Origin of the sequence: Ferrovibrio sp. (assembly GCF_964218355.1) — a bacterium.
Taxonomy (GTDB): domain Bacteria; phylum Pseudomonadota; class Alphaproteobacteria; order Ferrovibrionales; family Ferrovibrionaceae; genus Ferrovibrio.
The window spans coordinates 1-55,169 of sequence record NZ_CAXPMC010000018.1 but is presented as its reverse complement, the minus strand read 5'-3'; the positions used below and the strand labels follow the sequence as shown (position 1 = coordinate 55,169).

Sequence of the window (55,169 nt, the reverse complement as noted above, 5' to 3'; positions counted from 1 at the left end):
TCCCTACACGGTCCTCGGCGTCACCCGCGGCACCAGTCACGAGGATATCCGCAAGGCCTATCGCAAGCTGGCCAAGCAGCTGCATCCGGACCGCAATCCCGGCGACGAGAAGGCGGCCGAGCGGTTCAAGGAAGTCTCGGCGGCCTATGACATCGTCGGCGATGCCGACAAGCGCGGCCGGTTCGACCGCGGCGAGATCGATGCCGCCGGCCAGCCGCGCCGCCCGGGCTTCGGCGGCTACAATGCCCGCGGCCAGGCGCGGCCGGGTGCAGGGCCGGGCGCGGGCGGGTTCGGCGGTTTCGAGGGCGGCGCCGAGGATATTTTCGACGAGATTTTCGGCCATATGCGGCGCACGCGGGGTGGTGGTGGTGCCGGTGCCGGTGGCAGTGCTGGCGCCGGCGCCGGTTTCGGCGCGGGTGCCCGGCGCAGCCAGCCGATGCGCGGCGCCGACCGCCATTTCAGCCTGAAGATCGGCTTCCTCGATGCGGCGCGCGGCTGCAAGCGGCGCCTGACCCTGCCCGACGGCAAGCAGATCGACGTCACCATCCCGGCCGGCCTGACCGACGGCCAGCAGATCCGCCTGCGCCACCAGGGCGATGCCGGCCGCAACAACGGCGAGGCCGGCGACGCGCTGATCGAGGTGACCGTCGAGCCGCATCCGTTTTTCGTCCGCCAGGGCGACGACGTGCTGCTCGACCTGCCGGTCACCGTCGACGAGGCGGTGCTCGGCGCCAAGATCGCCGTGCCCACCATCGACGGCATGGTTGCCGTCACCGTGCCCAAGGGTGCCAGCTCCGGCACCACCTTGCGGCTGAAGGGGCGTGGCCTGCCGCTGAAGGGCGGCGCCCAGAGCCAGCGCGGCGACCAGTATGTGAAGCTGAAGATCGTGCTGCCGGACAAGCCGAACTCGGCGCTGGAAAAGCTGATCGAGGGCTGGGTGAAGTCGCACAAATACGACGTGCGCGCCAAATACACGGTCGACTGAGGCCCCGCCGGCCGGCCGCAGCCGTCTTAACCGGCTGTTTACCATCTCTTGCGAGTCTCGGTTGCGAACCCGCTGGACGTGGCGTCGCCATGGCGCCTATGGTCCGGCGCGCCGCCGGCCGGATCGCCCGATTCGCGGCCGGCGGGGAATCCGCAACCGCAGGGCCGCCGCATCATGTACAGCCGCCGCTATGTCCTTTCGTCGCTGCTGGGCGCCATCGCGGCCGCCGGGCTGGCGCCGGATGCGTCTGCCGGCCGCCGCGTGCCGCTGCCCGAAAGCAAGCCGCCGGTGCCGCCGGGCCTGCGCCCGCAGGCACAGCGCCAGCCGGCGGTGCTGGTGCTCGATCCCGGCCATGGCGGCCGCGATCCCGGCGCCATCGGTGTCACCGGCACCGAGGAGAAGGACGTCACCCTGTCGATCTGCCAGTCGATCCGCGACGCCCTGCGCGGCCGGCGCGACATCCAGGTGCATCTGACCCGCGACCGCGACACGTATATTCCGCTGGGCAGCCGGGTCGCCTTCGCCCACGAGAAGGGCGCCGACCTGTTCGTGTCGATCCATGCCGATGCGGCGCCCAACCATGGCGCCCATGGCCTGTCGGCCTACAGCCGGTCGGACAAGGCGTCGGACGATTTCGCCCGCAGGCTGGCCGACCGCGAGAACCAGGTCGATGTCGTCTACGGCTTCGACAGCTCGGCCACCGACCGGCAGACGGCGGCGATCCTGATCGATCTCGCCCGCCGCCACAGCCACAATGCCTCGCTGACCGCCAAGCGCCGCATCATCCACGGCGTCGGCAAGCGGGTCACCCTGCTCGACAACCCGATGCGCTCGGCCAATTTCGCCGTGCTGCGCTCGCCGGCAGTGCCCTCGGTGCTGATCGAGACCGGCTTCCTGACCAATCCCCATGACGAGAAGGTGCTGCGCAACGCCCGCAGCCGCGCCCAGCTCGCGCGCTACCTGGCCGACCAGATCGCCCCGGTCACCGTCGACCTGCGCGAGGCGTAAACGCTTCCCATTTCGTTGCCGGTTGCTATCCTGCCGCGCCGGCCCGATTTGCGGGCGCCCAGGAACATCCCGCCATGCGCATTCTCGAAGTCCGTGAAAAGACCGTGCCGATCGCCTCGCCGATCGCCAATGCCTATATCGATTTCTCGAAGATGACCTGTTCGGTCGTCGCCGTGATCACCGACCAGGTCCGCGACGGCAAACCCGTGGTCGGCTTCGGCTTCAATTCCAACGGCCGCTACGGCCAGGGCGGGCTGATGCGCGAACGCTTCCTGCCGCGCCTGCTGGAGGCCGATCCCGACACGCTGGTCGATACCGCCAACGCCAATCTCGATCCTTTCGCGATCTGGAAGACGGTGATGCAGAACGAGAAGCCGGGCGGCCATGGCGAGCGCTCGGTGGCCGTCGGCACGCTGGACATGGCGGTGTGGGATGCCGTGGCCAAGATCGAAGGCAAACCGCTGTGGCGCCTGCTGGCCGACCGGTATCGCGGCGGCGTCGCCGACGAGAAGGTCTGGGTCTATGCCGCCGGCGGCTATTACTATCCCGGCAAGGACCTGACCGCCCTGCAGGACGAGATGAAGGGCTATCGCGACCGCGGCTACCGCGTCGTCAAGATGAAGGTCGGCGGCGTGCCGCTGGCCGAGGACCTGAAGCGCATCGAGGCGGTGCTGGAGATCGTCGGCGACGGGCAGAATCTCTGCGTCGACGTCAACGGCCGCTTCGATATCGAAACGGCCATCGCCTTCGGCAAGGCGATCCGGCCCTATGACCTGTTCTGGTACGAAGAGGTCGGCGATCCGCTCGACTATGCCCTGCAGGCCGAACTGGCGCAGCATTACGATGCGCCGATGGCCACCGGCGAGAACCTGTTCTCGATGCAGGATGCGCGCAACCTGATCCGCTTCGGCGGCATGCGGCCCGACCGCGACTGGTTGCAGTTCGACTGCGCGCTGTCCTACGGCCTGGTCGAATACCTGCGCACCCTGGAGATGTTGGAGCAGCATGGCTGGTCGTCGCGCCGCGTGGTGCCCCATGGCGGCCACCAGATGTCGCTGAACATCGCCGCCGGGCTGCATCTGGGCGGCAACGAAAGCTATCCCGATGTCTTCCAGCCTTTCGGCGGCTTCGCCGACGGCATCGCCGTGCAGGACAGCTATGTGTCGCTGCCGCAGATTCCCGGCGTCGGCTTCGAGGCCAAGGCCGCGCTGTATGCCGTGATGAAAAGCCTGCTCGACTGAGACCCGGCATGAACAGGAAGCTGCCTGCCCGCTATAACGGCATCGTCATGCCGCTGGTTCTGTCGGTGCTGATGACCTTCATCGTGTCGGGCATCTCCACGCTCACCAGTCTCGGCTTCACGGCGGCGCTGCCGGCGAAATGGGCCGAGGCCTGGGCGCTGTCGTGGATCGTCGCCTTCCCGACGCTGGTCTTCGTGCTGCCGCTGGTGCGGCGCATCGTCGGCCGGCTGGTCGAGCCGCCCGGCGCGCCGCCGCCGAAAGGCTAGGGCGCCTTCCGCACAGCCACGGCGAAGAAGCCGTCCATGCCGCCGCGCTCCGCCCACAGGGAGGGCAGGGTGCGCAGGCAGCCATCCGCCGTGACGGCCTCCGCCGGCAGGCCGAGCGCGGTGGCATCGGCCGGCACCAGGCTGGCGCCGGGCAGGGCGCGCAGGGCCGGCAGATGCGCCGGGCCTTCCTCGGGCTGCAGCGAGCAGACGCAGTAGACCAGCCGCCCGCCGGGTTTCAGCATCGCCCAGGCGCGGCCGATCATGCGGCCCTGCAGGGCCGCCAGTTTCGCCACATCGGTTTCCGCCTTGATATGCAGCAGGTCGGGATGGCGGCGGATGGTGCCGGTGGCCGAGCAGGGCGCATCCAGCAGCACGGCATCGAAAGGCTGCGGCGCCGTCCAGCTTTCCAGGTCGGCGGCCACCGTTGCGACCGCCAGCCCGAGCCGCGCGAGATTGTCGCGCAGGCGGGCGAGCCGCGCTTCCGAACGGTCGAGGGCGGTGACCTGCGCGCCGGCGGCGGCCAGCTGCGCGGTCTTGCCGCCCGGCGCGGCGCAGAGATCGGCCACCTGCAGCCCGGCCACGTCGCCCAGCAGCCGCGCCGGCAGGGCGGCAGCGGCATCCTGCACCCACCAGTCGCCGGCCGCGAAGCCGGGCAGGGCTTCGATGGCGCCGCCGCCGGCCGCGCGGCGCAGGCTGCCGGTCGGCAGGATTTCGGCGCCGAGCGCGGCGGCCAGTGCGGCCGCATCGGCGGCGGATTTCAGCAAACCCGGCTTCAGGCTGAGATCGAGCGGCGCCTCCTGCAGATGGGCGGTGGCGATGGCGCGCGCGGCGTCCTCGCCGCAGGCCGCGACCCAGCTGTGCCACAGCCAGTCCGGCGTGTTCAGCCGGGCGGCATCCTGCGCCGCCACTGCGGCGGCGCCGTCCACGGCCAGCCTGCGCAGCACCGCGTTGACCAGGCCGCGCATGGCGGTCTGGCCGGCGCCGAGGATGTCGACCGTGGCATGCACGGCGGCATGCACCGGCGCATCGAGGAACAGCAGTTCGGCGGCGCCCAGCCGCAGGGCCTCGCCCGGCAGGCCTTTCGGCCATTGCCGCAGCCGGCCGCGGAGGGTGGCGTCGATCTGGCCGCGCCGCCGCAGGGCGGTGGCCGCCAGCCGGCGCACGAAGCCGCGGTCGCGTTCGTCCAGCGCGGCAAAGCCCAGTGCCGGATCGGCCAGCGCCTCGTCCAGCGGCCGGCGCTTTTCCAGCACGGCGGCCAGCAGGCCGGCGGCCACCAGCCGGGCCGGCATGCGGGCCGGCCCGGCGCGGGCGGATGATGTGCGGGCGGCGGTGCGGCCGGGGTTTCTGGCGGGCGGGCGGGACATCGGCGTGTTCTAGCCCCGGCCGGCGGCGGCGTCGAGCCATGGCCGGGCCGGGCCCGGATTTCCGCGCCGAAGCGCCGTTTGTGGCAGAAACCGGGCAGGGGGATTGCTTGGCGGCCGGGCCGGAAGCTGCTAAGCCTGCCGCCATGCCGCAGCAGCCGATCCGAATCGCCCCGTCCATCCTCTCGGCCGATTTCGCCCGTCTGGGCGAAGAGGTCGCCGCCATCGACGCGGCCGGTGCCGACTATATCCATATCGACGTGATGGACGGCCATTTCGTGCCCAACCTGACCATCGGTCCGGGGGTCGTCGCCGCGCTGCGCGGGCACACGAAAAAACCCTTCGACGTGCATCTGATGATCTCGCCCGTCGATGCCTTCATCCCGCAGTTTGCCGAGGCCGGCGCCGACATCATCACCGTGCATCCGGAAGCCGGCCCGCATGTGCATCGCACCCTGCAGCTGATCCGCAGCCTCGGCAAGAAAGCCGGCCTGTCGCTCAATCCCGGCACCCCGGTGGACGCCGCGCTCAGCGTGCTCGACATGGTCGACCTGGTGCTGGTGATGAGCGTCAATCCCGGTTTCGGCGGCCAGAAATTCATCGCCAGCCAGCTCGAGAAGATCACGGTGCTGCGCAAGGCGATCGATGCCTCCGGCCGCACCATCGATCTCGAGGTGGATGGCGGCATCAATGCCGAGACCGCCGCGCTGGCGATTGCCGCCGGCGCCGATGTGCTGGTGGCCGGCACGGCCACCTTCCAGGGCGGACCTGCCGCCTATGCCGGCAATATCGACCGCGTGCGCATGGCGCGCGCCGCCGCCTGAGCCAGCCCGGTGACGGCGTGACCGCCGCCACACTGCCCGACCGCCTCGGCCTGCGCATCGCGCGCCGGCTGGCCGGCGCCGTCTTCGCCAGCCGCGCCTATGGCCTGCTGCTGCCGCGCAAGGCGCCGCTGGAACTGCCGCATCTGCCCGACGATCCCTGGCCCGGCCTGCCGGCCAATGCCGACCGCCTGTTCCAGGGCCGCTTCATGCTGGCCGGGGTCGAGGTGGTCTCGCCCCATGTGGCGCCCTGGGCGAAGACCGCGGCCGAACTCGGCCTCGATGCCGCCAGCTTCGCCGCCTGGGCGGAGGCGCTGCACGGCTTCGGCTGGCTGCGCGACTTCGCCGCCCAGGGCGGCGACATGGCGCGGCGCATGAGCCGGGCGCTGGTGGCATCCTGGCTGGAGCGGCACGACGCCGTGGCTGGCCTGGCCTGGCGGCCCGGCGTCGCCGGCCAGCGGCTGTCGAGCTGGCTGCTGGCCGGGCATTTCCTGGTCGACGGCGCCGATGACCGCTTCGCCCATGACTTCCTGCTCGCCATCGCCCGCCATGCCGCGCATCTGCAGCGGGCGGCGCCGCTGGCGCCGCCGGGCCTGCCGCGCTTCCAGGCCCTGCTTGGGCTGGCTTTCGCGGCCGAATGCCTGCCCGAGGGCCGCACGCGGCATCCGCAGGCGCTGGCCGGCCTGGCCGCCTGCCTGGATGCGCAGCTGCTGGCCGATGGCGGCCATGCCTCGCGCAATCCGGCCATGGTGTTCCGCCTGCTGCAGCAGACGACCCTGCTGTGGCGCTTCCTGCGCGCGCTGGATCCCGAACGCGCGGCCCTGCTGCAGCCGCATCTCGACCGCATGGCGCCGATGCTGCGCTTCTTCCGCCATGGCGATGGCGGGCTGGCGCTGTTCCATGGCGGCGCGGAAGCCAATCCGGCGCAGATCGACCTGGCGCTGGAGCTGTCGGAGGCGAAGGGCAAGCCGCTGGTCTCCGCCACCCTCAGCCGCTTCGAGCGCGCGGCGGCCCGGCGCGGCCTGCTGCTGCTCGATGCCGGCCCGCCGCCGGCGGCCTTCGCCGGCTCGCGGCCGCATCGCGGCCTGCTGGCCTTCGAGTTCAGCCATGGCCGCGACCGCCTGATCGTCAATTGCGGCGCGCCCCAGCGTGCCGGCGGCCAGCACGGCCATGACTGGGCGAAGGCGCTCAGCGGCATCGCCGCACACAGCACCCTCTGCCTGGGCGAGGCCGAGCCGGCGGCCGGCGCCACGGTCAGCGTCCAGCGCAACGAGCAGGACGGCGCCATCTGGTTCGAGGCGGAGCATGACGGCTGGGCCACGGCGTCCGGTGGCCGCCGCCACCGCCGCCGGCTGTATCTCGCCGCCGGCGGCGACGACCTGCGCGGCGAGGAAACCGTCACCGGCGCGGCGGCGCCGCCGCAGCCGGCGGTGCTGCGGCTGCATCTGCATCCGTCGGTGCATGCCTCGCTGATCGGCAGCGGCGATACCGTGATCCTGAAAAGCGGCAGCGGCCAGGGCTGGCGCTGGCGCGGCGCCGGCGGCGTGGTGCGGCTGGAGGACAGCGTCTATTTCGGCCAGCGCGAGCCGGGCGGCCCGGACACGCCGCGGCGCAGCCAGCAGATCGTGATGACCGGCTCGGCCGGCGCCGACGAGCTGGTGTTCAAATGGGCACTGACGCGGATCGCGGCATGAGCGGTGCGGCATGAATGGCGGGCGCCTGGTGCGGCTGGCCGATCTGCCCCTGCAGCCATGGAAGAATGGCGGCGGCGTCACCAGCGAGCTGGCCATCGATCCGGCCGGTGCCGGCGCGGACAGCTTCCGCTGGCGCATCAGCCTCGCCCGCATCGATGCCGACGGACCCTTCTCGGCCTTTCCCGGCATCACCCGCTGGATCACCCTGATCGAGGGCGGCGGCTTCACGCTGGATTTCGCCGATGGCCACCGGCTGGATGTGCCGCAGCCCTTCGTGCCGCACCGGTTCGATGGCGGCCTGGCCGCCTTCTGCCGGCTGAAGGGCGGGCCGAGCCGCGACCTCAACGTGATGGCGCGGGCCGGCCTGGCGATGGATGTGCGGGTGATCGCGGCCGGCGCCGATGCGCCGCCGGAAGGGCATGCGCTGGTGCGGGCCGATGGCGCGCTGGTGCGGCTGGATGCGACCCGGCTGCTGCAGGCCGTCTGTCGTTAGGCACCTGTCTTTAGGCGTCTGTCTTTAGCTGGCTGTCGTTCGCCGGTTGTGACGGGCCTTGCCGGCCAACTCTTTACCGGCCGGTGCCTTACTGGATGGCGCGGGCTTCGGGCAGGTTGCCGGGCGCGATCTGGATCAGATAGCGGCGCCGGCAGCTGCGGCAGCCATCCTCCCAGATGCTGCCCGGAGCGGCAAAGTCGGGCGCGCCTTCCCACCAGTCGGGGTCTTCGGTCCGGCAATAGGGGCAGACGGGATTCTCGGCGGCAGCAGACATGCAGACGTGCCTTTCTGGCAGGGGGTCTGCCGGCAGTCTAGCCGATCCGCTGCCGTACCGGAACCCGCCATGGTTCAGGCCGCCGCCGCCTCTTCCGGCAGGTAGAAGCCGCGCAGGGCCCGCAGCGTGGCGCCGCCGGGCCTGGCGATGCCGTCGGCGGCCAGGCCGTTGGCTGCCTGGAACCGGCGCAGGGCCGCATCGCAGCAGGCATCCCACAGGCCGGTCGGGCCGCCGGTGGCGAAGCCGTCGAGGTCGCCTTCGCGATGCAGCAGGGCCTGCAGCCGCACCACGTCGGCCGCATGGTTGGCGCCGCCTGCGCCGACGCTGTCGCGCAGGACGAACACCGTTTCGCCGAACAGCTCGCGCAGGCTGGCCCCGCGCTGCCAGGCCGCGCGCAGCCGCGCCAGCGGATCGGCGGCCGGCTGCCTGAGGGCCGGCTGCATGGCGGTGTCCGGCGCCAGCAGGCGGCGCAGCGGCCCCGGCAGGGCAAATCCGGGCAGGGTGAAGGGGCCGGGGGCGGCCGCCGGGCGGGCTGTCTTGAGGCGGGCGGACCCGAGGGTGGCGGTGTCGAAAGTGGCGGAGGCGGTCATCGGAGGCTCCAGGGCAGGTGGAAACAGAAACCGAACATCTGCCACTATAGCCGCCGTGTTCTTGATTTCAAGCGAAATATTCCCATAATGTTCTCATCCCGGGCAGGCGGACGGTCTGCCCGGTCCGCTGTCGGATATCGTGCATCAGAAGAATCAATGGGTTGCCACACAACATCAATGACTTGTGTGGGATCGAACTGGCTTTTGCGGGATTTTGCCGGCTTCCGCGGGATGGCGGCGGCCGCGTCCGGTCCGAACGGGACCGGACTGGTCTGGACCGGGCTGGACCGGCCGGGTCCGGTCTGGTCCGGGCCGGTCAGCCCTTCAGGGCCCTGTCGACCAGCGGGCGGATCGACTTCTGCGGCCGCGGCCCGATCTGGGCGATCACCTCGGCGGCGCAGAGGCTGCCCAGCCGGCCGGCGGCATGCAGGTCGAAATCATGGGTCAGGCCGTAGAGGAAGCCCGAGGCATAGAGGTCGCCGGCGCCGGTGGTGTCCACCACCTTCACGCCGGGCGTGGCGTCGATGATGTGCACTTCCTCGCCGGCCAGGATCACCGAGCCCTTCTCCGAGCGGGTCAGGGCGGCAATGTCGACATGGTGGCGCACATGCTGGAGCGCGGCATCGAAATCGTCGACCTGGTAGAGCGATTTGATCTCCGCCTCGTTGGCGAACAGGATGTCGATATGGTGTTCCGCCAGATGGCGGAATTCGTCGCGGTGGCGGTCGACGCAGAAGCTGTCGGACAGGGTCATTGCCACCTTGCGGCCGGCATCATGGGCCAGCCGCATCGCCTTGCGCATGGCGTCCTTGGCCTTCGGCTGGTCCCACAGATAGCCTTCCAGATAGACGATCTCCGCGCGCGCCACGGCGGCCGGATCGACATCGTCGGGGGCAAGGTCGACGCAGGCACCCAGATAGGTGTTCATGGTGCGCTGGGCATCCGGCGTGATCAGGATCATGCAGCGCGCGGTCGACGGCCCCTCGGCGGCGGGCGCATTCTCGAAGATGACGCCCAGGCTGCGGATCTCGCGGATGAAGGTGGCGCCCAGCGCATCGTTGCGCACCCGGCCGATATACTGCACCCGGCCGCCCAGTGCGGCGATGCCGGCGGCGGTGTTGGCGGCCGAGCCGCCCGAGGTCTCGGTGGTCTCGCCCATATGGCCGTAGATCGTCTCGGCGGTGCCGCCGTCGATCAGGGTCATGCTGGCCTTGACCATGCCGTGGGTGTCGAGGAAGTCGTCATGCACCCGGGCCAGCACATCCACGATGGCGTTGCCGATGGCCAGCACGTTTGTCGAATCCGTCGTCATCCCGGTACTTTCCCCGTTCCTGCACTTGCCGTTACTCTCTAGCCTTTCCCGTACAGGATGGCAAACAGATGGACTTTTCCGCATGGACGCGCTGATCCGGATGACCGCCCGCGAGGCGGTTGCGGCCCTGAAATCCCGTAGGGTCAGCCCGGCCGAGCTGATCGACGCCGCCGCCGCGCGCATTGCCGCGGTCGAGCCGCTGGTGAATGCGCTGCCGACCCTCTGTCTCGACCGCGCCCGCAGCCGCGCCGCCGCGCTGGTGCATCCGGAAACCCCGCCGCCGGGCTATCTGTACGGCCTGCCGGTGGCGGTCAAGGACCTGGTGCCGGTGGAGGGCGTGCGCTTCACCTCGGGCAGCCTGGCCTATGCCGACCATGTCGCGCCGGCCTCCGACTACACCGTGCAGCGGCTGGAGGCCCGCGGCGCCAGCGTGATCGCCAAGTCGAACACGCCGGAATTCGGCGCCGGCGCCCAGACCTTCAACGAGGTATTCGGCACCACGAAGAATCCCTGGAATACCGCGATGACGCCGGCCGGCTCCTCGGGCGGCTCGGCGGTGGCGGTGGCCACCGGCGAGGTCTGGCTGGCCGATGGCTCCGATCTCGGCGGGTCCTTGCGCATCCCGGCCGGCTTCTGCGGCATCGTCGGCCTGCGCCCCAGCCCGGGCCGCGTGGTCTGGGGGCCGCGCGCGCTGCCCTTCGACACGCTGTCGGTGCTGGGGCCGATGGCGCGCAACGTCGCCGACTGCGCCCTGATGCTGGATGCCCAGTGCGGCTGGGAGCCGCGCGATCCGCTCAGCCTGCCGGTGCCCGAGCGCGGCTTCCTCGACAGCGTCGACCATGCGCTGGCGGCGGGGCGGCTGCCGACGCGGTTTGCCGGCGGCTGCCGCATCGGCTGGACCCCCGATCTGGGCCTCAGCCCGGTCGATCCGGAGGTCGTGGCGATCTGCGAGGCCGCCGTGCGGCGGCTGGAAAAGCTGGGCGCCGCGGTCACCACCACGGTGCCGGATTTCAGCGGCGCGGAAGACTGCTTCCAGGTGCTGCGCGCGGCCAATTTCGCTGCCTCAGTCTGGCCACGAATCGAAGGTAAGACCGATCGCGTGAAACCCGAAGTGATCTGGAATGCGGAAAAGGGCCTGAAGCTGACCGGCGCGGAGCTGGCCACGGCGCAGCAGACCCGCGGGCAGATCACCAACCGGCTGCTCCGGTTCTTCGAGAGCCACGATTTCCTCGTGCTGCCGACCGCGGTGACGCCGCCTTTCGATCACCGCATGCGCTATCTCGAGGAAATCGGCGGCCGCAGGTTCGACACCTATATCTCGTGGCTGGTGCTGACCTTCGCCATCACCATCACCGGCACGCCGGCCATCTCGGTGCCGGCCGGCTTCACCAAATCCGGCCTGCCGGTCGGCCTGCAGATCGTCGCCCGGCCGCGCGGCGAGGCCGAGCTGCTGGCGCTGTCGGCCATGCTGGAGGCCGATCTCGGCCTGGCGGCGCAGCTCCCCGTCGATCCGCGCGGCACGCCGGGTGGGGGCGCCGCATGATCGCGGCCGCCCTGCGGCAGGCGCTGGCCCAGCTGCCCGACCCGGCCTTCCGCCGGGTTCTGGTGCGGGCACTCAGCATCAGCATCGCGGTCTTCGCCGCGCTGGCGGTGGCCCTGTGGCTCGGCCTGATGCTGCTGCCCGACGTGCAGCAGACCTGGCTCGACTGGGTGATCGGCTTCGCCTCGGGCATCGGCTTCTTCGTCCTCATGCTGCTGCTGTTCCCGGCGGTGATGACGGCGGCGATCGGACTGTTCCTCGACGACATCGCCGAGGCGGTCGAGCGGCGGTATTACGCGGCCGAGCCGGCCGGCCGGCCGCTGGCCTTCTGGCCCGGCCTTGTCGGCGCGCTGCGCTTCCTTGCCGTCGTGCTGCTGGTCAACATCCTGCTGCTGCCGGTCTACGGCATCCTGCTGTTCTTCCCGCCGCTGCTGTACGGCCTGTCGCTGGTGGTCAACGGCTGGCTGGTCAGCCGGGAGTATTTCGAGCAGGTCGCGGCGCGCTACCTGCCGCGGGCCGAGGCCGATGCCATGCGGCGGCGCTGGCGCGGCGATATCTGGCTGTGCGGCATCCTCATTGTGCTTCTGTTAACCATTCCCCTCGTAAATTTCCTTGTCCCGATTGTAGCAACCGCTTTCATGGTGCATGTCTACAAGCGGTTGCGGTCGCGGGGCTGAGGGATCAGAGGAGAGGCCGTCTCATGTTTGGTCGCAAGAAGCCGAGTACGGATACCGCCGCGATGCTGCCGCCGGCCCCGCCGGCGCTGCCGGAACCGGCCGTCACACTGGCCAATGTGCCGGCCAATGCGCCAGTCAGTGCCACGGTGACGCCGATCCGTGCCGCCGAGGACGAGCTGCCGCCGGTGCCGAGCCATCTGCGCCTGGCCGGCCGGCCCGCCCTGCCCACCAGCAACCCGCCCTCCAACCCGGGAGCCGTCATGACCGACAATTCCACCCCCACCCCCACCTTCCGCCCCGAAATCGCCAAGCGGCCGAGCGTCGACCTCGCGCCGAAGGCCGTCGTGCAGGCCTCGGCCGCCGCCGCGCCCGTCTCGTCCGGCCGCAGCGACGGCGCCGATCCGAAGGTGCTGCTGATCGGCCGCGACATCAGCCTGAACGGCAGGATCACCGCCTGCGACAAGGTGATCGTCGAGGGCAAGGTCGAGGCTGACCTGACCGACAGCCGCTTCGTCGAGATTGCCGAGAGCGGCATGTTCAAGGGTTCGGCCGAGGTCGAGGAGGCCGAGATCCGCGGCCATTTCGAGGGCCGCCTGTCGGTGCGCGGCCGTCTGCTGATCCGCGGCAGCGGCAAGGTTGCCGGCGACATCGCCTACGGCCAGGTCGAGATCGAATGCGGCGGCGAGATTTCCGGCACGGTGCAGACCGTGGCCTCCGGCGGCCGCAAGGCCTCGCCGGCCGCCGCCGAATAAGTTTCCGCCCTTAACAAGCCCGCAGTCAGACGTGGCAATGCGTCCTGCCTTGCGCGGGGCTCCTCCCGGGGCCCCGCGTCTGCTTTTCGCCCTGGCGCTGGTGGCGGTGCTGGGTGCCTGCGGCATGCGCCAGTCGGGCGAGGTGCCGGCCGCTGCCGGCGGCGGCGAGGAGGAGGCACTCGACCTGTCACTGGTGCCGTCGCCGCAGACCGTCGACGAGCCGCCGCGCCGCCCGCGCAGCGCCGATGTGGTGAACAAGAGCCCGGCCGAGGCGCGCGCCCTGTTCGGCGTGCCGGCCACCCTGCGGCGCGAGCCGCCGGGCGAGATCTGGCAGTATCTGTCCGAGACGCCGCGCTGCTCGTTGCTGCTGTTCTTCTATCCCGGCGAGAGCGACCAGCGCATGCGCGTCGCCCATGCCCAGGTGGTCAGCCGCCAGCGCGATCACACGGTGGACGATGCCGACTGCCTCGGGGCCCTGCTGAAAACCGCGCCGCCGCCGCGCCGCCGCAATCCGGGGCCGACATCGTAATCGCCGCTAGCGCGGCAGTCGTGCCGCGAAGCCGGCATAATCCGTGACGTCCGCGCCGGTCGCCGCCAGCGCGCGGTCATCGGTGACCAGCAGGCAGCGGCAGGCCCGGGCCGTCAGCCGCAGCATGCGGTCCCGCGTCATGTGGGTTGTGTCTTCCGCGATCGCCTCCGCCGGATCGACGCGCCGCCCGCCAAGGTCGCGGAACAGTCCGAGCAGCGTTTCGCGGCGCTGCGGGTCGGCGATCTGCCGCAGCTCGTCTTCCTGCACGTGGGTCGTGACGATCTCGATGCCGCCGGCATCCGCGAGTGCGCGCAGCCGCTGCGTATCGCCATGGGCGAGGATCGCGTCATAGGCATTGCTGTCGAAGATCACCCGCAGCACCGCCGGTGTTGCGGCCCTGCTCATGCGCCGCGGCGCCACTGTGCCGCCGTCTGCCCGGTCCAGGCCTTGAAGGCGCGGCGGAAATTGGCCGGATCGGCGAAGCCCAGCCTGCCGGCGATGCTGTCGATGCTGTGGCGCGGATCGCGCAGCATCTGCCGCGCCAGCGCGCAGCGCACCCGCGCCACTTCCGCCTGCAGGCTGGTGCCCCGCCCGGCCAGCCGGCGCTGCAGGGTGCGCGGCGACAGGTGCAGCAGGGCGGCGATGCGGTCGATGCCGGCATTGCCGTCTTCCGCCAGCGACGCCCGGATCGCCCCGGTCACCGCGTCGCCGAAGGCATCGCCGCCGCCCAGCTGTTCGAGGGCGCGGCTGGCATAGCCGGCCAGCATGTCATGCAGGCCGGGGCTGGCCTGACGCACCGGCAGCGCCAGTGTCGCGGCATCCAGCAGCAGGGAATCGTCCGCGGCCTCGAAATCCGGCGGGCAGCCGAAGATCCGGCGGTATTCGCCGAGACTGTCCGTCGCCGCATGGCGCAGGCGCAGCTGCGCCGGCCGCACCGGCTGGCCGCACAGCCAGCGGGTGAAGGTCAGGCTGGCCGACAGCACCGCCTCGACGCGGTGGCGGCGGCAGGGCCAGTCCGGATCGAAGGGCAGGTAGAGCAGGCGGATGGCGCCATCCGCCTCGTCGCGTGCCGCAAAGCGGCCGCCGCCGCCGACCAGTGGCGAGAAGCGGTCGGCCTGCCGGGCCGCCTCGCGCAGGGTCGTGCAGGTCATCAGCAGATGGCCGAGCGCATCGAAGCTGCCGGGCTGCACCCGCTCGCCGACATGCAGGCCGAGATGGCGGTCGCCGCCGAGGCCGAGCGCCGCCTGCCAGATCGCCGAAACGGCATCATGGGCGACGCGGCCCTCGGCCCGCCCGGCCAGATCAGCGGGCAGGCCGGCCGCCGTCAGCACGGCGCCGGCCGGGATGCCGGTGGCCGCCACCGCATCCAGCAGGGTGCGCACATAGCCGGCCGCCACGCTGCGCGGCGGCGCGGCGGCCCCGGAGGCATCCTGTAACTGCCGGCCCGGCATGACGGCGTCTGTCCCTCCCTGCGATTCCGGCCTGGCGCCGGATGACCGGCGCTGGCGCGCCGGGCTATCGTGGCGCGGCCGGAATGCGGACAGAATGCCGCAGCCGGCGGATGCACGCCAGCCGGCACAGCCGGCGGAAACAGCCGGCAGGAGGAGACCCCGATGACTGGCACGTCGATCGACGCTGTCCTGATCCATATCGATTCGACCGGGCAGGCGATCCTCGCGGCCGTGCTGGCGCTGATCATGTTCGGAGTGGCGCTCGACCTGCGCATCGGCGATTTCGCCGCCGTGCTGCGCCGGCCGCTGGCACCGCTGACCGGGCTGGTGGCGCAGGTGCTGCTGCTGCCGGCGATTTCCTGGGCGCTGACCATGCTGCTGCAGCCGGCGCCCAGCGTGGCGCTGGGCATGATCATCGTTGCCGCCTGCCCGGGCGGCAACCTGTCCAACCTCGTCACCCATATGGCCCGCGGCAACACGGCGCTGTCGGTCTGCATGACCGGCCTGTCCAGCGTGGTGGCGGTGATCGCCACGCCGCTGAACATCCTGTTCTGGGCTTCGCTCAATCCGGCCACGGCGGCCCTGCTGCGGCAGGTGGAGGTCGAACCGGCCGCCTTCCTCGGCCAGACGGCGCTGATCCTCGGCCTGCCGATGGTGCTGGGTCTTGCCATCGCCCATGGCCGGCCCGGCTGGGCGGCCAGGCTGCGGCGGCCGTTCCAGATCGCCTCGGTGCTGGCGCTGGTGCTGTTCATCATCGCCACCACCGTGGCCAACGGCCAGTATCTGCTGGCCTTCCTCGGGCAGATCATGCCGCTGGTGATCCTGCACAATGCCGCCGCCCTGCTGATCGGCCTGGGCGCGGCATGGCTGATGCGGCTGGATCGCGGCGACCGCCGCGCGGTGACCATCGAGGTCGGCATGCAGAATTCCGGCCTCGGCCTGGCGCTGATCCTGAACCAGTTCGATGCCCTGGGCGGTGCGGCGCTGATCGCCGCTGGCTGGGGCATCTGGCATATCGTGTCGGGCTGGGGGATGGCCTGGCTGTGGCGCCGGCGCGACCGCCACCGGGTGCCGCAGCCGACATGACCGGCGGGATCCTGATCACCGGTGCCGCCGGTTTCATCGGCCGCAGCCTGGTCGATGCGCTGGCCGATGCCGGCGAGGCGGTGGCGGCGGTCGATCTGCGCGATCCGCCGCCGGGCAGCCGGCGGCAGGATGTTGCCTGGGAGATGGTGGATATCCGCGATCCGGGCCTCGCGCGGCTGTTCGCGCGGCACCGGCCGCGCTGCGTGGTGCATCTGGCCTCGGTGGTGGCGGCCGGCGGCGATGCCGCCCGCGATTACGACATCGATGTCAACGGCACCCGCAACCTGCTGCAGGCCTGCCGCGCTGCCGGGGTCGGGCATCTGGTGGTGACGTCTTCGGGCGCCGCCTACGGGTATCATGCCGACAATCCGCAGCCGCTGTCGGAAAGCGATCCGCTGCGCGGCAACGAGGATTTTCCCTATGCGCGCCACAAAAGGCTGGTCGAGGAGATGCTGGCCGACTGGCGGCGCGACTGGCCGGCGCTGAAGCAGACGGTGTTCCGGCCCTGTACGGTGCTGGGAGCGGGCACCGGCAACCAGATCACCGCCATGTTCGAACGGTCGGTCGTGATCGGCCTGAGCGGCTCGGCGACGCCTTTCTCGCTGGTGGCCGACAGCGACGTGGTCGGGGCACTGGTCAAGGCGGTGCGCGAGGGCCGGGCCGGCATCTTCAATCTGGCCGGCGACGGCACGCTCGGCCTGCGGCAGATCGCCGGCCTGCTGGGCAAACCCTATCTGCCGCTGCCGCCGGTCCTGCTGAAGGCGGCATTGTGGCTGCTGGGCGGCCTCGGGCTGGCGGCGCTCGGGCCGCAGCATGTGAAATTCATCCAGTACCGGCCGGTGCTCGACAATGCGCGGCTGAAGCGCGAGTTCGGCTATGTGCCGCAATTCGATGCGGCCGGTGTGTTTGCGCGCTATCGCGCGGCGCGGCAGGCCGCGATGCAGGAGTGCGGGCCACAGGAGGGCGGGGCGTGACCTATCTGGTGATCGGCGCCGGGCCGGCGGGGCTGGCGGCGGTGAAAAGCCTGAAGCAGGCCGGCCTGCCGGTGCAGGCGGTCGAAAAGCACGCCGATCTCGGCGGCCAGTGGCTCTACGGCGCCGAAGGCAGCGCGGTTTACGCCTCGACGCACCTGATCTCGTCGAAGCGCACGACGGCCTTTGCCGATTTTCCGATGCCCGACGACTGGCCGGCCTATCCCGACCATGCCCGCGTGCTGCGCTACCTGCGCGATTTCGCCACGCATTTCGACCTCCGCCCGCTGATCCGCTTCAACACGAAGGTCGAGCGGCTGCAGCGGCAGGCCGGCGGCTGGCGCGCCAGCTTCGACGATGGCAGCGCGCAGGATTACCAGGGCGTGATCATCGCCAACGGCCATCTCAGCGATCCGCTGGTCCCGGAGATACCGGGCCGTTTCGACGGCACCCTCATGCATGCCAAGGACTACAGGACGCCGGATATCTTCGAGGGAAAGACGGTGCTGATCGCCGGCATGGGCAATACCGGCTGCGACATCGTCGTCGATGCCGTGCACCGGGCAAAGGCCGTGCTGTGGAGCGTGCGCGGCGGCAACCATTTCGTGCCGAAATTCCTCGCCGGCCGGCCGGCCGACGAGGCCAACCACAAGCCGAGGCGCGTCATCCTGCCGAAAGGCCTGCGCGCCATGCTGCACGAGCCGCTGCTGCGCCTGCTGGTCGGGCCGCCGGAACGCTTCGGCCTGCCGAAACCGCGCCACCGGCTGTATGACCGCACGCCGATCGTCAATTCGCTGGTGCTGCAGCATCTGGGGCAGGGCGATGTCGTCCTGCGCAGGCCGATCCGCGCATTCCGCGGCGATACCGTGGTGTTCGCCGATGGCCGCGAGGATCGGCCGGACCTGGTGCTGCTGGCCACCGGCTACCGCATCACCTTTCCGTTCCTGGCCGGTCTGGCGCCGCTGAACTGGCAGGCGGCGACAGATGCGCCGCATCTGTACATGAACATCTTTCCGCCGGACGACAACAATCTGTTCGTTGCCGGCCTGCTGGAAGGTGCCGGGGTCGGCTGGGCCGGCCGCGCGCTGCAGACCGACCTGATCGCCGCCTGGCTGACGGCGCGCGACCGCAATCCGCAGGCCGCCGCCGCCTTCCGCCGCCGCATCGCCGTCCATTGCGCCCGGCCGCCCGGCACGGGCCGCGGCGAACACGGAATCTTCGTCGATTTCCTGCAATACAAGCGCGACCTGCAGAAAGCGATCACGGCGCTGGCCTAGCGTCTGGCGGTCTTTTTCTTTGCGGCGGCCTTCTTTTTCGCGGCGGGTTGCGGCTTTGCCGGCCGTTCGTCGGGGGCTGGCGTCTTCGGCCTGAAGTCGCAGTATTCGGCCACCGTGCAGCGCCAGCAATCGGGCTGCCGCGCCTTGCAGATATAGCGGCCATGCAGGATCAGCCAGTGATGGGCATGCTGGCGGAATTCCGCCGGCACCACCTTCTCCAGGCCGAGCTCGACCGCCAGCGGCGTCTTGCCCTTTGCCATGCCGGTGCGGTTGCCGACGCGGAAGATATGGGTGTCCACCGCGATGGTCGGCTCGCCCCAGATCACGTTGAGGACCACATTCGCCGTCTTGCGCCCCACGCCGGGCAGGGCTTCCAGCGCGTCGCGGTCGCGCGGCACCGCGCTGCCATGCCGGTCGACCAGGATCTGCGACAGGGCGATCACGTTCTTCGCCTTGGCATTGAACAGGCCGATGGTCTTGATGTGCTGTTTCAGCCCGGCCTCGCCGAGGGCCAGCATCTGCTCAGGGGTCGTGACCGCCTGGAACAGCTTCGCGGTGGCTTTGTTCACTCCGGTATCGGTGGCCTGGGCCGACAGCACCACGGCCACCAGCAGGGTATAGGGGTTGACGTAATTCAGCTCCGTGGCCGGCGCCGGATCGGCGGCGGCAAGCCGGCTGAAAAAGGCATGGATGGCGGCGGGTTTCATGCTGGCCGGAAAACAGGGCTGGACCGAAGGCGGGGCCCGAGTTGTTTAGACTGCGCAGCCGGCCGCGGGCAAGTCCGCCCGCCGGCGGGCTGCGGCCAGGCGCCGGCCGCCGGAAAATGCAGCATGTTACGGGGAATTAATGGGTTTCCAGCCGCCGGGGCTGGTAAGGTATGAGAGTAAAGATAGAATAAGGCGTGGAAATATACAACTACAGCCATTATCCTGTCCCCCAGACCCCTTCTCCTTCCCGGTACAGCGTTGAACACTGACAGCAACGAAAAGGTCCGCCGCGAGGCGCTGAAGCTTCTGGCCCAGGTCGAGAAGCAGGGTCTCGACATCGCCGAACGCTACCGTGCCGGCCGCGTGCAGGCCAGCGATTACCGCGGCTTTCGCAGTTTCATCGAGAAGGTCGACCATTTCTACGTCTTCATCGACCTGGTGGAAGAGCGGCTGCCGCAATTCGAGACCGACAAGCGCGATGCGCTGGCCCGGCATCTGGCCGAGATCCGCTGGCGCATCACCATCGTCGAGGTCGATACCACCCAGGTTTTCCTCGTCCGCATCGGCGAGGTCAACCGGCCGCTGCCGCTGGGCAGCCGCCAGTTCCTCGAACGCCGGCTCGGCCGGCTGGACGAGATTGCGGAATTTTACGACGCCTTCGGCGAGAAGTACCACCTGACGCCGCTGTCCGAGGCGCTGGTGATGGCGGTGGCGAATCTGCTGAAGGCGCAGATCGAGCGCGCGCCGGCCCTGACCGATTTCGCCACCGAGCTCGAGACCACCGCCGCGCCGCAGCGTTCGGCGACGCCGGCCCTGCGCCGGCCGGAGGAACTGGCGGTGTCCCGCCGTCCTGCCGCCGCGCCGCCGGCGCGGCCGGCCGGTCCTGCGCTGGCGCCGTTCCGGGTGCGCGAGATGGGCGGGCGGTTCTATGCCGAGCGTGACAGCATCGGCGCGGTCAGCGAAGCCTGCCGGGTATCGCAGGTCAGCATGGACCAGCTGGCGCAGAGGCTCGGCATGAGCCGGCCGGCGCTGGCCCTGATCCTCAGCGGCACCGACGCGATGTCGACCGGCACGCTGGACGGCCTGCGCAGCTTCATCAGCGCGGCGCTGCCCGATCTGCGCTGACGCAGCCTGATCTGCGCTGACGCGATCCGGCCTGCGCCTGCGCTGTCCGGGCCTCCGGCCCATTATCATCCGGACACCCTAACCGGAAAGTAACACACACGGCCGGCTGTCAGCACCTAGGGTGGGTCTGCACTTTTCCGCAGAGCCAGAGGATACCCGCCCGATGCAAACCGCAATGCAGGCCGATACCCGCCAGGCCGTCGCCCGCCGCGCCGCCCTCGACATGGTGGCACAGGTGGAGCGGCAGGCCATGGACATCGCCGGCATCTACTGCAACGGCGACGGCATCACCGCACGCTTCAGCGATTTCCGCGGGTTCATCGAGCAGCTGGATTATTTCCAGGTCTTCGTCGACCTGGTCGAAGGCCGGCTGTCCGACCTGGAACCGGAAAAGCAGGCGGCGCAGGCAAAGAACCTGGCCGATATCCGCTGGCGCATGCTGCTGCTGGAGCTGGAATCCGTGCGGCTGTTCCTGCGCCGCACCGACGAGAGCGGCCGCGCCTGGCCACTGGGCAGCCGCCAGTTCCTGCAGCGCCGCCAGCAGCGGCTGGCCGAAATCACGCGGCAGGGCGAAGCCATGCGGCAGGCCGCGCCCGATGCCGGACTGCTCGGCGAGCTGACCGAACGCCTGCAGGCGGAACTCGGCCACAGCCCGATGCTCGACGATTTCGCCGGCGGCCCCGCCGCGCCGAAGGGCTTCATGCCGGCCGATGATTTCGGCGCCGCGGCCGCCGCGTCACCGCAGGCGGCGCCCCAGCGGGCAGCGCAGCCGGCGCCGCGTCCGGCCGCCCGGAAGCCCAGGCCGAAACCGGTCGCGCCGGTTCCGGTGCCGGCCAGTCTGAAAATCCGTACAACCGATGGCGGCCTGATCTATCTCGATGGCAGCGCCAGCGCCGCCATCAGCGATGCCTGCCGGCGGGCACGGACCAGCCTCGACGACCTGGCCGACCGCATCGGCATCAGCCGTGGCGCCCTGGTGCTGATGCTCAGCGGCAGCGATCCGGTCACCCTGCCGGTATTCAACAACCTGAAGACCTTCCTGGGCCGTCATGACGGCAGTGGAATCTGAGGGCGGGCAGCTTCGTCCGGGTCTCAGAATTCGACGTCGAGCTCGTCGAGCTCCTCGGGCTCGGCCTTCGCCGCCGCCACCCAGTCCTGCATGTGCGGCATCGCCATGATGGTGCGGCAATAGGCGGTGCAGGTCTCGTCCAGCTTCACGTCGTAGGTGAGGAACCGCGTGCAGACCGGCGCGTACATGGCATCGGCCAGGTTCGGCGCCTTGCCGAACAGGAAGGGCCCGCCATGCAGGTCGAGGCATTCATGCCAGATGGCGACCACGCGATCGATATCGGCCTGGGCGCCGGCCCAGATCTTGAAGTTCGGGAAATGCGCCTTCAGGTTCATCGGCAGCGCCGAGCGCAGGTTGGCAAAGCCCGAATGCATCTCGCCGCTGATCGAGCGGCAATGGCTGCGCGCCACCTTGTCGGCCGGCAGCAGGCCGGCCTTCGGGAACAGCTCGTGCAGGTATTCGGCGATCGCCAGCGTGTCCCAGACCGAGACGGCGCCGTCGGTCAGCCGCGGCACCAGGAAGGACGGCGACAGCAGCAGCAGCTCGGCGCGGATGTCGGGATCGTCGCTGGGCAGCAGCTTTTCCTCGAAATCCAGCCCGGCCATGCGGCAGAGCAGCCAGCCGCGCAGCGACCAGGACGAGTAATTCTTGCTGCTGATGGTCAGCGTGGCCTTGCTCATGGACGTTCCTCGCAATGCAAAACCTGACACGGGACGCGGCGGCGGAGCGGAGCGGAAAAGCGGATCGGTTCTGTAGGCTTGGGCAGGCCACCCTGCCGTTGCGGAAGGCGGCGCCGGGATTGTCCACAGGGCGTCGCCGTCCGGTCACAGTTATATCTCGCATTGCAGCATGATTTAAACTAGCATTTTTGCAACCGGCCGCCCGGCCGCCCGTCCCTGCCGCAGGATCGCCCCGCTCCAACCATGATGCCGGCCATGAAAGATCAGGCATGAAGTACCTGGCCTACCAGACCCAGGCCAACCTGATGGCCCCGCTGCGGCATATGGCCTCGCTGATGCTGCCGGCGCTGGGCCATGCGGCGAATGGCAGCGGCGAGACGAATTTCCTGCTGCGCAGCGTGGCCGCCGCCACCGAGATGCTGGCCCGCGCCGGCCTCAGCCACAGCCGGCCGCCCTTCGGCATCGACCGCGTGAAGGTCGGCAACCGCGAGGTGGCGGTGACCGAGGAGCCCGACCATGTGACGCCCTTCGGCACCCTGCTGCATTTCCGCAAGGACAGCGACATCGCCCAGCCCCGGGTGCTGGTGGTGGCGCCGCTGTCGGGGCATTTCGCCACCCTGCTGCGCGGCACCGTCGAGACCCTGCTGCGCGACCACGATGTGTGGATCACCGACTGGCACAATGCGCGCGACGTGCCGCTGGCAGCCGGCCGCTTCGGCTTCGAGGAATATGTCGAGCACCTGATCGATTTCCTGCATGTGCTGGGCCCCGGCGCCAATCTGGTGGCGGTCTGCCAGCCCTGCGTGCAGGCGCTGGCCGCGGTGGCGGTGATGGCGGCGAATGGCGACAGGGCGCAGCCGCATACCATGACCCTGATGGCCGGGCCGATCGACTGCCGCATCAACCCGACCACGGTGAACGACCTTGCCGTCGGCCATTCGATCGAATGGTTCGAGCACCAGATGATCGACGTGGTGCCGCCGGGCTTTGCCGGTGCCGGGCGGCGGGTCTATCCCGGCTTCGTGCAGCTCTCGGCCTTCATGTCGATGAACATGGACCGCCATGTGCGCGCCCATGCCGAACTGTTCTCGGCGCTGGTGCGCGGCGACGAGGGCAAGGCCGAGACCACCAAGATCTTCTACGACGAGTATTTCGCCGTGCTCGACCTGGCGGCCGAATTCTATCTCGAGACCGTGCAGTGGGTGTTCCAGGATTACCGGCTGGCGAAGGGCGAGCTCAGCTTCCGCGGCCAGAAGGTGGACCCGGCGGCGATCCGCCGCACGGCCCTGCTCACGGTGGAGGGCGAGCGCGACGACATCTGCGCCATCGGCCAGACCATGGCGGCCCACGACCTGTGCAGCCGCATCCGACCCTACATGAAGAAGCATCACCTGCAGGCCGGCGTCGGCCATTACGGGGTGTTCAGCGGCAAGCGCTGGAACAGCCAGATCTACCCGATCGTGAAAAACATGATCCTGGCCATGGAGTGAGGCGGGGGAGTGAGGCGGGCTTTTACCGCTGCTCCCGCCGAATTTCCCTGAAATCCGGGCTTAATTTGCGCCTGAGCCCCGCCAATCGGCGCCAGGTGCGGCCAATGGAAGCCAACGGCAGGCCAATCCGATCCCATTGCGGTGCCAGTTCCGGCCAATGCGGGCCAAGGCCGGCCGGCCGCAGCCGGTGAAATCCCGCTGCGGCCAGCGCGGGGCGGCGGTGCCTGCGGATTCACGATGGACGAGAGCGGAAATACGCCAGTATGTTATGAATTTGTTCTTCTATTGATCCTTCTTTATACAATTTATCCTGCCGCCTTGCCACAAAAGAATCTGAGTGGCACAATGGGAAAAATAGGTGACAGTATGTCAAAATTTTTCCCCATATCCCGGAGGGGCGGAGATGAGCGGATCCACCAGTTTCACGGCAATCCGGGAACGGGCTGGCCTGACAGTAGAGCAGGTGGCCGAGAGAGCCGGTTGCCAGGTGCGGACGGTCTATCGCTGGGAAAGTGGCGAGACAAAGCCGAGGAAACTGGTGCTCGACATGCTGGAACAGGCGGCCCGCGACAAGGCGGCCCCGTCCGCGCAAGGCGGTGATTTCACCTTCGTCGACCTGTTTGCCGGGATCGGCGGCATGCGCCGGGCTTTCGAGGCCGTTGGCGGTCGTTGTGTCGCCACCTGCGAGTGGGACAAGTATGCCCGCCAGACCTACGCGGCCAATTTCTGCACGGTCGATCATCCGTTCTTTGGCGACATCCGCGAAGTCACCAAGGGCAGCGACAGGGAAATCGATCTGCAGATGCCGCCGCATGATGTGCTGGTGGCCGGTTTCCCGTGCCAGCCGTTCAGCATTGCTGGCGTGTCGAAAAAGAATGCGCTTGGCCGCCCGCACGGCTTTGCCTGCGAGGCGCAGGGGACACTGTTTTACGATGTGGCAAAGATCATCTCGGTAAAACGGCCGCGCGCCTTCCTGCTGGAAAACGTGAAGAACCTGGTGAGGCATGATCGCGGCAACACCTTCCGCGTCATCATGGATGTTCTGCGCAACGAGCTTGGTTACCGGTTTGTCGACTACCGGGTGATCGATGCCAAGGGGTTTGTGCCGCAGCATCGTGAGCGGACCATCATTGTCGGGTTTCGCGAAGATGCCGGATTTGCGTGGGAAGACGTGAATATTCCGGATGCGAAGAAGGGGCCGAAGCTGGGCACGATCCTGCATAGTGCTGACGAGGCGATTGATGGCCGCTTCATCACCGGTCCGAAAGGAAGGGTGAACCCGAAGTATACCCTGACTGATCATCTCTGGGCCTATCTGCAGAACTATGCAGAAAAACACCGCGCTGCGGGTAACGGTTTCGGCTTCGGTCTGGTGACTGCTGATGATGTGGCGCGCACGCTGTCGGCTCGCTATTACAAGGATGGTTCGGAAATTCTTGTTAGCCAAGGGAGCAGGAAGAACCCGCGCCGCCTGACACCACGAGAATGTGCCCGTCTGATGGGGTTTGATGACGGGAAACTGCCGCCTTTCGAGATTCCGGTTTCCGACACCCAAGCCTACAAGCAGTTTGGCAATTCAGTTGTGGTGCCAGTGATCGAATCGGTTGCCCGTGCAGTGGCACTATGCCTGAAGGAAGCCGTCGAAGGGCGGGTCGAGCCGCGGCTGCCGCTGTTTGGTTCCGGCCTTCGCGAGCCCGTAGTGGCCTATGGCTGATATCGTTTCTCCGGAGGTTCGCAGCCGGATGATGGCCGGCATACGGGGAAAGAATACGAAGCCAGAACTTGCCATCCGACATGGACTGCATCGCGCAGGTTTCCGCTATCGGCTGCATGCCGCCACTGTACCGGGAAAACCAGATATGGTGTTTCCCCGGCACATGGCCGTTATTTTTGTGCATGGCTGCTTTTGGCATGGGCATGATTGTGAACTGTTTCGTCTGCCTGGTACCAGAACCGAGTTCTGGCAGGAAAAAATAACGGCCAACCGCAATCGCGACAGAGATGTCGCAAAGAATCTTGAGCAGGCCGGATGGCGGCAGGGCACGGTGTGGGAATGCGCTCTACGCGGGAAGGCGAAAGTCGGGCTGGATGTAGTCATACGCCAGATTGTTGATTGGCTTCCCTCAGATATAAAAACCATAGAAATCCGGGGGTGAAGCAGTGGCGCTCTCTGATCTTTCCACATGGCTGGATGAATATGCCCGTCCGGGATTTGTCTGGCTTGCAAAGCGGCTGGCTGCAAATGACACGCTGGCCTCGAATGCTCACCAGGCAGGACCATACATTCCGCGGGAATTCCTGTTTGCCATGTTCCCGTCCATTAACCGGCCTGGGGCGGAAAATCCGGACGCCTGGTTTGATCTGTATGTCGATTCGCACGCATCCCACCGCAATGTAAGGGCGGTCTGGTATAATAACCGGTTGCGTGATGGTACCCGTAACGAGACAAGATTGACCAATTTTGGCGGGCGTGATTCGCCTCTTCTCGATCCTGAAAGCACAGGGGCACTGGCCGTTTTTGTCTTTGTCAAACATCCCGACCTGGATGCAGCGGAGTGTCACGTCTGGCTCAGTCGCAATGCCATTGAAGAAGATCTGGTTGAAGATCGGATAGGTCCGGTCGAGCCGGGCAAACTCCGTATATGGTCTGTAGAGGGGGGTGACCAGGCAGAACTGTTTGCTGCCCCTGCACCGGAAAGAACCGCATGTCATCTGGAACCGGAGGAGATTCCTGGAGAATGGCTGATCAGATTCCCAGCTGGTGCAGAAATCGTTGCAAAGGCAATGGAGTTCAGACCGGGACACGGCGTCAGTTCTGACCTACGGCTTATACGGAGGCGCGAATGTGAATTCGAGATATTCCGCAGCCTCGAACAGGCAGTCGAATTGCCGGTCATACGGCGCGGTTTCGGCACGATTGATGATTTTCTGGCGCGTGCGCAAACAATTCTGCAGAGACGCAAATCCCGCTCAGGGCGGTCACTTGAATTACATACCCGCGAAATATTCATGGAGGACGGGCTGGTCGAGAATATGCACTTTTCCTATCAGCCGGTATCGGAACCTGGCAAAAGTCCGGATTTTCTGTTTCCCTCCGGCGAAGCATATCGCAATGCGGCGTTTGCCGATGAGGGTTTGCGGATGCTGGCGGTAAAGACAACATGCAAGGATCGCTGGCGGCAGATACTGAATGAGGCGGATCGGGTGCAGATCAAGCACCTCCTGACCCTTCAGGAAGGTGTTTCGGAAAACCAGTTTCGTGAAATGACGGAATCCGGAGTTCGACTTGTCGTTCCTGCGACGCTCCATCAGGCTTATCCACCAGCGATCCGTCCGCACCTCCAGACTCTCGCTGAGTTTATAGGGCATGTTCAGCAGCTTGCTGTATCTGATTAGATGACTGTTCACGTGTAGGAGCCGCCGCCCATGAAAGCCGCCTGGTATACGAAGAATGGCGAGGCCCGCGATGTGCTGCAGGTCGGCGTGCAGCCGGATCCCGTGCCGGGGCCGGGCGAGGTGCTGGTGCGGCTGCATGCCTCCGGCGTCAATCCCTCCGATGTGAAAAGCCGGCGCGGCCGGCCGCTGGCCGGGCCGCTGGTGATCCCGCACAGCGACGGCGCCGGCGTGATCGCGGGCATGGGCGAGGGCGTGCCGGCATCGCTGGCCGGCCGCCGCGTCTGGATCTGGAACGGCCAGTGGCAGCGGCCGCATGGCACCGCGGCCGAATTCATTGCGCTGCCGGCCGCCCAGGCGGTGCCGTTGCCCGATGACGTGGATTTCGCCACGGCGGCCTGTTTCGGCATTCCGGCGCTGACCGCCATCCATGCCGTGCGGCTGGCCGAAGCGGCCGGCACGAAGGAACAGCCGGTGCGCACCCTGCTGGTCACCGGCGCCGCCTCGTCGGTGGGGCATTACGTCACCCAGATCGCGGCGCAGAAGGGGATGCGGGTGATCGGCACGGCGTCGGCGGCCCGCGCGGCCGTCGCGCGCGCGGCCGGCGCCACCGACGTGATCGACTACAGGGCGGAGGATGTCGCTGCCCGCGTGGCCTCGCTGACCGGCGGCCGCGGCGTCGATGCCATCATCGACATGGACCTGTCGTCCACCGCGCCCCTGCTGGCGCAGGGCGTGCTGGCGCCCCATGGCACGCTGGTCTGCTACGGCTCCAATGCCATGGGCGATGTGGCGCTGCCCTTCCGCGACCTGCTGTTCCGCGGGCTCAGCCTGAAATTCTTCGTGGTCTACGAACTCACCCCCGCCGAACGCCGGGCCGCCCTGGCCGATCTCGATGCCCTGCTGGCAGCGCAGGCACTGGCGACGCGCATCGCCGCGCGCTTTGCGCTCGCCGACATCGCCGCCGCCCATGAAGCGGTGGAGCAGGGTGCGGCGGGCAATGTGGTGATCGGGATTCCCTGATGACCGCGCGTTCCGGCTTGCCTTTGCGGCCGGCGCAGGGCATAGCCATGCCCCGGATTCGTCCGATTCTTCACATGATGAGAGCAGACATGCAGGTTTCGACGCTATGTTTCCGTATTGCCGTTCTGACCGGGCTTGCCGGCATGGTCTGGGGCATGGCGATGGCCGGCAGCGGCGATCATGCGACCCTGCCGGCCCATGCCCATCTGAACCTTCTGGGCTGGCTGGCGCTGTTCGCCGCGGGGGTGTTCTACCGCCTGCATCCGGCACTCGACCGCAGCCGGCTGGCCCTGCTGCAGACCATCCTGTGGGTGCTGGCGACCCTGGTGATGACCGTCGGCGTGGCGCTGATCTACAGCGGCCGGCCGGATGCCGGCGAGCCGCTGGCGGGGATCGGCGGCGCCGTGCTGGTGGCGGACATGCTGCTGTTCGTGGCGCTGGTGTGGCGCAGCACGGCGGCGCCGGCAGCCTGAGCGGCCGCCGGCAGGGGCTGGGCGCTCCTGGCCGCGGTCTTTCTTCCGGCCTTCGTCGATGCCCTTCCGCCACGGATGCCGGCCTTGCCGGACGGCGGCGCATCGGACGGCGGCGCGGCCGGAGAAACTGGCGGGTATCGGAAAATTGGTGGAGCCGAGGGGAATCGAACCCCTGACCTCCTCATTGCGAACGGGGACGCTGCCCAACTGTGGACGAGCCCGTTTCATGGTGATTTACCAAGCAATCCAACTTGTTAGCGCAATGACTACTTGCTGGCGAAAAGCATATCGCGCCCCGTTATTGTGGCGCAAGTCTCGGCTGGTTGTGGCATGAGTGTGGCAAGCATTCGAACGATCAGGCGTCCTCGATGCCCGCTTCTTTATGAAACCCTTATGCCATCCAGCCGCATCCCGCATGGCGGCTTAATGCGGGCCGGGACTAGACCATAGGCTCCCTTGGAGCCCATCCATGCCCGATCTCATCTTCATCGCCCTCGGCGCCGGCCTCTTCGCCGGTTTCATCGCCTACACGCTGCTCTGCGAGCGGCTATAGGAGCGTCACCCCATGACCTTCGATTTCATCCTGGGCGGGGGTGTCGCGCTCCTGCTCGCCGCCTATCTGGTCTGCGCCCTGCTGCGGGCGGAACGCTTCTGAGGCGGCCATGACCCAGAACGACAATCTCCAGCTTGGCCTGTATCTGGTCCTCATTCTGGCCGCCACCCCTGTCCTTGGCCTCTACATGACGCGGCTGTTTGCTGGCGAGATCGGCTGGTTGCGGCCCATCGAACGGCCGCTTTATGCGCTTGCCGGTGTCAGTGACGCCCGCGAGCAGCACTGGTCGGCCTATGCCATTGCCATGCTGGTCTTCAATCTGGCCGGCTTCCTGCTGCTGTTCGCCATCCTGCGTCTGCAGGACATGCTGCCGCTCAACCCGCAGGGCCTGCCGGCTTTGCCTAGCGATCTGGCCTTCAACACCGCCGTCAGTTTCGTCACCAACACCAACTGGCAGGCCTATGGCGGCGAAGGCACCATGAGCTATTTCAGCCAGATGGCGGGCCTGACGGTACAGAATTTCGTCTCGGCTGCTACCGGCATCGCGATTGCCCTCGTGGTCATCCGCGCCTTTGCCCGCAAATCGGCCAGGACGGTCGGCAATTTCTGGACCGACCTGACGCGGGCCACGCTTGGCCTGCTGCTGCCCGGCGCTGTGATCGCGGCAACCTCTCTGATCTGGCAGGGCGTGCCGCAGAATTTCGATGCCTATACCACGGCGACGACGCTGGAAGGTGCGCAGCAGGTGATCGCGCAGGGCCCGGTGGCGAGCCAGGTGGCGATCAAGATGCTGGGCACCAATGGCGGCGGCTTTTTCAACGCCAATGCGGCACATCCCTTCGAGAATCCGACCGCACTGAGCAACTTCGTGCAGATGCTGATGATCTTCCTGATCGGCGCCGCGCTCACCAATGCGTTCGGCCGCATGGTGAAGGACCAGCGGCAGGGATACGCGATTCTCGCCACGATGCTGCTGCTGCTCGTGGCTGGCGTTCTGGTCGCCGGTCACGCGGAGGCCGGTGCCAATCCGCTACTGACCGCACTGGGTGTCGACCCGGCCATGGGCAACATGGAAGGCAAGGAGGTCCGCTTCGGCAGTTTCACCTCCGCGCTGTTTGCGGTCATCACCACGGCGGCCTCCTGCGGTGCGGTCAATGCCATGCATTCCAGCTTCCTGCCGCTCGGCGGCATGATCCCGATGCTCAACATCATGCTGGGCGAAGTGATCGTCGGCGGCGTGGGGGCGGGCTTCTATGGCGTGGCGCTGTTCATCGTGGCGACCTTGTTCATCGCCGGGCTGATGGTCGGCCGCAGTCCGGAATATCTCGGCAAGAAGATTGAAGCACGCGAAGCCAGGCTGGCGGTGCTGGCGATCCTGGTCTCGCCGATGGCCATTCTGGTCGGCACGGCGGTGGCGCTGGTCACCGAGCCGGGTTTGGCTGGCTTACTGTCCTCGGGGCCCCACGGCCTGAGCGAAGTGCTCTATGGCTTCACGTCTGCAGCCGGCAATAACGGCAGTGCCTTCGCGGGACTGACCGCCAATTCGGTCTTCTACAACACCGCACTGGGCATCGTCATGCTGCTCGGACGCTTTGCGATGATCGTGCCGGTGATTGCCATGGCCGGCGGTCTGGCCGCCAAGAAGGCGACGCCCGCTTCGGCCGGCAGTTTCCCCACCGATGGTCCGATGTTCGTCCTGCTGCTGGCCGGCACGATCCTGATCGTCGGCGGTCTCACCTTCTTCCCCGCCTTGGCGCTGGGGCCGATTGTCGAGCATCTGCTGCTCGCCGCCGGCACGACTTTCTGAGGATACTGTCATGAGCAAAGCTGTGGTTCAGAAAACCTTCGATTCCGCCCTGATGCGGGAGGCAGTCACGCAATCTCTCGTCAAACTCGATCCGCGCCAGCTCTGGCGTAACCCGGTGATGTTCGTCACTGCCGCCGTTGCCGCCGTCTCGACCGTGCTCTTCGTCCGTGATCTCTTTGCCGGCGGCGAAGCGGCCCTGCTGGGACAGATTTCGGCATGGCTGTGGTTCACCGTGCTGTTCGCCAATTTCGCGGAAGCCCTGGCGGAAGGTCGCGGCAAGGCGCAGGCCGAAAGCTTGCGTCGCGGCAAGACCGAGGCGATGGCCAAGAAGCTCGGTACCGATGGGACGATCACGCTGGTGCCAGCCACGGCGTTGCGGATCGGCGATGTCGTTCTGGTCGAAGCCGGCGATCCTATTCCGGGCGACGGTGACGTGATCGAGGGCATCGCCTCGGTGGATGAATCGGCCATCACCGGCGAATCAGCCCCGGTGATCCGGGAATCCGGCGGCGACCGGTCTGGCGTCACCGGCGGTACGCGGGTGTTGTCGGACTGGATCAAGGTCAGGATCACCGTCAATCCGGGTGAAAGCTTCCTCGACCGCATGATCGGTCTGGTGGAAGGGGCGAAGCGGCAAAAGACACCGAACGAAGTCGCACTCACCGTGCTTTTGGTCGGTATGACTCTGATCTTCCTCGTCACGACCGGCAGCCTCGAAGCCTTGGCGATCTATTCCGGCATGCCGGTGCCGGTGGTCTATCTGATTGCGCTTCTCGTGACCCTGACACCGACCACCATTGGCGGACTGCTGTCCGCCATCGGCATCGCCGGCATGGACCGCCTGATCCGGCATAACGTGATCGCCAAGTCCGGCCGCGCCGTGGAGGCCGCCGGCGATGTCGATACGCTGCTGCTCGACAAGACCGGCACCATCACCCATGGCAACCGCATGGCCTCGGCCTTCGTGGCTCTGCCCGGCGTGTCCGAGCATGAACTGGCCGAGGCGGCTTTGCTCGCTTCCGTCGCCGACGAAACGCCCGAGGGCAAGTCCATCGTCGCACTGGCCGTCGAGAAATACGCGCTGGGTCAGCAGATCGACCGGGCAAAGGCCGGCAGTTTCATCACCTTCTCGGCCCAGACCCGGATGAGCGGTCTCGATCTTGATGCCAGGCAGATCCGCAAGGGTGCTCTCGATGCCGTGCTGCGGCATGTCGGCGTGCAGGCCACGGCAGACCTGACCGTGGCCGTCGAAAGAATCGCCAAGTCGGGTGGCACCCCGCTGGTGGTTGCCATCGACAACCGAATCCTCGGCGTCATTCATCTGAAGGACATCGTGAAGACCGGCATCCGCGAGCGATTCGCCGAACTGCGCCGCATGGGCATCCGCACGGTGATGGTGACCGGCGACAATCCGTTGACGGCAGCCGCCATTGCGGCCGAGGCTGGTGTGGACGATTTCATTGCCGAGGCGACACCGGAGAAGAAGCTGGAGTTGATCCGCAAGGAGCAGGGCGAGGGCAAGCTGGTCGCCATGTGCGGCGACGGCACCAACGATGCCCCGGCGCTGGCGCAGGCCGATGTCGGGCTGGTCATGAATATCGGCACGGCGGCGGCCCGCGAGGCCGGCAATATGGTCGATCTCGACAGCAACCCGACCAAGCTGATCGAGGTCGTGATGATCGGCAAGCAGCTGCTGATGAGCCGGGGTTCGCTGACCACCTTCAGTCTGGCCAACGACGTGGCGAAATATTTCGCCATCATCCCGGCGCTTTTCGTTGCGACCTATCCGCAGCTTGGTAGCCTGAATGTGATGCAATTGAGTTCGCCGCAGAGCGCCATCCTCTCGGCGGTGATCTTCAATGCCCTGATCATCATCGCCCTCATCCCGCTGGCCCTGAAAGGCGTGCGCTATCGTCCTCTGCCAGCCGCCACGCTGCTGCGACGCAATCTGGTGATCTACGGTTTCGGCGGTGTCGTTCTGCCGTTCCTCGGCATCAAGGCCATCGACATCGCCGTCTCAGCCCTTGGCATGGCGTAAGGAGAGAAGACATGCTCACCCATATCCGCCCCGCACTGGTTCTGCTGGCCTTCTTCACGCTGGTGACCGGATTGCTGTATCCGCTGGCGATGACCGGTATCGGCCAGAGTCTGTTTCCTAAGCAGGCCGGCGGCAGCCTGATCGAACAGAACGGTAAGGTCATCGGCTCGTCGCTGATCGCGCAGGCCTTCACCCGGCCGCAGTATTTCCTGCCGCGCCCCTCGGCCGCCGGCAGGGACGGCTATGATGCGACTGCGTCGGGCGGGTCGAATCTCGCGCCCACAGCGAAAGCCCTGATCGAGCGGGTTGCCGGCGACACGGAAGCCTACAGGGCGCGGGATGGCTCGGCTGCCGTCCCCATGGATGCCGTCACCGCATCCGGCAGCGGTCTGGATCCGCATATCTCGCCGGCCAATGCGGCACGGCAGGTTCCCCGCGTGGCCGAAGCGCGCGGCCTGACCATCGCCGACGTCCAGTCCCTGGTGGAGGCGCATACCGAACGGCCGTGGCTGGGATTCCTCGGTCAGCCGGGCGTCAATGTGCTGACGCTGAACATCGCCTTGGATAAGATGAAGCCGGTAGCGAAGTGAGGTCTTTCATCGTGAGGATCGATGCCTGAAGACCGGCCCGATCAAGACAGTCGACCGTCACCGGACGCTCTGCTCCAGACGGCCACGCAGGAGAAGCGTGGTCGTCTGAACGTCTTTCTGGGCGCTGCGCCCGGCGTGGGCAAGACCTATGCGATGCTGGAAACCGCCCATGCCCGTCAGCGTGAAGGCGTGGATGTCGTCGTCGGTGTGGTTGAGACCCACGGGCGGCAGGAGACGGCCGACCTTCTGCGCGGGCTGGAGCAGTTACCGCAGCGGCGGGTAGCCTATCGCGACCGTGTGTTCAACGAACTCGATGTCGACGAGGTCCTGAAGCGTCGGCCGCAACTGGTGCTGATCGACGAACTGGCCCACACCAATGTACCCGGCAGCCGGCATGAAAAACGGTATCAGGATATCGAGGAAATCCGGGCGACGGGAATCGATGTCTATACCGCGCTGAACATCCAGCATCTGGAAAGCCTGAACGACGTGGTGGCGCAGATCACCCGCGTGAAGGTACGTGAGACGGTGCCCGACAGTGTGCTGGCACAGGCCGACACCATCGAGGTGATCGACCTTCCGCCCGAAGACCTGATCAAGCGGCTGAAGGAAGGCAAGGTTTATGTGCCCGATCAGGCCGTCCGCGCCGTGCATCACTTCTTCACTCCCGGCAACCTGACCGCCCTGCGCGAACTGGCGTTGCGGAAGGCCGCCGATCAGGTCGACAGCCAGATGCTGTCCTACATGCAGTCGCACGCCATTGCAGGCCCTTGGCCGACGCGGGACCGCATCATGGCCTGCATCAGTCCCAGTCCGCTGATGCCGCGACTAGTGCGGACGGCGCGACGGATCGCCGAGCGGCGTAAGGCGCCGTGGATTGCCCTCTATGTCGAGACCCCGGCGCATGATCGCCTGTCGGATAACGAGAAGACGCAGATCAACCGGGCCCTGACCCTGGCCGAGGAATTCGGCGCCGAGGTCGTCACGGTGGCCGGCGGCAATGTACCGGGCGAGATCATCCGGCAGGCCCGCCAGCGCAACGTGACCGAGATCGTCGTGGCCCGCAGCCACCGGTCGCGGCTGGTCAATCGCCTGCGCGGCACGCTGACGGACCGCCTGGTCGAGCTGGGCGACGGGATCAACATCCACGTGATCACCGGGTCGTCGGAGGCCGAATCGTGGTTCGACCTTATGCGGGATCGCCTCGCCGGTATCCGCCTTGCGGGCCTGGTCCCGGCCGCCGTTCTGTCTCTGGGCGTTACCGGTCTGGTGAAACTGGCAGAGGACTGGCTGCCGCATTCCAGCATTCCGCTGCTGATCCTTGTCGGCGTACTGTTCAGCTCCCTGCGCTACGGCCATTCGGCTGCCGTACTGAGCTCGGTGGCGGCCGTTCTGGGCTACAATTTCCTGTTCCTGCAGCCGCTCTACACCTTCACCATCGCCAATGCGGAGAATATCTACACCTTCTTCGTCTTCCTCGCCGTCGCGCTGATCACCAGCACCCTGACGGCGCGGATCAGGGCGCAGGCGGAAGCAGCCCGTATCCGCGAGGCCCGTACGGCCTCGCTCTATGATTTCAGCCGCATGGTCACGGGTGCAGCAGCGGAGGACGACATCCTCTGGGCCGTCGTGCATCATGTGGCGGCGACGAGCAAGGCGCAGTCGCTGGTGCTGATGCCGGAAGAGGGCCGGCTCGCAATTCGTGCCGCCTACCCGCCGGAAGACCGGATCGACGACAAGGCGAAGATCGCGGCCGACTGGGCGTGGGAGAAAGGTGAGCCGGCCGGACGCGGCACCGGCACGCTGCCGTCGTCGGACTGGCTGTTCCTGCCGCTGCACACCGCCGAGCGCAGACTGGGCGCATTGGGCATCCGCTTTTCAGGCGAGCGGCCAGCCCTGGGTCCGGACGGGCGCAGGCTGCTGGATGCACTGGCCGGGCAGGCGGCTTTGGCCATCGAACGCAGCCTGCTCAACCGCGATGTCGAAGAGGCGCGCGTCTCGGCCGAGACGGAAAAGCTGCGTTCGGCCCTGCTGTCGTCGATCAGTCACGACCTGCGCACGCCACTGGCCTCGATCATCGGTGGTGTGTCCAGCCTGATGAATTTCGGCCGGCAGATTGACGAAAGCGGGCGCAGGGAGCTTTTGCAGACCGTCCGCGACGAAGCCGAGCGTCTGAACCGCTTTGTCGGCAACCTGCTCGATATGACGCGGATCGAGGCCGGCGCCATGCAGCCCAGGCTCGACTGGACCGATCCGGAGGAGATCGTCGCCACGGCGGTCAGACGCGCTGCCCCGCTGACCCAGGGCCACGATATCCGCATCCAGATCGACCCGGCCATGCCGCTGCTGCGGGTGGACTATATCCTGATCGAGCAGGTGCTGATCAACCTGCTGGACAATGCGGCCAAGTATTCGCCCAGGGGCTCTTCCATCGATCTTCGGCTGCATCACGACGACCGCCATGTCACCCTGACCGTGACGGATTCCGGTTCCGGGATCCCGCATGCCGAGCTTGAGCAGGTCTTCGACATGTTCTATCGCATCAAGGCCGAAGACCGGCAGGTGGCGGGCACCGGCCTCGGCCTGTCGATCTGCCGCAGCATCCTGAAGGCGCATGGCGGCGCGATTCGTGCCGAGAGCCCGGTGTCTGACGGCCAGACGACTCATCGGGGAACGCGGATGATCGTGAGCCTGCCGCTGGAAGAGCAGCCGGCAATGCCGGGCGAAGAGAAGATGTCGCATGGCTGATGGTGCCAGGATACTCGTGATCGACGATGAGCCGCAGATCAGGCGGTATCTGCGGGTCAGTCTGGAAGCACATGGCTTCGGAATCGTCGAGGCGGCGGGCGGGCAGGAAGGGTTGCGACTGGCAGCGTTCGAGAAGCCTGACCTGATCGTGCTCGATCTTGGCCTGCCCGACATGGACGGCCAGTCGGTCATCGTCCGGCTGCGGGAATGGAGTGCCGTGCCAGTCGTCGTGCTGTCAGTGCGGGCCGACGAGGCCGACAAGATCGCCGCTCTCGATGCCGGGGCGGATGACTATGTCACCAAGCCCTTCGGCACCGGCGAATTGCTGGCGCGCATCCGCGCGGCTTTGCGTCATACCGTCGGGGCCAGTGCCGGCGCGCCGGTTTTCACCACCGGCGACCTGAAGGTCGATCTGGAGAAACGGCAGGTCTTCCTGAGAGGCGAGCCAGTGAAGCTGTCACCCAAGGAATACGACCTGCTGAAGCTGCTGGTGCAGCATGCCGGCAAGGTGCTGACGCACCAGTTCATCCTGCGGGAGGTCTGGGGCCCCGCCCACCAGAGCGACGTGCAGTATCTGCGGGTCTTCGCCCGGCAGCTGCGCCAGAAGATCGAGGCCGATGCGGCTCAGCCGCAGCTGCTGCTGACCGAACCCGGGATCGGATACAGGCTGATGGCGGTGTAGGGCCTTGCGGAAAATTGGTGGAGCCGAGGGGAATCGAACCCCTGACCTCCTCATTGCGAACGAGGCGCTCTCCCATCTGAGCTACGGCCCCAAGCCGGTGCGCCGGCCAGCGTGAAGAGGGGGACGTCGCAACGGTCCCGGCCGGGCGGGCCAGCAATTAGCAAACGGCCCGGCCTTTGTCCACTGCCGTCTGCTCCGGATGGCCGATTTCCCCCCGCCGCGCCCGAATCCGCGTGGCCGGGCGGGGCTTTGACGGAATTCCGGCGGTCCGGGGGCAGCCCCGGCGGTTGCCTTCCGGGCGGCCAGCCGCTATCACTCGGGGCCATCACCAGATGCCGCCGCCGGGCCAGCCGGCGGCCTGCCGGAGGGCCGATGATTTCGCTGATCATGCTGATCGACACGGTGCTCAGCATCTATATCTGGCTGCTGATCGCCTCGGCCATCCTCAGCTGGCTGGTTGCCTTCAACGTGGTCAACACCAGCAACCGCGTGGTCTACGCCATCGGCGATTTCCTCTACCGCATCACCGAGCCGGCCCTGCGGCCGATCCGCCGCATCCTGCCCAATCTCGGCGGGCTGGACCTCTCGCCGGTGATCCTGATCCTGCTGCTGATCTTCATCCGCAACCTGCTGCTGGAATACGCCCTCTGACCATGACGGCGGGCCAGCCGGTTCCGTGGCGCCGGCAGGCCGATGGCCTGCGGCTGTTCGTGCGGCTGACGCCGAAGGCCGGCCGCGACACCATCGACGGCGTGAAGCCGACGGCTGACGGGCAGTGCGAACTGGCGGCGCGGGTGACCGCCGCGCCCGAGGACGGCCGGGCCAATGCCGCCCTGCTGGCGCTGCTGGCGAAACGCCTGAGGCTGCCGGGGCGGGATTTCGAGATCGTGGCCGGCGCCACCGACCGCCACAAGCAGATCGCCATCAGCGGCGATCCCGCCCGGCTCGAACCCGCGCTGGCGGCACTGGTCGCCGCCCCCCCTGACGGAACGGGGCAGAAAGGATGATGTCATGAGCGACACACGGATTCTCGACGGCAAGGCCGTTGCCGCCGCCCTGCGGGCCGAGATCGCCGCGAAGGTGCAGCGCTTCGGGGCGAAGACCGGCCGCCTGCCGGGCCTGACCGTGGTGCTGGTCGGCGACGACCCGGCCTCGGAAGTCTATGTGCGCAACAAGGGCATCCAGACCCGCGAGGCCGGCATGGTCTCGCACGAGATCAAGCTGGCCGGCAGCACCAGCCAGGCCGACCTGCTGGCAGTGGTGGCGAAGCTGAATGCCGATCCCGCCGTCGACGGCATCCTGGTGCAGATGCCGCTGCCCGCGCAGATCGACACCCAGGCGGTGATCGCGGCGATCGATCCCGCGAAGGACGTCGACGGCCTGCATCCGGTCAATGCCGGCAGGCTGGCCCAGGGTATCGAGGCGCTGGTGCCCTGCACGCCGCTGGGCTGCATGATCCTGCTGGAGAAGGCCGGGGTTGCGGTCGCCGGCGCCAATGCGCTGGTGATCGGCCGCTCGATCCTGGTCGGCCGGCCGGTGGCCAGCCTGCTGCTGGCCGGCAATGCCACGGTGACGGTGGCGCATTCGAAAAGCCGCGACCTGCCGGCGCTCTGCGCCGCGGCGGATATCGTCATCGCCGCGGTCGGCCGGCCCGAGATGGTGCGTGGCGAATGGCTGCAGCGTGGCGCCGCGGTGATCGATGTCGGCATCAATCGGGTGCCGAAAGGGGACGGGAAGACGAAGCTGGTCGGCGACGTACATTACCCGTCGGCGGTGGAAGTGGCCGGGGTGATTACGCCGGTACCCGGCGGCGTCGGCCCGATGACCATTGCCTGCCTGCTGCAGAATACCCTGACCGCGGCCTGCTTCCGCAGCGGCATCGACCCGGCCTCTCTCTGATCTCTGACCTCTCCTCCGGGCTCTCCTCTGGCCTGCCGCCACGGCATGGCTTCCCAAGGCGCTGAAACGCCCTAATCTGGCGGGCATGCAGACCCGCCTGCCACCGCTGCCGGCCCTCGAGGCCTTCGATGCCGCCGCCCGCCATATGAGCTTCAAGGCGGCGGCCGCCGAACTGCATCTGACGCCGTCGGCGGTCAGCCACCGCATCCGCCAGCTCGAACGCCATCTCGGCCAGCCGCTGTTCCGCCGGCTCAATCGCGAGATCCGCCTCACGCCGGCGGGCGAGGACTTCTTCGCCACCGTGCGCAAATCCTTCGATGCACTGTCGCGTGCGGCACAGCGGATCGGCCGCGGCAGCCGGCCGCGCGAGGAACTGCATGTCTCGATGGTGCCGTATTTCGCCGCCGCCTGCGTGATCCCGCATTTGAGCGATTTCCTCAACAGCCAGCCCGGCCTGCGCCTCTATGTGGAGAACAGCACCCGCAATGCCGATTTCGCCCGCGATGCCGTCGATGCCGGCGTGCGCTTCGGCGACGGCCGCTGGCCCGGGCTGGCGGCCGTCAAGCTGACCGACCTCGCGGTGGCGCCGGTCTGCCGGCCGGACATCGCCGCCCTGCTGCGCCGGCCAGCCGACCTGGCCGGCCAGACCCTGATCCATGTCACCTCCTTTGCCGATCCCTGGCCGCGCTGGCTGGAGGCGGCGGGCCTGGCCGGGCTGAAGCCGAAACGCGAGGTCTGGGTCGACAGCCTGACCCAGAGCATCGATGCCGCCGAGGCCGGGCTCGGCGTGGCGCTGGGCGCCGCGCCGCTGGCGGCGGGCAAGCTGGCCGAGGGGCGGCTGGCCATGCCGCTGGCACCGCTGGTGCCGATCGCCCATGGCTTCTGGTTCGTCTGCCGGCGTGCCGATGCCGGCCGGCCGCGGCTGGTGGCCCTGCGCGACTGGCTGCTCGGGCGCCTGGCCCGGGCCCGGGCCGAGATGGCGCCGCTGGCCCCGGCGGATGCGCCGCCGCCGGCGCTGCCGGTGCCGCCGCCGCGCCGCCGGCAGCGGGGCGGGGGCGGCCCGCTGCGCAGGAAATCCGCCTGACCGTTCCGCCGGGCCCGCTCACCCGGCCGGCAGGAAAATGCACGCGGACAAATTATTTGTATTCATAAATGTTGTACCTCCGAGTAAATTCCGGCTAAGGATTCCCCCAAGGGAACCCGGCGCAACCTGCGGCGCCGGCCGGTCGTCCGACCGGACCACCACAAAAACGCAGGCGGAGGAAACCAGCCATGACACGCAACCCGCACCCGAAATCCGTCTCCCGGCCATCCGCGGCCGGCCCGGCCGTGACCCGCCGCCGCGCGCTGGCCCTGGCCGCCGGCGCGCTGGCGGCCCCGGTCGCCGCGCCCTTCGTGATCCGCGACCTGAAGGCCGCCGAAACCACCCTGCGCCTGCATCACATGCTGCCGCCGGTCTCGACCGCGCATAAGCGCATGTTCCAGCCTTGGGCCGAGAAGGTGGTGAAAGAATCCGGCGGCCGCATCGACGTGCAGATCTTTCCCTCGATGTCGCTGGGCGGAAAACCGCCCGAACTGCTCGACCAGCTGCGCGACGGCGTTGCCGATTTCGTCTGGGCGCTGCCGCATTACCAGCCGGGCCGTTTCCCGGTCTGCGAGACCTGGACGCTGCCTTTCCTGATCACCAACGCGACCCAGACCAGCCCGGCGATCCATGAATACATGTCGACCCTGGGCGCGAAGGAATTCGACTTCTGCAAGCCGATCGCCTGGTGGGCGCAGAGCCCCGGCCTGTTCATGACCAAGGGCAAGAAGATCGAGAAGATGGAGGATCTGAAGGGCCTGCGCATCCGCGGCGGCAACCAGATCATCACCGAGGCGATCACCATGATGGGCGCCAACGGCGTGTTCTTCCCGGTCACCGAAGTGGCGCAGAACCTGTCCAAGGGTGTCGCCGACGGCGTCGCGCTGCCCTACGAGATCGTGCCGGCCTTCAAGCTGCACGAACTGGCCAACAATTTCGCCGAGGTCGAGAAGGGTGGCCGCAACTTCTATACCGTGCCCATGGTCTTCGCCATGAACCGCAAGAAGTACGAAAGCCTGTCCGATGACCTGCGCAAGGTGATCGACGCCAATTCCGGCCCGGCCATGGCGGCCAAGTTCGGCGCCGATTTCGATTTCGGCGACACCATCGGCCGCGGCCTGTGCGAGAAGGCCGGCGGCAGCTTCACCACCATCAGCAAGGCGGAAGTGAAGCGCTGGCGCGAGACCGTGGCGCCGCTGACGGCGAAGTGGATCGAGGCCCTGAACCAGAAGGGCCTCGACGGCAAGAAACTGGTCGAGACCGCCGAGGCGCTGGTCGAGAAGAACGCCGCCTGAGCGGGCAGACGGACGCGCGGATGCGAGTGAGTGGAATAACAGATGGCTGAAGCGCTTCCGTCCGCCGTGCCGTCGCATCGCCGGCGGATCGCCGACCGCATCGCCGCATGGCTGGCGGTGTTGGGGGCGGCGATCCTGCTGGCGGCGGCGCTCGCGTCCTTCCTTTCGGTCGGCCTGCGCATCACCGTCAACGGCCAGGTGCGCGGCGATTTCGAGATCCTGTCGGTGGGTAGCGGGCTTGCCATCCTGCTGTTCTTTCCCTGGTGCCAGTCCAGCCGCGCCCATGTGGTGATCGGCATCTTCACCGACTGGCTGCCGGCCCGCATCCTGCGCCCCGTCGATGCCTTCTGGAGCCTGGTGCTGGCGGCCGGCGCCGCGCTGCTGTGCTGGCGGCTGTGGATCGGCTTCATCGAGACCCTGCGCAACAACGACATCACGGCGATGCTGCATATTCCGCTGTTCATCGTGTCGCTGGCGGCCCTGGCCGGCGTGGCCGGCACCGCCCTGCTGGCAGCCATGGACGTGGCCGCATTGCTGCGGCCGGCGCCCCCTGAGTCTTCCCGTAACGAGGCCTGAAGATGAGTCCCGCGGAAATCGGCGTGGTGATGATCGCCGCCATGCTGGCGCTTATGGTGCTGCGCGCGCCGATCTTTCTCTCGATGGCGCTGGTCGGCGCGGCCGGCTATGTCTGGCTGGTCGGGCCGGCGCCTTTGCTGAACTACCTGAAGGGCTCGCTCGGCTCGCTGTTCGTCTCCTACGATCTTTCCGTCGTGCCGCTATTCCTGCTGATGGGCAATTTCGCGGCCCGCGCCGGCATCAGCCAGGAGCTGTTCGCCGCCTGCAATGCCTGGGTCGGCCACCGCCGCGGCGGGCTTGCCATCTCCACCATCCTCGGCTGCGCCGGGTTCGGCGCCATCTGTGGCTCGTCGCTGGCCACCGCCTCGGCCATGGCGCGCTTCGCCCTGCCGGAAATGCGTCGGCACGGCTATTCCGGCGCGCTGTCGGCCGGCACGCTGGCGGCCGGCGGCACGCTCGGGATTCTCATCCCGCCCTCGGTGGTGCTGATCATCTACGCGATCCTGACCGAGCAGAACGTCGTCAAGCTGTTCCTTGCCGCCACCATCCCCGGCCTGATCGCGGTGGCCGGCTTCATCCTTGCGGTGATGATCTATGTGCGGCTGGTGCCCGGCGCGGCCGGCCCGGTCACCGAACGCAAGCCGCTGCGACAGCGTCTGCTGGCCCTGCGCGATGTCAGCCATGTGGTGGCGATCTTCGCCATCGTGCTGGGCGGCATCTATGGCGGCCTGTTCACCCCCACCGAAGGCGCGGCCGTCGGCGCGGTGATCACCGGCATCGTCGCGGTGATATTCGGCGGCCTGCGCTGGCGGGGCTTCATCGATGCCGCGCTGGAAACGGCGGCGGCCACGGCGATGATCTGCGCCATCGTGTTCGGTGCCGACCTGTTCAACGTGGCGCTGGCGCTGACCCGGGTGCCGATGCAGATGGCCGACTGGATCGGCGAGGCCGGCATCGCCCCCTATGCCGTTCTGCTGGTGATCATCCTGATCTATCTCGTGCTCGGCTGCGTGATGGACAGCCTGTCGATGATCCTGCTGACGGTGCCGATCATCTTCCCGGCCTTCATGGCCCTGGATTTCGGCCTGCTGGCCGAGCAGCAGGCCTTGTGGTTCGGCATCCTGACGCTGATCGTGGTGGAACTCGGCATGATCACGCCACCGGTGGGGCTGAACCTGTTCATCATCTCGCTGCTGGCGAAGGACATTCCGACCCGCGACATTTTCGTCGGCGTGATCCCCTTCCTGTGTTCGGAAGCCGTGCGGGTGGTGCTGATCGCCGTCTTTCCGGTGCTCAGCTACTGGCTGGTCGGCATCGTTTTCGGGTGAGCGCAGTTCACCCGAAGCCGGATTTTTTGCGTTTGCCGGCCGGCCTTTGCGGCTTCTAGATTGCCGGCCATGACCAACACCGCCCTGCATACCGCCGAGATCGTCCTGGCCACGCCGGACAGCCAGCATCTGGCCGCCACGCTGTTCGAACCCGGCATCGACGGCCCGCCCGCCAACGGCCTCTCCGTGCTGGTGAACGGTGCCACCGGGGTGCCGGCCCGCTATTACGCCGCCTTCGCGCAGTTCCTGGCCGGCCGCGGCTTCACGGTGCTGACCTACGATTACCGCGGCATCGCCGGCAGCCGGCGGCGCGGGGCCGGTGCGCCGCCACCGCGCATGCTGGACTGGGGTCGCCACGACATGCCGGCCGCCGCCGCCTGGCTGCGGCGGCACCGGCCGGGCCTCGGGCGCTGCGTGGTCGGGCATTCCTTCGGCGGGCAGATTCTCGGCCTCGATCCGCAGGCCGGCGAGATCGCCGCCGCCGTCACCATCGCCGCCCAGCATGGGCACTGGCGCAACTGGGACTGGGCGCATCGCCTCTACCTGCCGGCCTGGTGGTATCTCATGGTGCCGGGCATCGTGGCGGCGACCGGCCGCCTGCCCGGCCGGCTGCTGGGCGGGGCCGAGGATCTGCCGGCCGGGGTGGCGCGCGACTGGGCGCGCTGGTGCCGCAGCCGGCATTACCTGGTCGACGACGAGGGCCGGCCGCTGCGACCGCATAACCATGCGGTGCGGGCGACGATGCGGCTGGTCAGTTTCGCGGACGACCACACCTTCGGGCCGCGGCGCGGCGTTGACGCGCTGGCCGGCTTCTATCCCCATGCCCGCATCGAGCGGCTGCATGTGGCGCCGGGCGACTGGGGGCTGCCGCAGATCGGTCATTTCGGCTTTTTCCGCCGCGGCATGCCACCGCAGCGCTGGGCCGAACTGGCCGACTGGCTGTATGCTGCGGCGACCGCCAGCCGGGAGGAAGCCGCCTGACTCCGTCCGTCGAAACCCCGATCATCGACGCCTGGGCCCAGCATCCGACATTGCGTCAGATGCGCGATCCGATCTTCGACTCGCTGCGGCGCTGGACCCGCGGCGGCCTGCCGGAAACCGAGCTGCCGGTTGCCGCCACCATCGCGGCGATGGATGCGGGCGGCATCTCCCGCAGCCTGATCTGCGCCTGGGAAGCGCCGCGCGGCCCCCTGATTTCCAATGACGAGGTGGCCGGCTTCGTCGCCCAGGCGCCGGACCGGCTGGTCGGCGTCGGCTCGGTGAATATCTCGAAGCCGATGGCGGCCATGCGCGAGGTGCGCCGCTGTGTCGAGGAGCTGGGATTCAGGGCGATCCGTGTGCAGCCCTGGCTGTGGGAATTGCCGCCGACCGACCGGCGTTTCTATCCGGTCTACGCCGCCTGCTGCGAGGCGGGCGTGCCCTTCTGTACCCAGATCGGCCATGCCGGCCCGCTGATGCCATCCGAACCCGGCCGGCCGATCTATCTCGACCAGGTGGCGATCGATTTCCCCGAACTGACCATCGTCGGCGGCCATATCGGTTATCCCTGGACCGACGAGGCGGTCGCGGTGGCCACCAAGCACGAGAATGTCTACATCGACACCTCGGCCTATACCGTGCAGCGCTATCCGGCGGCGCTGGTCGAGTACATGAAGGGCCATGGCCGGAAGAAGGTGCTGTTCGGCAGCAACTATCCGATGATCGCGCCGGCAAAGGCGCTGGAAGGCCTCGGCGATCTTGGCCTCGATGCGGAAGCGAAGGCGCTGTTCCTCGGCGGCAACGCCAGCCGCGTGTACCGGCTGTGACTGGCGCGGCCGCAGCGGCCGTGCCCTTCCGCCGGCCGGCGGAAGGGCTGGCATCGGCGCTGGCGCAGTTCAACCGGCGGGCCGAGATCGTCTGGTTCGGTTTCGAGGGCGGCTTCGATGGCGCCGCGGCGGTGATCCGGCTGCCCCGGCTGCCGGCGGGCGCCCTGGGCGGCGGCGGCGAGGCGGCGCTGAATGGCGGCGTGATCGCCGCCGGGTTCGATGCCGCCGCCGTGCTGGCCGGGCTCGGCCACTATGACACGGATACCGTGGTGACCCTGAATCTGTCGGTACAGTACTGGCGGCTGGCCCGGCCGGCACCGGGCCTGTGTTTCCGTGCCTGGGCGACGCGGACAACCCGGCAGGTCTGTTTCATCGATGCCGTGCTGGGCGATGGCGCGGAGGCTTGCGCCGGCTGCACCGGCATGGTGATGCCGCGCGGCGGCTGACGCCTGCGACGCGGCGCGCTCAATGCGCCGCGGTTTTCGAGAACAGGTTGATCACGACCACGCCGGCAACGATCAGGCCGCTGCCGGCAAGCGCCGCCGCATCCAGCTTCTGGCCGTAGAAGATCCAGCCGGCCGCCGCCACCAGAACGATGCCGATGCCCGACCAGATCGCATAGGCGATGCCGACCGGGATGGTGCGCAGGGTCAGCGTGAGGAACCAGAAGGCGACCGCATAGCCCAGCACCACACCGATGCTGGGCCAGAGCCTGGTGAATTCGCCGGAGGCCTTCAGCAGGCTGGTGGCGACGACTTCCGAAACGATGGCGATGGCGAGATAGAGATAAGGCATGGTTCTGACCGCCCTGTTATGGCAGCAGGCAGTCTCGCCATGCCAGTGCCGGTTTTCAACCGCCGGGCTGCGCTGTCATCCTCTACCGGGCGGCCGGCATCTGCACGCTGCCGTCCCAGCCGCCACCGAGGGCTTCGTAGAGATCGACCATCGCCGTGTAGCGGGCCAGCGTGGCCTGCACCAGCGTGTCATTGGCGGCGAAGACCGAGCGCTGGGCATCCAGCAGGGTGAGGAAGGTGACCGTACCGGCCCGGAACCGGGCACCGACGATGCGATAGGCCTCCTGCGCCTGGGCATAGGCCTCGACAGCATAGTCGTGGCGCCGAGCGGCGGTGACGGTGGCGCTGAGCGCCGTCTCGGTATCGGCGAAGGCCGACAGGATGGCGGCGCGATAGGTCTCGACCATCTCCTCGCGCCGGGCCTGCGACAGTTCCTCCTGGCCTTCCAGCCGGCCACCCTGGAAGATCGGTGCGGTCAGCGAGGCGGCGATGGCATAGGCCATGCTGGGCGGGGTGAACAGATTGCTGGCCACCACGCCGGCAGTACCGGCCGAGGCGGACAGGCTGAGCGAGGGGAAGCGGGCGGCACGGGCGGCCCTCACGTCGTAATTCGCCGACCGCAGATCGGCTTCTGCCTTGCGCAGGTCAGGGCGGCGCAGCAGCAGTTCGGACGGCAGGCCGGCGGCCACCGGGGGCAGCCGGAGATCGTCGAGCGAGCGGGTGGCGATGCGGAAGCCCTGCGGGTTGCGGCCGAGCAGCACGGCCAGCGCATCGAGCGATTCACGCTCGCTCTGTTGCAGGGCGGCGACGGTGGCGCGCTGGCTGGCGACCGCGCTGCGCTGCTGGGCAACCTCGTAATCGGTGGAGGCACCGGCCTCACGCTGTCGGGTCAGCAGGCCGAGCGTGTCCTCGGCAGCGCGCAGGGTGTCTTCTGACAGGCGGATGCGGTCGCGCAGCGACAGCAGGCCGAAATAGGTGGCGGCGACATCGGCCTGCAGGGTGATGGCGACGGCTTCGCGGCTGTACTGGCTGGCCTCCAGGCTGGCCAGGGCGGCATCGGCGCCAGCCGCATTGGCGCCGAACAGATCGACCTGGTAGCTGGCCGAGAGATCGGCGCCGAAGCTGTTGCTGACCGTGCGGGTGCCGCGGCTGCTGGCGGCGCCGGACGGATTGCTGCGGCCGGTGCCGGTCCAGTTGCGGCCGGCATCGCCGCCGCCGGACAGCGACGGATAGAGATCGGCGCCGGCGATTTTCGCCGAGGCCTGGGCCTGGCGGATACGGGCCCAGGCGATGCGCAGGTCGGCATTACCATCGGCGGCTTCGGCGATCAGGGCGCCCAGTTCGGGACTGCCGAAACCTGTCCACCAGGCGGTGTCCGGCCACAGGTTGCGGGCATCGGCGCGACTGTCCCAGGCGGCTGGCGCGGCGATCTCGGGCTTGCCGAAAACGGGGCCGAGATCGATCAGGCTGCAGGCGGGCAGCAGGGCAAGCACGGCGGCGGCCGGCAGCAGACGCAGGGGGCTACGCATGGATTTATTCCGCGGCAAGGGCGATGACGGGGTCGAGCTCGGCGGCCTTGCGGGCCGGCAGGTAGCCGAACAGCAGGCCGGTGGCGAAGGCGCAGAAGAAGGCGAGCAGCACCGGCTCGGGCGAATAGACCACCGGCCGGCCAAAATGGCCGAGCAGCCAGGTGGTGCTTAAGCCCAGCCCGACGCCGATCAGGCCGCCCAGCGTGCAGATCGCCAGCGCCTCGGCATTGAACTGCAGCAGGATGTTGAAGCGGCGGGCACCGGTGGCCATGCGCACGCCGATCTCGCGGGTGCGTTCGGTGACGCTGACCAGCATGATGTTCATCACGCCGATGCCGCCGACCAGCAGCGAGATCGCCGCGATCGAGCCGAGCAGCAGGGTCAGGGTGTTCTGGGTTTCGGTTGCCGTCTCGATGATCGAAGCCATGTTGCGGATCTGGAAATCCTCGGCCCGGTGCCGGGCGATCAGCAGGTCGCGCACCGCTTCCTGGGTGTCGTTGATCCTGGTCACATCCTCGACCTGCACGGTCACCGTGCGCACGTAACGCTTGCCGAACAGCCGCAGCATGCCGGTGGTCAGCGGCACGTAGACGATGTCGTCCTGGTCGGCGCCCCAGGGGGTGGCGCCTTTCGGTGTCATCACCCCGATCACCTGGAAGGGGATGTTGTTCAGCAGCACATACTGGCCGACCGGGTCCGGCATGCCGGGGAAGACATTGTTGACCACGGTGCGGCCGAGCACGGCGACCGGTGCGTAGTTCTTCACGTCTTCGTCGCTGAAGAACAGGCCATCCTGCACCGGCCAGTCGCGCGCTTTTGGGAAGGGCGCCGTGGTGGCGTTGACCTGGGTGGAATAGTCGCGGTTGGCCACCCGGATGGTGACGCTGCCGGGATATTCCGGCACGGCGGCGGCCACATTGGGCAGTTCGAGGATCGCCTCGGCATCCTCGGCCACCAGAGTGGCGGTGATGCCGTCGGAGCGGCGGATGTTGGGTGCGCCGGGCCGTACCAGCAGCAGGTTGGTGCCCATGGCGCTGATGCGGTCGAGCACCGATTTGCGGGCACCCTCGCCGATGGCCAGCATCGCCACCACCGAGGCGACGCCGATGATGATTCCGAGCAGGGTCAGCAGGGTGCGCAGCAGGTTGCCGCGCAGGGCCTGCAGCGCCATGCGCCCGGCCTCGAACAGGTCAAATGGGCGGAAGCCGCGGCTGCGGCCCTGTTCCGGCCGCTTCGGCGCTTCTGCTGTCGTGGCCGGTGCTGTTGCGGTGCCGGGCTGCTGCTGGTCGGAGAGGATGACGCCGTCGCGGATCTCGACGATGCGCTTCGCCTGGGCGGCGACCTCATGATCGTGGGTGATCAGAAGGATGGTATGCCCCTGCGCGTTCAGGTCATGCAGCAGCTGCATCACCTCGGCGCCGCTCCTGCTGTCCAGCGCGCCGGTCGGTTCGTCGGCGAGGATCACGGCGCCGCCATTCATCAGCGCGCGGGCGATCGAGACGCGCTGCTGCTGGCCGCCGGACAGCTGTGACGGGCGGTGATCCATGCGGTCGCCGAGCCCCAGTCGCACCAGCAGCTCCTGCGCGCGGGCCTGGCGCGCGGCCCTGGGCAGGCCGGCATAGATCGCCGGCATCTCGACATTGCCGGCGGCGGTTTCGCCGGCCAGCAGGTTGTATTGCTGGAAGATGAAGCCGAAGGCGTCGCGGCGCAGCAGAGCGCGGCCGTCGGCATCCAGCGCCGAAACCTCGACGCCATCGAAGCGGTAGCTGCCGGCGGTCGGCCGGTCGAGCAGGCCGATCAGGTTCATCATCGTGGACTTGCCAGATCCCGAGGCGCCCATCAGCGCGACGAACTCGCCGGGCCAGATGTCGAGCGAGATGCCGTGCAGAACCTCGACCGCCAGCGTGCCGCGGTGGAAGGTCTTGCGGATGTCGCGCAGGCTGATGATCGGCATGGCGCCGCCGCCACTCGCGGCGCTGGCGGCGGTGCTGCCCTGGGGCTGCTGCATCAGGTTCATCGGGCGGCCGTCACAGGCGCGGCGGCATCGACGGGCGATTGCCACCCGCGCCGCCGCCGGGACCGCCGCCCTGGCTGCCCGGCAGCCGCGGCGGCAGGTCGAGCACCACCTGGTCGCCGGCCTGTACGCCGCTGCGCACGGCGGCGCTGATCCGGTTGACGGCAGCGACCTCGACGACGCGGCGCACCGGTTCGCCGTTTTCCAGCAGGCGCAGGGCATAACGGTTTTCGCCATTGGGCAGCCTGCGCAGGGCCGACAGCGGCACGACCGGCAGGTTTTCGGCCCGGGCGATTACGAAAAAGACCTGGGCACTCATGTCGGTCATCAGGTCACGCTCGGGGTTGGGTACATCGAACAGCGCCGAGTAGAGGACCACGTTGTTCACCGTCTCCGGGGTCGGCAGGATCTGCCGCAGCCGGCCGAAGCGGCGCTTGTCGGGCTGGCCCAGCGTGGTGAAATAGGCATCCATGCCGATCTTCAGCCGGGTGACATCGGCTTCCGACACCTGGGTCTTCACCGTCATGGTGTCGAGATCGGCGATGCGCAGCACGATCGGCGCTGACTGGTTGGCATTCAGGGTCTGGCCCTGGCGCGCGGTGATGTCGACCACGGTGCCGGCCATTGGCGCATAGATCTTGGTATAGCCGAGATTGGCCTGGTCGGAGGACAGCGTCGCCTCGGCCTGCTGGATCTGTGCGTCCAGCACGGCGATCTGCGCCTGCAGCGAGCGCCGATTGGCCTCGGCGCTGTCATAGGCATCCTGACTGGTGGCGCGTTCCGACAGCAGGCGGCGCTGGCGTTCGAACTGCTTCTCGGCCAGGCCCTGCTGCACAAGCTTGTCCATGCGCTGGGCGCGCAGGGCCAGCAGGTTAGCCTGGTCGGCGGCGACACGGGCCTGGTAGACGGTGGGGTCGATCTGCGCCAGCAGCTGGCCTTTCTCGACCCGGTCGCCGTTGTCGACCAGGATCTGCCGCAGCTGGCCCGAGACCTGGGTGCCGACATCCACATAGTTCAGCGGCTGCAGGGTGCCGACCGCGGACACACTGTCCTCGACGGTGCCTAAGGCCACCGTCTGGCTGCGCAGGACGGGCCGGGTATCGGCCCGCGCCGTCCACAGCCACCAGGCGCTGCCGCCCGCCAGGATAATTGCCGAGGAAATCCCGAGAATTTTGATCAGTCGTGTCATGGTCAGCCGTTGGTTGCCGAATCTAACGGCGCAAAACCGGGAATCCTGCGCCGGATGGCGAGAAATTACCGGAGATGAAGCCGGACATAGTGCTGCGAACAGGGCGGGGTTGCGGTTTTTATGCGAATGAGTTGCAATCTTGTCTGGCCGATGATAAATCCGCCTGCATGCCGTCGTCCATGGCCTGCCGGGCCTGGATGTTCCGGGGTTTCCGGGGCGGCATTTCCGGGGGGACCGGACAGGCATGGGCGGCCGGGGATGCCGCCGGCGGCCTGTCCCATCCCGAACAGAAAATTCCAGGCGGGTTCCATCCCGCGACTGCATTGCCAAGCCAGCCCTCCGGCTGCCGGTCCAGGACCGGCGGAATCGCCGGACAGCCAGCCAGGTGTGTTTCCAACCTGCGTCTGTCCGAGGGGATTCCATGACCGCATCATCCGCGTCTTCCACCATTGAGCATCCTGCGCCATCCGCTGCCCTGCAGCCGGCGCCGCTTCCCACCGTCGGCCGCCTGCGGCTGCCGCGGGTCCGCCCGGCCATGCTGGCCTCGGCGGTGACCGCCGGCCTCGGCGTCGTCTCCCTGCCGGCTGCCGCCCAGCAGGCCGCCAGTCCGGCCCCGGCCACGTTGCCGGCGATCGCGGTCGAGGGCCAGAAGCCGGCCGAGACCGGCGAGGGCTACAAGGCCGAGGAATCGGCCTCGCCGAAATTCACCGCGCCGCTGCTGGATACGCCGAAATCCGTCACCGTCATCACCAGGGAGGTGATGGAGGATCGCGGCGTCACCTCGCTGAAGGATGTGCTGCGCACCACCCCGGGCATCTCGCTGGGCTCGGGCGAGGGCGGTACGGCCATCGGCGACCGGCCCTTCATCCGCGGCTTCGACGCCCTGACCGACACATTCGTCGACGGCATCCGCGACGGCGGCGCGCAGTCGCGCGAGACCTTCAATCTCGAACAGGTCGAGGTGATCAAGGGTCCGGGCAGCGCCTATACCGGTCGCGGCTCCACCGGCGGCAGCCTCAACCTGGTCAGCAAGACCGCCAAAGCCGAGGATTTCAACGAGGGCAGCGTTACCCTGGGCACCGACCTGACCAAGCGCGCCACCGTCGATGTCAACCGGATGATCGACAGCAACATCGCCTTCCGCATCAACGCGGTGGCGCATGATGCCGAGGTTGCCGGCCGCGACGAGGTGGAAGTGCAGCGTTTCGGTTTCGCGCCGACGGTCACGTTCGGTCTGGCCAAACCGACAAAGCTGACGCTCAGCTACTACCACCTGCAGACCGACGACATTCCGGATTATGGCCATCCCTTCGATCCGCGCACCGGCAAGCCGGTGGGCGTGGATCGCGACAATTTCTACGGCCTGACCAGTCGCGACTTCCAGAAGACCTACTATGACGGCGCCACCGCGCAGATCGAGCATGAACTGACCGACAGCGCGACTCTGCGCAACACCACGCGCTACAGCTACTCGGAAAACGACTACATCGTCACCAAGCCGAATGCCAGCCTGACCCAGATCCTGGCCGGAGAGATGAGCCGCGAGTCGCGCAGCCGCAATGCCGACAGCATCACGGTGGCGAATGTCACTGACGTGACCGGCGATTTCGAGGCCGGCGGTTACAAGAACACCTATGTGGCCGGCCTGGAAGTCAGCTGGGAGCAGTCGAAGAATCGCGGCTACACGCTGAACCCGGCTACGATTACCGGTGTCAGCCTGTACAACCCGAATCCGGGCGACGGCTACAGCGGTTCGATCGGCCCGTCGACCAGCTTCGCCCATGTCGAAACGACGACCATGGCGCTGTATGCCATGGATACCATCGAGCTGACGCCGGAATGGGAGGTCAATCTCGGCCTGCGTCTCGACCGGTATGACAGCGATGCCAATGGCGTGAATAATTCCGGAGCCTATACGGCGAAGACCACGGATGCCTTCCTGAATTACCAGGCCGGCGTGGTCTACAAGCCGCTGCCCAACGGCAGCATCTATGTCGCCTATGCCACCTCGTCGAATCCGGCCGGCGGCGCGGCCGGCGAAGGTGGTGATGCCGGCAATCCGAGCGCGGCGACCCAGGATCTTTCCCCTGAGGAAAACCGCAGCTACGAAATCGGCACCAAATGGGATATGTTCAACAAGGCGCTGTCGCTGACCGGTGCAATCTTCCGCACCGAAAAGACCAATGCGCGGGTCAGCGTCGGCAGCGGCGTGCAGCAGAATGTCGGCGAGGAACGGGTCGACGGATTCGAAATCGGCGTCTCCGGCAACATCACGCCGGACTGGCAGATCTTCGGCGGCTATACCTTCCTGAAAAGCGAAATTGTCGATGATGGGCCATCCAGCAGCAACGATGGAAAGGAATTCCCGTTCATCGCGCCGCATAACATCAGCCTGTGGACGACGTACAATATCGACACGGCATGGAAGATCGGTGGCGGTGCCATCTATACCGCGCGGCGCTTTGCCAACACCGCCAACACCTACGAGCTGCCAAGCTACTGGCGTCTCGATGCCATGGCTGCCTACAAGGTCAGCGAGCAGGTCGAGGTGCAGCTGAATGTGCAGAACCTCCTCGATGAAACCTATTACGACGCCACCCATGCCGGCCAGTTCGCCAATGTCGCCCCCGGACGCACGGCGCTGCTGACCACGAATTTCAAGTTCTGAGTACCGCGTAGAACCCGCGCAGGAAACGCGCGCCCCGCCCGTGTCTCCCGCTGATATGCAGCGGGGGCGCGGGCGGGGTTTTGCGTATCCGCCCGCCCGCCGCAGGAGACAGGAGCATGATGCTGAGCATCCCGGATGTGCTGACACCCGAACAGGTCGCGCAGTGCCGCCGGATCATGGATGTCGCCGACTGGGTCGACGGCAATGTCACCTCCGGCCACCAGTCGGCCCTGGCCAAGAACAACATGCAGCTGCCGGAAGATTCACCGGCGGCGCGCCAGCTCGGCGGTCTGGTGCTGGACGCGCTGGAAAAAACGCCGCTGTTCATTTCCGCAGCCCTGCCGCTGAAAGTGTTTCCGCCACTGTTCAACCGCTATGGCGGCGGCCAGTCCTTCGGCATGCATGTCGACAACGCGATCCGCGCCATGCGCGATGCCGATTTCCGCATCCGCACCGATCTTTCCTGCACGCTGTTTCTTGCCGGACCGGACGAGTATGACGGCGGCGAGCTGGTGGTCGAGGATACCTACGGCACCCACAGCGTGAAGCTGCCGGCCGGGCATATGGTGCTGTATCCCTCCACCAGCCTGCACCGCGTCACCCCGGTCACCCGCGGGGCCCGCATCGCCTCGTTCTTCTGGCTGCAGAGCATGGTGCGCGACGACGGCGAACGGCTGCTGCTGTTCCAGCTCGACCGCAGCATCCAGCAGCTGGCGGCTGAAAAGGGTCATGCCGATGCCAATGTCGTGCATCTGACCGGCATCTACCACAACCTGCTGCGGCGCTGGGCCGACAGCTGATCTCCACCGTGAAGGACGAAACCCCATGGCGAAGCCCCGCCGCACTCTCCGTTACTGGCTGCAGCAGATCCATCTCTGGGTCGGCCTGATCCTGTGCATTCCGCTGGTGCTGCTGGGCATCACCGGCAGCGTGCTGGTCTACGGCCATGATCTCGACCACCTGTTCGGCAATGCCGAGCCGGCAGCCACGGCGGCCGGTGAATGGCAGTCGCCTGGCGCCATCGTGGCCGCGGCGGCGGCCAGTGCGGAACCGGGCCGGGTGCCGATCGCGGTGCGCTGGCCGGCGGAGCCGGGCGAACCCGCGGCAGTGCGGTTGTCGCGGCCGGGCATGGCCCGCGAAGGCGGCCCCCGCACAGAGGGCCCCCGCGCCGAAGGCCAGCGACCGCAGGGTCAGGCCCAGCAGGGTCAGGTCCAGCGGGGCCAGCCGGTGCAGGGCACCGTACCCAATGTCAGTCCTTTCGCCGGCAGCCAGCAGATCCTGATCGACCCGGTCACGCTGGAGAAGCTTGGCACCAGCGGCGCCATGTCGCCCTGGCTTCGGGTCTTCCACGACCTGCACGGCAACCTGCTGATCCCCGGCCGCGATGGCCGCGCGGTGGTCGGCTGGCTCGGCATCGCCATGCTGGTGCTGGGTGTCTCCGGCCTGGTGATCTGGTGGCCCAGAAGCAATGGGGCGCCCGGCCAGTGGAAGGCTGCCTTCTTCATCCGCAAGGGGGCGAAGGGCCTGCGCCTGCACCGCGACCTGCATGGCATGGTCGGCATCTGGAGCATGGTGATCTTCATGATTGTCAGCTTCACCGGCGTCTATCTCGGATTCCCGCAGCAGACCGCGGCGGTGATCAACGCCGTTTTCCCTGGCCGCGACATGCGGGCGGCGATGTTCCAGGCGAAGGTGCAGCCGCTGCCCGGCGCGACGCCGGTCGCGCTGGATGATGCCGTGGCGCTGGCCCTGCAGAAGGCACCCGGCACCCGCTTTCTCAATGCCTTCCTGCCCACGCGGCCCGACCAGGCGCTGCGCATCGGCCTGATCCGCCCCGATCACAGCGACGGGGCACCGACGGTGACCGTGCTGGTCGATCCCTGGCGGCATAGCGTGATCGACGTGTTCGATCCGCGTGACTACAGCCTCGGGGAAAGCCTGATCGCCTGGCAGCGGCCCCTGCATGAGGGGCTGGGTCTCGGCCCGGTCTACCAGCTGCTGGTCTTCCTCTCGGGGCTGATCATTCCACTGTTCGCCGTGACCGGCTTTTTCATGTGGTGGATCAAGCGCCGCAACCGCCGTGCGACCGAACGGGCCAAGCAGGCCGCCCTGCGCCAGGCTGCCGGCCAGCAGGCGGAATAAGCCGACCGGGCCCGGGGGCGGCCCTGTCACAGGCGGCCCTGTCACAGGCGGCCCTGTCACAGGCGGCCCTGTCACAGGCGGCCCTGTCACAGGCGGCCCTGTCACAGGCGGCCCTGTCACAGGCGGCCCTGTCACAGGCG

Annotated in this window: 54 protein-coding genes and 1 tRNA gene (1 of these 55 running past the window's edge); 42 read left to right on the top strand and 13 right to left on the bottom strand. The window is 67.8% G+C overall.

Annotated features, from left to right (window positions below; all coding sequences use genetic code 11):
• From ACEQZY_RS12240 to ACEQZY_RS12225, 4 genes are all read left to right on the top strand, one after another.
• On the top strand, positions 1-985 hold the 3' portion of the coding sequence (locus ACEQZY_RS12240) for a DnaJ C-terminal domain-containing protein (RefSeq protein WP_370154723.1). The gene continues 8 nt to the left of window position 1, outside the view; the window shows 985 of its 993 coding nt (coding positions 9-993); its start codon lies beyond the left edge, outside the window; it ends in the stop codon at positions 983-985.
• 174 nt (positions 986-1,159) lie between these two features.
• Entirely contained in the window at positions 1,160-1,993 is an 834-nt protein-coding gene (locus ACEQZY_RS12235) for an N-acetylmuramoyl-L-alanine amidase (RefSeq protein WP_370154720.1), read from the top strand.
• Positions 1,994-2,067: 74 nt separating this feature from the next.
• Complete coding sequence (locus tag ACEQZY_RS12230; RefSeq protein ID WP_370154718.1) at positions 2,068-3,234, top strand: mandelate racemase/muconate lactonizing enzyme family protein; 1,167 nt, start codon at positions 2,068-2,070, stop codon at positions 3,232-3,234.
• A gap of 8 nt (positions 3,235-3,242) precedes the next feature.
• The gene (locus tag ACEQZY_RS12225; protein WP_370154715.1) at positions 3,243-3,500 is read left to right on the top strand and encodes a DUF2798 domain-containing protein; all 258 of its coding nucleotides are present in this window, start codon (positions 3,243-3,245) and stop codon (positions 3,498-3,500) included.
• Here the strand turns inward: ACEQZY_RS12225 and ACEQZY_RS12220 are convergent.
• Entirely contained in the window at positions 3,497-4,864 is a 1,368-nt protein-coding gene (locus ACEQZY_RS12220) for an RsmB/NOP family class I SAM-dependent RNA methyltransferase (RefSeq protein ID WP_370154713.1), read from the bottom strand. The two genes, ACEQZY_RS12225 and ACEQZY_RS12220, sit on opposite strands and share 4 nt — an antisense overlap.
• A gap of 143 nt (positions 4,865-5,007) precedes the next feature.
• On the opposite strand from ACEQZY_RS12220, the gene rpe reads away from it, so the two are divergent.
• The 3 genes from rpe to ACEQZY_RS12205 are packed head-to-tail and all read left to right on the top strand — an operon-like array spanning position 5,008 to position 7,869.
• Entirely contained in the window at positions 5,008-5,685 is a 678-nt protein-coding gene (gene rpe, locus ACEQZY_RS12215; protein WP_370154710.1) for a ribulose-phosphate 3-epimerase, read from the top strand.
• A 17-nt stretch (positions 5,686-5,702) separates the two neighbouring features.
• Positions 5,703-7,376, top strand: coding sequence for a heparinase II/III family protein (locus ACEQZY_RS12210; protein ID WP_370154707.1), 1,674 nt, complete (start codon positions 5,703-5,705; stop codon positions 7,374-7,376).
• Between the two features lie 10 nt (positions 7,377-7,386).
• Positions 7,387-7,869 (top strand): HutD family protein, encoded by a 483-nt coding sequence (locus ACEQZY_RS12205; protein ID WP_370154704.1) that lies wholly within the window; start codon positions 7,387-7,389, stop codon positions 7,867-7,869.
• Between the two features lie 88 nt (positions 7,870-7,957).
• On the opposite strand, the gene ACEQZY_RS12200 is transcribed toward ACEQZY_RS12205, so the two are convergent.
• The 3 genes from ACEQZY_RS12200 to ACEQZY_RS12190 all read right to left on the bottom strand — a co-directional run bounded on the left by ACEQZY_RS12200 (position 7,958) and on the right by ACEQZY_RS12190 (position 10,045).
• On the bottom strand, positions 7,958-8,143 hold the full coding sequence (locus ACEQZY_RS12200; protein WP_370154701.1) for a hypothetical protein: 186 nt from the start codon (positions 8,141-8,143) through the stop codon (positions 7,958-7,960).
• Positions 8,144-8,217: 74 nt separating this feature from the next.
• Complete coding sequence (locus tag ACEQZY_RS12195; protein WP_370154698.1) at positions 8,218-8,733, bottom strand: peptidoglycan-binding protein; 516 nt, start codon at positions 8,731-8,733, stop codon at positions 8,218-8,220.
• 316 nt (positions 8,734-9,049) lie between these two features.
• Complete coding sequence (locus tag ACEQZY_RS12190) at positions 9,050-10,045, bottom strand: adenosine kinase (RefSeq protein ID WP_370154695.1); 996 nt, start codon at positions 10,043-10,045, stop codon at positions 9,050-9,052.
• A gap of 82 nt (positions 10,046-10,127) precedes the next feature.
• On the opposite strand from ACEQZY_RS12190, the gene ACEQZY_RS12185 reads away from it, so the two are divergent.
• From ACEQZY_RS12185 to ACEQZY_RS12170, 4 genes are read left to right on the top strand one after another with little or no spacing between them, the layout of a single operon-like run.
• A complete protein-coding gene (locus ACEQZY_RS12185) occupies positions 10,128-11,588 on the top strand; it encodes an amidase (protein ID WP_370154692.1) in 1,461 nt (486 codons plus the stop codon).
• On the top strand, positions 11,585-12,262 hold the full coding sequence (locus tag ACEQZY_RS12180; RefSeq protein ID WP_370154690.1) for an EI24 domain-containing protein: 678 nt from the start codon (positions 11,585-11,587) through the stop codon (positions 12,260-12,262). Before ACEQZY_RS12185 ends, ACEQZY_RS12180 begins: the two co-directional genes overlap by 4 nt.
• Before the next feature lie 23 nt (positions 12,263-12,285).
• Positions 12,286-13,014, top strand: a complete 729-nt coding sequence (locus ACEQZY_RS12175) for a polymer-forming cytoskeletal protein (protein WP_370154687.1) — start codon at positions 12,286-12,288, stop codon at positions 13,012-13,014.
• 31 nt (positions 13,015-13,045) lie between these two features.
• Complete coding sequence (locus tag ACEQZY_RS12170) at positions 13,046-13,543, top strand: hypothetical protein (protein ID WP_341705737.1); 498 nt, start codon at positions 13,046-13,048, stop codon at positions 13,541-13,543.
• A 6-nt stretch (positions 13,544-13,549) separates the two neighbouring features.
• Here the strand turns inward: ACEQZY_RS12170 and ACEQZY_RS12165 are convergent, their stop codons facing one another.
• Positions 13,550-13,948: a hypothetical protein gene (locus tag ACEQZY_RS12165; protein ID WP_370154684.1), complete on the bottom strand. Its 399-nt coding sequence runs from the start codon at positions 13,946-13,948 to the stop codon at positions 13,550-13,552.
• On the bottom strand, positions 13,945-14,994 hold the full coding sequence (locus ACEQZY_RS12160; protein WP_370154681.1) for an AraC family transcriptional regulator: 1,050 nt from the start codon (positions 14,992-14,994) through the stop codon (positions 13,945-13,947). Before ACEQZY_RS12160 ends, ACEQZY_RS12165 begins: the two co-directional genes overlap by 4 nt.
• A gap of 162 nt (positions 14,995-15,156) precedes the next feature.
• Between ACEQZY_RS12160 and ACEQZY_RS12155 the strand changes: the two genes are divergently transcribed.
• Genes ACEQZY_RS12155 through ACEQZY_RS12145 form a run of 3 tightly spaced genes read left to right on the top strand, consistent with a single transcriptional unit; the run spans position 15,157 to position 18,328 of the window.
• Positions 15,157-16,080 (top strand): bile acid:sodium symporter family protein, encoded by a 924-nt coding sequence (locus ACEQZY_RS12155; protein ID WP_341705616.1) that lies wholly within the window; start codon positions 15,157-15,159, stop codon positions 16,078-16,080.
• Positions 16,077-17,054: an NAD-dependent epimerase/dehydratase family protein gene (locus ACEQZY_RS12150; RefSeq protein ID WP_370154678.1), complete on the top strand. Its 978-nt coding sequence runs from the start codon at positions 16,077-16,079 to the stop codon at positions 17,052-17,054. Before ACEQZY_RS12155 ends, ACEQZY_RS12150 begins: the two co-directional genes overlap by 4 nt.
• A complete protein-coding gene (locus ACEQZY_RS12145) occupies positions 17,051-18,328 on the top strand; it encodes a flavin-containing monooxygenase (protein WP_370154675.1) in 1,278 nt (425 codons plus the stop codon). The genes ACEQZY_RS12150 and ACEQZY_RS12145 overlap by 4 nt, the downstream gene beginning before the upstream one ends.
• On the opposite strand, the gene nth is transcribed toward ACEQZY_RS12145, so the two are convergent.
• Positions 18,325-19,035, bottom strand: a complete 711-nt coding sequence (gene nth, locus ACEQZY_RS12140; protein WP_341705705.1) for an endonuclease III — start codon at positions 19,033-19,035, stop codon at positions 18,325-18,327. The two genes, ACEQZY_RS12145 and nth, sit on opposite strands and share 4 nt — an antisense overlap.
• A 258-nt stretch (positions 19,036-19,293) precedes the next feature.
• Here nth and ACEQZY_RS12135 point away from each other — a divergent pair, with 258 nt between their 5' ends.
• Both ACEQZY_RS12135 and ACEQZY_RS12130 read left to right on the top strand, forming a co-directional pair.
• Positions 19,294-20,160 carry a hypothetical protein gene (locus ACEQZY_RS12135; RefSeq protein WP_370154673.1) on the top strand — a complete coding sequence of 289 codons (867 nt, stop codon included), beginning with the start codon at positions 19,294-19,296 and terminating at the stop codon, positions 20,158-20,160.
• A gap of 163 nt (positions 20,161-20,323) precedes the next feature.
• Positions 20,324-21,229 carry a hypothetical protein gene (locus ACEQZY_RS12130; protein ID WP_370154670.1) on the top strand — a complete coding sequence of 302 codons (906 nt, stop codon included), beginning with the start codon at positions 20,324-20,326 and terminating at the stop codon, positions 21,227-21,229.
• A 23-nt stretch (positions 21,230-21,252) separates the two neighbouring features.
• On the opposite strand, the gene ACEQZY_RS12125 is transcribed toward ACEQZY_RS12130, so the two are convergent.
• Positions 21,253-21,909 carry a glutathione S-transferase family protein gene (locus tag ACEQZY_RS12125; RefSeq protein ID WP_341704811.1) on the bottom strand — a complete coding sequence of 219 codons (657 nt, stop codon included), beginning with the start codon at positions 21,907-21,909 and terminating at the stop codon, positions 21,253-21,255.
• A gap of 269 nt (positions 21,910-22,178) precedes the next feature.
• Between ACEQZY_RS12125 and ACEQZY_RS12120 the strand changes: the two genes are divergently transcribed.
• The 12 genes from ACEQZY_RS12120 to ACEQZY_RS12065 all read left to right on the top strand — a co-directional run bounded on the left by ACEQZY_RS12120 (position 22,179) and on the right by ACEQZY_RS12065 (position 36,706).
• On the top strand, positions 22,179-23,399 hold the full coding sequence (locus tag ACEQZY_RS12120) for a polyhydroxyalkanoate depolymerase (RefSeq protein ID WP_341704812.1): 1,221 nt from the start codon (positions 22,179-22,181) through the stop codon (positions 23,397-23,399).
• A gap of 403 nt (positions 23,400-23,802) precedes the next feature.
• Complete coding sequence (dcm, locus tag ACEQZY_RS12115) at positions 23,803-25,113, top strand: DNA (cytosine-5-)-methyltransferase (RefSeq protein ID WP_370154666.1); 1,311 nt, start codon at positions 23,803-23,805, stop codon at positions 25,111-25,113.
• A complete protein-coding gene (locus ACEQZY_RS12110) occupies positions 25,106-25,555 on the top strand; it encodes a very short patch repair endonuclease (protein WP_370154665.1) in 450 nt (149 codons plus the stop codon). The genes dcm and ACEQZY_RS12110 overlap by 8 nt, the downstream gene beginning before the upstream one ends.
• 4 nt (positions 25,556-25,559) lie before the next feature.
• Complete coding sequence (locus ACEQZY_RS12105) at positions 25,560-26,795, top strand: type II restriction endonuclease (protein ID WP_370154662.1); 1,236 nt, start codon at positions 25,560-25,562, stop codon at positions 26,793-26,795.
• Positions 26,796-26,825: 30 nt separating this feature from the next.
• Entirely contained in the window at positions 26,826-27,815 is a 990-nt protein-coding gene (locus tag ACEQZY_RS12100; RefSeq protein WP_370154660.1) for an NADPH:quinone reductase, read from the top strand.
• Between the two features lie 89 nt (positions 27,816-27,904).
• Positions 27,905-28,288 (top strand): hypothetical protein, encoded by a 384-nt coding sequence (locus tag ACEQZY_RS12095; RefSeq protein WP_341703834.1) that lies wholly within the window; start codon positions 27,905-27,907, stop codon positions 28,286-28,288.
• Between the two features lie 565 nt (positions 28,289-28,853).
• Positions 28,854-28,943 (top strand): K(+)-transporting ATPase subunit F, encoded by a 90-nt coding sequence (kdpF, locus tag ACEQZY_RS12090; RefSeq protein WP_341703843.1) that lies wholly within the window; start codon positions 28,854-28,856, stop codon positions 28,941-28,943.
• Between the two features lie 7 nt (positions 28,944-28,950).
• Positions 28,951-30,648: a potassium-transporting ATPase subunit KdpA gene (gene kdpA / locus ACEQZY_RS12085; RefSeq protein WP_370154653.1), complete on the top strand. Its 1,698-nt coding sequence runs from the start codon at positions 28,951-28,953 to the stop codon at positions 30,646-30,648.
• A 10-nt stretch (positions 30,649-30,658) separates the two neighbouring features.
• Positions 30,659-32,686: a potassium-transporting ATPase subunit KdpB gene (kdpB, locus tag ACEQZY_RS12080; protein ID WP_370154650.1), complete on the top strand. Its 2,028-nt coding sequence runs from the start codon at positions 30,659-30,661 to the stop codon at positions 32,684-32,686.
• Between the two features lie 11 nt (positions 32,687-32,697).
• Positions 32,698-33,276, top strand: coding sequence for a potassium-transporting ATPase subunit KdpC (kdpC, locus tag ACEQZY_RS12075; RefSeq protein ID WP_370154647.1), 579 nt, complete (start codon positions 32,698-32,700; stop codon positions 33,274-33,276).
• A 21-nt stretch (positions 33,277-33,297) separates the two neighbouring features.
• Positions 33,298-36,024, top strand: a complete 2,727-nt coding sequence (locus ACEQZY_RS12070; RefSeq protein WP_370154646.1) for an ATP-binding protein — start codon at positions 33,298-33,300, stop codon at positions 36,022-36,024.
• Positions 36,017-36,706 carry a response regulator gene (locus ACEQZY_RS12065; protein WP_341703848.1) on the top strand — a complete coding sequence of 230 codons (690 nt, stop codon included), beginning with the start codon at positions 36,017-36,019 and terminating at the stop codon, positions 36,704-36,706. Before ACEQZY_RS12070 ends, ACEQZY_RS12065 begins: the two co-directional genes overlap by 8 nt.
• A gap of 15 nt (positions 36,707-36,721) precedes the next feature.
• Here the strand turns inward: ACEQZY_RS12065 and ACEQZY_RS12060 are convergent.
• Positions 36,722-36,797, bottom strand: a tRNA-Ala gene (locus ACEQZY_RS12060).
• Between the two features lie 281 nt (positions 36,798-37,078).
• Here ACEQZY_RS12060 and ACEQZY_RS12055 point away from each other — a divergent pair.
• From ACEQZY_RS12055 to ACEQZY_RS12010, 10 genes are all read left to right on the top strand, one after another.
• On the top strand, positions 37,079-37,357 hold the full coding sequence (locus ACEQZY_RS12055; RefSeq protein WP_341703849.1) for a YggT family protein: 279 nt from the start codon (positions 37,079-37,081) through the stop codon (positions 37,355-37,357).
• 2 nt (positions 37,358-37,359) lie between these two features.
• Positions 37,360-37,713 (top strand): DUF167 family protein, encoded by a 354-nt coding sequence (locus ACEQZY_RS12050; protein WP_341703850.1) that lies wholly within the window; start codon positions 37,360-37,362, stop codon positions 37,711-37,713.
• Between the two features lie 4 nt (positions 37,714-37,717).
• On the top strand, positions 37,718-38,605 hold the full coding sequence (folD, locus tag ACEQZY_RS12045; protein WP_370154642.1) for a bifunctional methylenetetrahydrofolate dehydrogenase/methenyltetrahydrofolate cyclohydrolase FolD: 888 nt from the start codon (positions 37,718-37,720) through the stop codon (positions 38,603-38,605).
• A gap of 85 nt (positions 38,606-38,690) precedes the next feature.
• On the top strand, positions 38,691-39,689 hold the full coding sequence (locus tag ACEQZY_RS12040) for a LysR substrate-binding domain-containing protein (protein ID WP_370154640.1): 999 nt from the start codon (positions 38,691-38,693) through the stop codon (positions 39,687-39,689).
• A gap of 188 nt (positions 39,690-39,877) precedes the next feature.
• Entirely contained in the window at positions 39,878-40,984 is a 1,107-nt protein-coding gene (locus tag ACEQZY_RS12035) for a TRAP transporter substrate-binding protein (RefSeq protein ID WP_370154638.1), read from the top strand.
• Positions 40,985-41,026: 42 nt separating this feature from the next.
• Positions 41,027-41,560 (top strand): TRAP transporter small permease, encoded by a 534-nt coding sequence (locus tag ACEQZY_RS12030; protein WP_370154635.1) that lies wholly within the window; start codon positions 41,027-41,029, stop codon positions 41,558-41,560.
• Positions 41,561-41,562: 2 nt separating this feature from the next.
• Positions 41,563-42,888, top strand: coding sequence for a TRAP transporter large permease (locus ACEQZY_RS12025; protein WP_370154632.1), 1,326 nt, complete (start codon positions 41,563-41,565; stop codon positions 42,886-42,888).
• Positions 42,889-42,957: 69 nt separating this feature from the next.
• Complete coding sequence (locus ACEQZY_RS12020; RefSeq protein WP_370154629.1) at positions 42,958-43,869, top strand: alpha/beta fold hydrolase; 912 nt, start codon at positions 42,958-42,960, stop codon at positions 43,867-43,869.
• A gap of 59 nt (positions 43,870-43,928) precedes the next feature.
• The gene (locus ACEQZY_RS12015) at positions 43,929-44,693 is read left to right on the top strand and encodes an amidohydrolase family protein (protein ID WP_370154626.1); all 765 of its coding nucleotides are present in this window, start codon (positions 43,929-43,931) and stop codon (positions 44,691-44,693) included.
• Positions 44,690-45,139: a PaaI family thioesterase gene (locus ACEQZY_RS12010; protein WP_372530180.1), complete on the top strand. Its 450-nt coding sequence runs from the start codon at positions 44,690-44,692 to the stop codon at positions 45,137-45,139. Before ACEQZY_RS12015 ends, ACEQZY_RS12010 begins: the two co-directional genes overlap by 4 nt.
• A gap of 19 nt (positions 45,140-45,158) precedes the next feature.
• Here the strand turns inward: ACEQZY_RS12010 and ACEQZY_RS12005 are convergent, their stop codons facing one another.
• The 4 genes from ACEQZY_RS12005 to ACEQZY_RS11990 form a co-directional block, all read right to left on the bottom strand.
• Positions 45,159-45,488: an SMR family transporter gene (locus ACEQZY_RS12005; protein ID WP_370154620.1), complete on the bottom strand. Its 330-nt coding sequence runs from the start codon at positions 45,486-45,488 to the stop codon at positions 45,159-45,161.
• Positions 45,489-45,570: 82 nt separating this feature from the next.
• On the bottom strand, positions 45,571-47,016 hold the full coding sequence (locus ACEQZY_RS12000) for an efflux transporter outer membrane subunit (RefSeq protein ID WP_370154617.1): 1,446 nt from the start codon (positions 47,014-47,016) through the stop codon (positions 45,571-45,573).
• 4 nt (positions 47,017-47,020) lie between these two features.
• Positions 47,021-49,024, bottom strand: a complete 2,004-nt coding sequence (locus ACEQZY_RS11995) for a MacB family efflux pump subunit (protein ID WP_370154614.1) — start codon at positions 49,022-49,024, stop codon at positions 47,021-47,023.
• A 19-nt stretch (positions 49,025-49,043) separates the two neighbouring features.
• Positions 49,044-50,219, bottom strand: a complete 1,176-nt coding sequence (locus ACEQZY_RS11990; RefSeq protein ID WP_370154611.1) for an efflux RND transporter periplasmic adaptor subunit — start codon at positions 50,217-50,219, stop codon at positions 49,044-49,046.
• Between the two features lie 421 nt (positions 50,220-50,640).
• Between ACEQZY_RS11990 and ACEQZY_RS11985 the strand changes: the two genes are divergently transcribed.
• The 4 genes from ACEQZY_RS11985 to ACEQZY_RS11970 form a co-directional block, all read left to right on the top strand.
• Positions 50,641-52,887: a TonB-dependent receptor gene (locus tag ACEQZY_RS11985; protein WP_370154608.1), complete on the top strand. Its 2,247-nt coding sequence runs from the start codon at positions 50,641-50,643 to the stop codon at positions 52,885-52,887.
• A 116-nt stretch (positions 52,888-53,003) separates the two neighbouring features.
• The gene (locus ACEQZY_RS11980) at positions 53,004-53,687 is read left to right on the top strand and encodes a Fe2+-dependent dioxygenase (RefSeq protein WP_370154605.1); all 684 of its coding nucleotides are present in this window, start codon (positions 53,004-53,006) and stop codon (positions 53,685-53,687) included.
• A 25-nt stretch (positions 53,688-53,712) separates the two neighbouring features.
• A complete protein-coding gene (locus ACEQZY_RS11975) occupies positions 53,713-55,029 on the top strand; it encodes a PepSY-associated TM helix domain-containing protein (RefSeq protein WP_370154603.1) in 1,317 nt (438 codons plus the stop codon).
• Positions 54,942-55,169: pentapeptide repeat-containing protein (locus tag ACEQZY_RS11970; protein WP_370154601.1), on the top strand; the 228-nt coding region annotated here is incomplete at its 3' end. The genes ACEQZY_RS11975 and ACEQZY_RS11970, both read left to right, overlap by 88 nt.

Excerpts from the sequence above, each read along its gene's own strand:
- ACEQZY_RS12225 (WP_370154715.1), top strand. The coding sequence starts at position 3,243 with ATGAACAGGAAGCTGCCTGCCCGCTATAACGGCATCGTCATGCCGCTG.
- ACEQZY_RS12195 (WP_370154698.1), bottom strand. The coding sequence starts at position 8,733 with ATGACCGCCTCCGCCACTTTCGACACCGCCACCCTCGGGTCCGCCCGC.
- ACEQZY_RS12175 (WP_370154687.1), top strand. The coding sequence starts at position 12,286 with ATGTTTGGTCGCAAGAAGCCGAGTACGGATACCGCCGCGATGCTGCCG.
- ACEQZY_RS12040 (WP_370154640.1), top strand. The coding sequence starts at position 38,691 with ATGCAGACCCGCCTGCCACCGCTGCCGGCCCTCGAGGCCTTCGATGCC.
- dcm (WP_370154666.1), top strand. The coding sequence starts at position 23,803 with ATGAGCGGATCCACCAGTTTCACGGCAATCCGGGAACGGGCTGGCCTG.
- ACEQZY_RS12030 (WP_370154635.1), top strand. The coding sequence starts at position 41,027 with ATGGCTGAAGCGCTTCCGTCCGCCGTGCCGTCGCATCGCCGGCGGATC.
- ACEQZY_RS12110 (WP_370154665.1), top strand. The coding sequence starts at position 25,106 with ATGGCTGATATCGTTTCTCCGGAGGTTCGCAGCCGGATGATGGCCGGC.
- ACEQZY_RS12120 (WP_341704812.1), top strand. The coding sequence starts at position 22,179 with ATGAAGTACCTGGCCTACCAGACCCAGGCCAACCTGATGGCCCCGCTG.
- kdpC (WP_370154647.1), top strand. The coding sequence starts at position 32,698 with ATGCTCACCCATATCCGCCCCGCACTGGTTCTGCTGGCCTTCTTCACG.
- ACEQZY_RS12180 (WP_370154690.1), top strand. The coding sequence starts at position 11,585 with ATGATCGCGGCCGCCCTGCGGCAGGCGCTGGCCCAGCTGCCCGACCCG.
- ACEQZY_RS11995 (WP_370154614.1), bottom strand. The coding sequence starts at position 49,024 with ATGCAGCAGCCCCAGGGCAGCACCGCCGCCAGCGCCGCGAGTGGCGGC.
- ACEQZY_RS11985 (WP_370154608.1), top strand. The coding sequence starts at position 50,641 with ATGACCGCATCATCCGCGTCTTCCACCATTGAGCATCCTGCGCCATCC.
- nth (WP_341705705.1), bottom strand. The coding sequence starts at position 19,035 with ATGAAACCCGCCGCCATCCATGCCTTTTTCAGCCGGCTTGCCGCCGCC.
- ACEQZY_RS12015 (WP_370154626.1), top strand. The coding sequence starts at position 43,929 with ATGCGCGATCCGATCTTCGACTCGCTGCGGCGCTGGACCCGCGGCGGC.
- ACEQZY_RS12005 (WP_370154620.1), bottom strand. The coding sequence starts at position 45,488 with ATGCCTTATCTCTATCTCGCCATCGCCATCGTTTCGGAAGTCGTCGCC.
- ACEQZY_RS12035 (WP_370154638.1), top strand. The coding sequence starts at position 39,878 with ATGACACGCAACCCGCACCCGAAATCCGTCTCCCGGCCATCCGCGGCC.
- ACEQZY_RS12055 (WP_341703849.1), top strand. The coding sequence starts at position 37,079 with ATGATTTCGCTGATCATGCTGATCGACACGGTGCTCAGCATCTATATC.
- ACEQZY_RS12235 (WP_370154720.1), top strand. The coding sequence starts at position 1,160 with ATGTACAGCCGCCGCTATGTCCTTTCGTCGCTGCTGGGCGCCATCGCG.
- ACEQZY_RS12200 (WP_370154701.1), bottom strand. The coding sequence starts at position 8,143 with ATGTCTGCTGCCGCCGAGAATCCCGTCTGCCCCTATTGCCGGACCGAA.
- kdpA (WP_370154653.1), top strand. The coding sequence starts at position 28,951 with ATGACCCAGAACGACAATCTCCAGCTTGGCCTGTATCTGGTCCTCATT.
- ACEQZY_RS12185 (WP_370154692.1), top strand. The coding sequence starts at position 10,128 with ATGGACGCGCTGATCCGGATGACCGCCCGCGAGGCGGTTGCGGCCCTG.
- ACEQZY_RS12125 (WP_341704811.1), bottom strand. The coding sequence starts at position 21,909 with ATGAGCAAGGCCACGCTGACCATCAGCAGCAAGAATTACTCGTCCTGG.
- ACEQZY_RS12150 (WP_370154678.1), top strand. The coding sequence starts at position 16,077 with ATGACCGGCGGGATCCTGATCACCGGTGCCGCCGGTTTCATCGGCCGC.
- ACEQZY_RS12065 (WP_341703848.1), top strand. The coding sequence starts at position 36,017 with ATGGCTGATGGTGCCAGGATACTCGTGATCGACGATGAGCCGCAGATC.
- ACEQZY_RS12155 (WP_341705616.1), top strand. The coding sequence starts at position 15,157 with ATGACTGGCACGTCGATCGACGCTGTCCTGATCCATATCGATTCGACC.
- ACEQZY_RS12020 (WP_370154629.1), top strand. The coding sequence starts at position 42,958 with ATGACCAACACCGCCCTGCATACCGCCGAGATCGTCCTGGCCACGCCG.
- ACEQZY_RS12190 (WP_370154695.1), bottom strand. The coding sequence starts at position 10,045 with ATGACGACGGATTCGACAAACGTGCTGGCCATCGGCAACGCCATCGTG.
- ACEQZY_RS12160 (WP_370154681.1), bottom strand. The coding sequence starts at position 14,994 with ATGCCGGGCCGGCAGTTACAGGATGCCTCCGGGGCCGCCGCGCCGCCG.
- ACEQZY_RS12070 (WP_370154646.1), top strand. The coding sequence starts at position 33,298 with ATGCCTGAAGACCGGCCCGATCAAGACAGTCGACCGTCACCGGACGCT.
- ACEQZY_RS12220 (WP_370154713.1), bottom strand. The coding sequence starts at position 4,864 with ATGTCCCGCCCGCCCGCCAGAAACCCCGGCCGCACCGCCGCCCGCACA.
- ACEQZY_RS12000 (WP_370154617.1), bottom strand. The coding sequence starts at position 47,016 with ATGCGTAGCCCCCTGCGTCTGCTGCCGGCCGCCGCCGTGCTTGCCCTG.
- ACEQZY_RS12050 (WP_341703850.1), top strand. The coding sequence starts at position 37,360 with ATGACGGCGGGCCAGCCGGTTCCGTGGCGCCGGCAGGCCGATGGCCTG.
- folD (WP_370154642.1), top strand. The coding sequence starts at position 37,718 with ATGAGCGACACACGGATTCTCGACGGCAAGGCCGTTGCCGCCGCCCTG.
- kdpF (WP_341703843.1), top strand. The coding sequence starts at position 28,854 with ATGACCTTCGATTTCATCCTGGGCGGGGGTGTCGCGCTCCTGCTCGCC.
- ACEQZY_RS12165 (WP_370154684.1), bottom strand. The coding sequence starts at position 13,948 with ATGAGCAGGGCCGCAACACCGGCGGTGCTGCGGGTGATCTTCGACAGC.
- ACEQZY_RS12205 (WP_370154704.1), top strand. The coding sequence starts at position 7,387 with ATGAATGGCGGGCGCCTGGTGCGGCTGGCCGATCTGCCCCTGCAGCCA.
- ACEQZY_RS12230 (WP_370154718.1), top strand. The coding sequence starts at position 2,068 with ATGCGCATTCTCGAAGTCCGTGAAAAGACCGTGCCGATCGCCTCGCCG.
- ACEQZY_RS12100 (WP_370154660.1), top strand. The coding sequence starts at position 26,826 with ATGAAAGCCGCCTGGTATACGAAGAATGGCGAGGCCCGCGATGTGCTG.
- ACEQZY_RS12095 (WP_341703834.1), top strand. The coding sequence starts at position 27,905 with ATGCAGGTTTCGACGCTATGTTTCCGTATTGCCGTTCTGACCGGGCTT.
- ACEQZY_RS11990 (WP_370154611.1), bottom strand. The coding sequence starts at position 50,219 with ATGACACGACTGATCAAAATTCTCGGGATTTCCTCGGCAATTATCCTG.
- rpe (WP_370154710.1), top strand. The coding sequence starts at position 5,008 with ATGCCGCAGCAGCCGATCCGAATCGCCCCGTCCATCCTCTCGGCCGAT.
- ACEQZY_RS11975 (WP_370154603.1), top strand. The coding sequence starts at position 53,713 with ATGGCGAAGCCCCGCCGCACTCTCCGTTACTGGCTGCAGCAGATCCAT.
- ACEQZY_RS12025 (WP_370154632.1), top strand. The coding sequence starts at position 41,563 with ATGAGTCCCGCGGAAATCGGCGTGGTGATGATCGCCGCCATGCTGGCG.
- kdpB (WP_370154650.1), top strand. The coding sequence starts at position 30,659 with ATGAGCAAAGCTGTGGTTCAGAAAACCTTCGATTCCGCCCTGATGCGG.
- ACEQZY_RS11980 (WP_370154605.1), top strand. The coding sequence starts at position 53,004 with ATGATGCTGAGCATCCCGGATGTGCTGACACCCGAACAGGTCGCGCAG.
- ACEQZY_RS12130 (WP_370154670.1), top strand. The coding sequence starts at position 20,324 with ATGCAAACCGCAATGCAGGCCGATACCCGCCAGGCCGTCGCCCGCCGC.